Consider the following 57,671-nt stretch of genomic DNA (forward strand, 5'->3'; position numbering starts at 1 on the left):
TAGTTGGGGGTCTCCCCCTGTGAGAGTAAGACGTCGCTGGGCACCTGAAAGAAGTCGTTACCGATTCCGGTAACGGCTTTTTTTGTATGACAAAACATCTCCAGTTATAAAAAACTGGCTGAAGCGCTAAACTTATGGGAATTCACCATTTTATAATGCCGCAAAATAGCTTATACCTTATTGCTGTAACCAGCCAGTCCATATGGTCAAAACTCAAATGCTGATCTTTGAGATCTCCGATCCGACAACAAGCGGGATGGGAAATTCAACTTATTGAGAAAGTCGCTGCACTGCCATTTTGTTGCAAGTGGATGTGTTCTTATTAGTAGTTAAGTCTCTATTTGACGTATAACGAGAAAAAGAAGAAATCAGACCTTCAAAATGCGTGTTTTCGACTTAGCTTACTTCTCTCAGTCCAGTGGTATCAGCTCGTATAGCTCTTCCGCTTTACTCTTTCACTTAGTCGCCGTCTCCTGCTGCATGCAACAAAGCAGTTATGCAGTGGGTTTGGAGAAGTGTCCTTACATCACATTCGGAAACGGAGGGGGCTGAGAGTCTATGGAGAGAGAAACGACTGAAAAGGTATGAATGCGAGTCCATGTTAAGCATCATAAACCTGTACATAGGAATAGTTGAAATCCTCGTAGAATGAATAACATATTTTTCGTGTTTACACTGAATTCAATACTCCAGATGGCTGCTAAGCTTTCTCGTAGCTATTGTTTCAACTACTCCAGCAGAAGTAATCTCTCTGCGCTTCAGATCTTGAGTGAAGTAAGTTTATCAGACTTCATACAGCGTTGGATAACTAAGATTCCTTTGTAGCAGCGCAGTTGAGACTAGTGAGAGGTAATTAGCTGAACCAACCACGTATAAAACGTGCGGTTCCTTCGGATAGAATTACTCCCTACTTGTTCATATCTGATCCGGCTTAAAGCCGGATCAGATATGAACAAGTCCAGACTGTCGAGAAACTGATAACAAGCCGTGGGTTTCCGAAGCTTACCGTTCGCTTTCCGCGGGCTCGCGTCCAAGCCTCCTCAGTCACGCTGTTCCCTGCGGGGTCTCGGCCGTCTCGCTTTCTCGCTAGAGTCGAACGGACGCTTCTCCAACCCACTTAGTAAAGACTCACTTTTTGAATGCAGCGGAAGGCAGCGACTCCTACGGGAACAGCGGCGGAGCAAAGCGACAGAGCGACACGAGCTAGAGCCACTAGACTGAGCAGAGCGAGGGAAGCGGCAGAAACCGTGCCCGTGGAATGCATCCGGCTGAAGCGAAATGGATGTGTGATGCCCTTTTTCAACAAGCTTTACTTGTTGCCGTTAGAACTTTGTCATTTATGTTTCTCTTCGCCAGCTTTATCCTCCTCTTCATTTTTCGATTCTAAGAAAGGAATAGATAAACTTCCTATTAATCAGCAACTAGCTTAGGGCGGGTATGTATATAAGCTAAATGTTAAAGGAGTATTCTTCGGTTCATGCTCATTTCTTGTTTGCTCTTATGCGGCTCAATTGGGTTAAATAGCGTGATTGAAAATTTAACTTGCACAAAACTATTCACTATGGGATAAACGCTATTTTTCAAAGAAGTTCATCCACTTTTTTTATTGATTCGATGTATAAAATAATTCTCCCGTCTGTAAACTGGTTCAAAATCTATTAAAGAAATTTGGATAATTGAATAGATTTCCATACGCAGTAAGACTTTTCAAGTTTTTCGTTCTTGCATTCTTTTGAAATTTCCCCTAATATGAAAACTAATTCTTGTAGGAAACTGAAAGATTGAAAGGGTGTAGAGATTGGATGTGAATCCGTGGCTTATGGTATTGATCATATTTTCGATCAATATCGTTTACGTAACATTTTTTACCGTGCGGATGATTATGACATTAAAAGGCTATCGCTATTTGGCTGCCGTTGTCAGTATGGTGGAAGTCGTCATCTATATAGTAGGACTTGGATTGGTTCTTGATAATCTTGACCAAATCCAAAACCTCATTGCTTATGCATTAGGATACGGGTCTGGCGTTATCATTGGTTCCAAAATTGAAGAGAAGATGGCTTTAGGCTACATTACAGTAAATGTCATCACCAGTGAGGCTGGGGAATATTTGCCGAAGCAGCTTCGGGAAAGAGGCTACGGCGTTACGGATTGGAATGCCAATGGCCGCGATGGCGGGCGGCAGTCGATGCAAATTTTGACTCCCCGAAAAATGGAAATGAAATTGTACAAGGCCATCCAGGAAATTGATCCAAAGGCTTTTATCATCGCGTATGAACCCAAAACGATCCATGGCGGATTTTGGGTAAAGACAGTGAAAAGGGGCAATTTGTTTAAATGAGTAAAAATACCACATGGTTCGAAGTTGAGGAACATGAATCCATCTCCCAATGCTTGGAGCGAATGAAAGAACAGGGCTATGCAGCGGTTGGCCGAAAAGAAGAGCCTTTATTTGAAGAAATAAATGGCCAGCCGGTGCCGATCAGGCAAATTGTTAAATTTAAAGGGACTAAACTGGAAGAATAACAAAATATCCCTTTTAAAACCGAACGATTGAAAATATGAATAACCTATTGTTCGACTTTATCATTGACGGACTTTAAAGAGCTTGTTATGATAAACAAGGATACCCCATATATGCAGAAGAATTGGCTTCTGCGTCTCTACCAGGACACCGTAATGTCTGGACTATGCGGGAAAGCAACTTAAGTGGGTCGTAAAACGAAGGATGGGCTTTTCTGCGCCATCATCCATGAATTCGTTTCATTTACAGTCCTTAAGTAAACTGCTTTTCACGTTATGTGAGCAGTTTACTTAAGGGCTTTTTATTTTTTAAAGGAGAGTGTAATCGATGAATCCGCGAATTGGCATCATTATGGGAAGTACGAGTGATTGGGAAACAATGAAACATGCGTGTGATGTATTGGATGAATTGGGATTGGCCTATGAAAAGAAAGTGGTTTCAGCACATCGGACACCGGATTTGATGTTCAGCTATGCCGAACAGGCACGTGAGCGAGGACTTCATGTCATCGTTGCGGGAGCAGGCGGAGCCGCGCATTTGCCGGGCATGGTAGCAGCAAAGACCACATTGCCGGTTATCGGTGTACCTATTCAATCCAAAGCGTTAAACGGCTTGGATTCCTTGTTATCCATCGTTCAGATGCCAGGCGGTGTTCCAGTGGCGACTGTGGCCATTGGCAAAGCAGGCGCAGTGAATGCAGGCCTGCTGGCAGCGCAAATACTGGGGACAGTCGATGAAGCAGCGGCACAAGCATTACAGGACAGACGGGACCGGACAGCGGCTGCCGTTATAGAAAGTTCAGGTGACTTGATATGACAAAAACCATTTTGCCGGGCCAAACCATTGGGATTATCGGTGGTGGACAGTTAGGACGCATGATGGCTTTGGCAGCAAAAGAAGCCGGATTCAAAATTGCCGTGCTTGATCCGGGAATGGATTCGCCAACAGGTCAAGTGGCAGACATCCAAATTGTTGCTCCTTTCAATGATCAGCATGCGCTGGAAGAATTGGCAGAAGTGAGCGATGTCATCACGTATGAGTTTGAAAACATCGATGTTGAGGGATTGACGAAGCTCGCAGAAATCGCCTATGTGCCACAAGGAGCCGAATTGATTCGTGTGACACAGGATCGGATTTTTGAGAAGCAAGCCATTTCAGAGGCTGGTGCAACGGTGGCTGACTACATAACGGCTGCTACATTTAACGAACTTAAAGAAAAAAGCAGTGGGCTGCCCCTTCCTTTCGTTGTCAAAACGGCACGCGGCGGATATGACGGCAAAGGACAGCAAACGGTTGCTTCTATAGATGAACTGCATTTGGCAGAACCGCTTTTTGAAAATGGTGAATGTGTGGCAGAAGCTTTTGTGAAATTCACGAAAGAAATTTCAGTAATCATTCAGCGCAATGTCCATGGAGAAACAGCTATTTTGCCCATCGGGGAAAATATTCACAAAGATCATATTTTGCATGAAACGATTGTACCGGCTCGAATCGGTAAAGAAACGCTCGTTCAAGCACAGCAAGCAGCTGAAAAAATTGCAGCACATTTAAATATGATTGGCACGCTGGCGGTTGAAATGTTTGTCTTGGAAAATGGCGGCATCATCGTTAATGAGCTGGCTCCGCGTCCGCATAACTCCGGACATTACTCAATCGAAGCCACAAACATCTCGCAGTTTCATCAGCATGTCCGTGCCGTTTGCGGATGGCCGCTGCGACAGCCGAAGCTGTGGTCAGACGCGGTAATGGTCAACATACTGGGCGAACATGTTGCTCCGCTCACTTCGAAAATCGCACAATTTCCGAATTGGTCAATTCATTTATACGGAAAAGACGAAGCGAAGCAGAAACGGAAGATGGGACATGTTACGATATTAACGGAAGACTTAGAGGCAACTTTGAGTGAAATAGACGCATCCGGCATCTGGCCGGAATAATTGGAGGAACTTACTAATGATCGCACGCTACACACGGCCTGAAATGGGCGCAATATGGACAGATGAAAACAAATACAATGCTTGGCTGGAAGTTGAAATTCTGGCATGTGAAGCTTGGGCTGAAATCGGCGATATTCCTAAAGAAGACGTGGCAAAAATCCGCAAGGGCGCTTCTTTTTCAGTAGACCGCATTTTGGAAATCGAAGAAGAAACCCGCCACGATGTGGTAGCTTTCACTAGAGCGGTATCAGAAACATTGGGCGAAGAACGCAAATGGGTTCATTACGGCTTAACCTCAACAGATGTGGTGGACACAGCGCTTTCATACTTGTTAAAGCAAGCTAACGTTATTATCCGTAAAGATTTAACGAACTTCATTGAAATTCTCGCGAACAAAGCGAAAGAACACAAAATGACGGTCATGATGGGCCGTACACACGGTGTCCATGCAGAACCGACGACTTTCGGTTTGAAGCTTGCGTTGTGGCATGAGGAAATGAAACGCAACTTGGAACGTTTTGAAGCAGCGGCGGCTTCCATTGAAACCGGAAAAATGTCCGGTGCAGTTGGAACTTACGCCAACATCGATCCGTTTGTGGAAGCTTATGTCTGCAAAGAGCTGGGACTTGCAGCATCGCCAATTTCCACACAAACCTTGCAGCGCGACCGCCATGCACAGTATTTAAGCGTTCTTGCATTGATCGGTTCATCCATTGAAAAATTCGCTACAGAAATCCGCGGACTGCAAAAATCCGAAACACGTGAAGTGGAAGAATTTTTTGCCAAAGGTCAAAAAGGCTCTTCTGCAATGCCGCATAAACGCAACCCAATCGGTTCTGAAAATATGACAGGGCTTGCCCGTCTGATTCGCGGCTACATGCTGACAGCTTACGAAAACGTTGCCCTTTGGCACGAACGCGATATTTCGCATTCATCTGCTGAGCGCGTGATTTTGCCGGATGCAACCATTGCGCTGAATTACATGTTGAACCGTTTTGGCAATATCGTCAAAAACTTGACAGTGTTCCCTGATAATATGAAACGCAATATGGATTCAACGCTTGGCCTGATTTATTCGCAGCGTGTGCTATTGGCTTTGATCGATAAAGGGATGGCCCGTGAAGCGGCATATGACACAGTTCAGCCGTGTGCAATGGAAGCGTGGGAAAACCAGACGCATTTCCGCAAAATCGTGGAAGCAAATGAAACGATCACTTCTAAGTTATCTAAAGAAGAATTGGATGACTGTTTCGATTACAACCATCACCTGCAGCAAGTGGACATGATTTTCGATCGACTTGGACTAAACTAAACGGGGGCTTTTAAAAATGGAAAAAGGTCAGTTATTGTACGAAGGAAAAGCAAAACGCTTGTATGCAACGGACGAACAGGGAATTTTGTGGGTGGAATATAAAGATTCAGCTACGGCCTTCAACGGTGAAAAGAAAGAGGAAATTACCGGCAAAGGCATTTTGAACAATAAAATCACGTCACTGATTTTCACGAAATTGCAGGAAGCGGGCATTGCTTCTCACTTCATCAAGCAATTGTCTGACCATGAACAATTGGTGCAGAGCGTCAGCATCATTCCATTGGAAGTCGTGGTCCGCAACATTACAGCCGGCAGCATGGCCAAACGCCTCGGGATTGAAGAAGGTGTGGCTATCAGCCGGCCGGTAGTGGAGTTTTATTTGAAAGATGATGAATTAGGCGATCCATTGATCACTGATGAGCACGTCGACATGCTGAACTTGGCAACTGCAGAAGAAGTAGCAGAGCTCAAGCAAAAGGCGCGTGAAATCAATAGCATCCTCATCGGCTTTTTCAAAGAAGTTGGGGTCGATCTGGTGGATTTCAAGATCGAATTTGGCCGCGACACGGACGGCAACATTCTGTTGGCAGACGAGATTTCGCCGGATACGTGCCGGCTTTGGGATATGGAAACAAAACAAAAGCTCGATAAAGACGTATTCCGCCGCAATCTAGGGAACTTGACTGAAGCGTACGAACTCATTTTAACTCGTCTAGGAGGACAACACTCATGAAAAAAGTAAAAATCTATGTAACATTACGTGAAAGTGTATTGGACCCACAAGGTTCTGCAGTTATGGGCTCTCTTCATAAAATGGGCTATGGTGAAGTGGAAGACGTACGAATCGGCAAATACTTGGAATTGGTTATCGCAGACAGCGAACGGGATGTGGATGCATTGGTCAACGAGCTTTGCCATCGACTGTTAGCAAACACGGTAATTGAAGATTACCGGTACGAAATTGAGGAGGTTGTCTCGCAATGAAATTCGCAGTGATTGTTTTCCCCGGCTCCAATTGTGACTTGGATATGTACCACGCGGTCAAGGACGAACTAGGTGAAGAAGCAGAATACGTATGGCATGACTCGAAAGATTTGAGCAGCTACGACGGCATTTTGCTGCCAGGCGGATTTTCTTACGGCGATTACTTGCGCTGCGGCGCGATTGCCCAGTTTTCAGGGGTCATGGACGAAGTGAGAAAAGCAGCAGAAGCAGGAAAACCGGTTCTTGGAATTTGCAATGGCTTCCAAATCTTAACGGAGGCTGGACTATTGCCAGGCGTTCTTTTGCGGAACAAAAACTTGAAGTTCATGTGCCGTACCGTTGGGTTGAAAGTCGAGAACAATAATACGTTGTTCACCAACGAATACGCGCAGGGCCAGGAAATCCAAATTCCAATCGCTCACGGAGAAGGCAATTATTTCTGCGACGATGCAACATACACCCACCTCAAGGAAAACAATCAAATCGTCTTTACGTATGCAGATGATTTTAATGGCAGCCGAAACAATATCGCAGGCATCATCAACGAGCGCGGAAACGTGCTTGGCATGATGCCGCATCCAGAACGCGCGGTGTCCGACTTGATCGGCGGCAAAGATGGATTGGCTTTATTCAGATCAATCGTAAAACAGTGGAGGGAAGCACATGTCAGTCATGCTTGAACCAAATGCTGCTCAGATAAAAGAACAGAAAATTTATCAGCAAATGGGCTTATCGGATGCAGAATTCGCAATGGTCGAAGAGATTTTAGGAAGAACTCCAAACTACACAGAAACCGGGTTGTTTTCGGTCATGTGGTCTGAACACTGTTCTTATAAAAATTCAAAACCGGTCTTGGCTAAGTTTCCGACCAAAGGGGAACGCGTCCTTCAGGGGCCAGGCGAAGGCGCAGGAATTGTAGACATTGGCGACGGACAAGCGGTCGTGTTCAAGATGGAGTCGCATAACCACCCTTCAGCTATCGAACCTTACCAAGGCGCTGCTACTGGCGTTGGCGGAATTATCCGCGATGTTTTCTCGATGGGTGCACGTCCGATTGCATTGCTAAACTCACTGCGTTTTGGTGAATTGACGACTCCACGAGTAAAATACCTATTTGAAGAAGTGGTTGCAGGAATTGCAGGTTACGGAAACTGCATCGGCATTCCAACAGTCGGCGGCGAAGTCCAGTTTGATGAATGCTATGACGGCAACCCATTGGTCAATGCCATGTGCGTCGGGTTGATCAATCATGAAGATATCCAAAAAGGCATTGCAAAAGGCACTGGCAATCCCGTTATGTACGTCGGCGCTAAAACCGGGCGCGACGGCATCCACGGAGCAACCTTCGCTTCAGAGGAATTGACCGACGGCTCTGATAAAAACCGCCCAGCTGTACAAGTAGGCGATCCATTTATGGAGAAGTTGTTATTGGAAGCTTGCCTGGAATTAATCAAATCGGATGCGTTGATCGGTATTCAGGACATGGGTGCGGCCGGATTGACTTCATCTTCAGCTGAAATGGCTTCAAAAGCCGGATCAGGCATCGAAATGGATCTCGACCATATTCCGCAGCGTGAAACTGGCATGACGGCTTACGAAATGATGTTGTCTGAATCCCAGGAGCGCATGCTTATCGTGGTCCAAGCAGGACGTGAACCTGAAATTGTTGAACTGTTTGAGAAATATGGACTGGACGCAGTAACTGTCGGCACTGTGACAGACGATTCGACGCTTCGTTTGAAGCATAAAGGGGAAATTGTCGCAGAAGTGCCGGTTGATGCACTGGCAGAAGATGCACCTGTTTACCACAAGCCATCAGCAGTCCCTGCCTACTATACAGAGTTCCAGCAGTTGGACAATGTTGAACCAAAAATCTCGGATTACACCGAAACCTTGACGGCTTTATTGAAGCAGCCGACTATCGCTTCAAAAGAATGGGTCTACGATCAATACGATCACCAAGTGCGCACAAGTACTGTAGTCAGCCCAGGATCGGATGCAGCAATTGTCCGCGTCCGCGGCACCAACAAAGGCCTTGCCATGACAACAGATTGCAACTCGCGCTATATTTACCTGGATCCGGAAATAGGCGGAAAAATCGCAGTGGCGGAAGCAGCACGCAATGTGGTTGTTTCTGGTGCAAAGCCTCTTGCCATCACCGATTGCCTGAACTTCGGCAATCCGGAAAAACCAGAGATTTTCTGGCAGCTTGAAAAAGCGGCAGACGGCATGTCTGAAGCTTGTACCATCCTGGATTCTCCAGTTATCGGCGGAAACGTCTCGTTATACAATGAAACCAACGGCACCGCCATTTACCCGACGCCGACAATCGGCATGGTCGGTCTTGTTGAAGACCTGTCGCACGTTACGACACAAGATGCCAAGAAACAAGGCGACCTGGTGTATTTGATCGGGGAAAGCTTTACGGAATTCGGCGGCAGCGAACTGCAGAAAATGGTCGAAGGACGCATTTTCGGCAAAGCGCCAGCCATCGATTTGACCGTAGAAGCAAAACGCCAACAGGAAATTCTTTCAGCTATCCAGCAAGGCCTCATCGCATCAGCGCATGACGTAGCAGAAGGCGGCGTTGCCGTGGCATTGGCCGAAAAAACATTCGGCAACGGGTTGGGAATGGACGTTACATTGTCTGGGTCCGCGACAACGGCTTTGTTCAGCGAATCGCAATCTCGCTTTGTTGTAACGGTTAGCCCGGAGAAAGCAGCACAATTTGAACAGCTTGTATCAGACGCCAAGAAAATCGGCCAAGTCACGGGAGACAACTTAGTAATCAACGGTGAAGACGGTACGGCTTGGGTCAACGATTCAGTCGCAACGCTTCGCTCAGCTTGGAAAGGAGCTATCCCATGCTTGCTGAAATCAGAAGCTTAAATGAAGAATGCGGTGTCTTCGGAATATGGGGCCATCCCAATGCGACTCAACTGACCTATTACGGACTGCACGCGCTGCAGCACCGAGGCCAAGAAGGCGCAGGAATTGTATCAACAGACGGAGACGCGCTTCGTGCATTAAAAGGCGAAGGCATGGTCAGTGAAGTGTTCACGCCTGAAAAAATAGAGAATATTGCGGGGCACGCAGCTATTGGCCACGTGCGTTATGCAACAGCAGGAGGCAGCGGCATTGAAAATGTCCAGCCCCTGCTCTTTAATTCAACTACTGGCAGTTTGGCAATTTCCCATAACGGCAATTTGGTTAATGCGACACAGCTAAAAGGCCATTTGGAACGCCAAGGAAGCATTTTTCAAACGACTTCTGATACAGAAGTGCTGGCACATTTGATTAAAAGAAGCGGCTATGCAACGTTTGAAGAGAAAGCGAAAAATGCTTTGTCTTTATTGAAAGGGGCATTTGCCTGCGTCATCTTGACCGAAGAAGCGATGTATATTGCTTTGGATCCGAACGGCTTGCGTCCGCTTTCTCTTGGCAGACTCGGAGATGCGTGGGTAACAGCGTCGGAAACCTGTGCGTTTGATATTGTTGGAGCGGAATTTGTCCGTTCGGTTGAACCGGGTGAATTTCTGATTGTCACAAAAGACGGCATGCGTGCCGAACGGTTTGCTTATCCGGAAGAGCGTTCGATCTGCACCATGGAGTACGTCTATTTTTCCCGTCCAGACTCGGATATCGATGGCATCAACGTTCATACAGCAAGAAAACGGCTTGGTGTGCAGTTAGCAAAAGAAGTGCAGATTGAGGCAGATGTGGTAACCGGCGTTCCGGATTCCAGTATTTCGGCAGCAATCGGCTACTCAGAACAAAGCGGCATTCCGTATGAATTGGGATTGATCAAAAACCGCTATGTGGGACGCACCTTTATCCAGCCTTCCCAGGACCTTCGCGAACAGGGCGTCAAGATGAAACTGTCGCCAGTCCGCCAAGTGGTCAAAGGCAAGCGCGTTATCATGGTGGATGATTCGATCGTCCGCGGCACGACTTCACGGCGCATCGTCAACTTGCTGAAAGAAGCAGGGGCAACGGAAGTGCATGTGGTCATCAGTTCACCGCCCATTAAAAATCCTTGCTTTTACGGCATTGATATCAGCACGGCTGGCGAATTGATCGCTGCCAATAATACAGTGGAAGAAATGCGTGAAATTATCGGTGCAGATTCGCTAACCTTCCTGTCAGTGGACGGCATGGTCCAAAACATTGGACGGACCGATCCAGGCTCGAAATGCGGCCATTGCCTGGCTTGTTTTACAGGCGAATACCCAACCAATATTTATCCAGATACAGTATTGCCGCATGAAAAAGAAAAGGTAAAATAAGGGGGAACCGGTGTGTCAAAAGCATATGAAAAAGCAGGCGTCAATATCGAAGCTGGCTATGAAGCGGTTAACCGCATGAAATCCCATGTGGAACGGACAGCACGCAAAGGAATGCTGGGTGCGTTCGGCGGCTTCGGCGGCATGTTCGATTTGTCTGAGCTGAAGTTGAAAGAACCGGTTCTTGTTTCGGGAACGGATGGCGTGGGCACGAAATTGAAGCTCGCCTTCATGGCAGACCGCCACGATACAATCGGCATCGATTGCGTCGCGATGTGCGTCAATGACATTGTTGCGCAAGGTGCTGAACCTTTGTTTTTCCTGGACTATATCGCAGTCGGCAAAGCGGTTCCTGAAAAGATTGAACAAATTGTCAAAGGCGTTGCGGACGGCTGTGTTCAAGCTGGAGCCGCATTGATTGGCGGGGAAACGGCGGAAATGCCGGGTCTTTACGAAGAGGACGAATACGATATCGCCGGTTTTGCGGTCGGTGCTGCGGAAAAATCCAAAATCGTCACCGGAGAAAAAATCGCAGCGGGCGATGTTCTGATCGGCCTTGCTTCGAGCGGCATCCATTCCAATGGCTATTCGCTCGTGCGCCACATCATCTTTGACCAAAACAATTTGACGCTCGACCAAAAAGTCGAAGGCTACGAAGCACTGGGTCCGATTGGTGATGTTCTGTTGACGCCGACCAAAATATACGCTAAGGCGGTTGCAGCCATCGGCAATGAAACGGCGATTCACGGCATGGCTCATGTAACAGGCGGAGGTTTTATTGAAAACATTCCGCGGATGATGCCGGACGGTTTAGGCGCGGAAATTGCCATTGGCAGCTGGCCGGTACTTGATGTATTCATCTTGTTGAAAGAAAAAGGTGAATTAGGCGACCGTGACCTGTATTCGGTTTTCAATATGGGCATCGGCTTTGTCTTGGCTGTCGCGCCTGAAGATGCGGAGCAGGTCCTGAAAACGGCGCAAGCAAACGGTGAGCAGGCGTTCCAGATTGGCCGCGTTTCCAGCACAGAAGGCGTTCAATTCGAAGGTGAACAGGACGGCACGCTGAATGAATAAACCAAAAATCGCTGTTTTTGCGTCAGGCAACGGCTCTAATTTCCAAGCCATTGCAGACGCCATCGCTGGCGGCAAACTGCAGGCAGAACTGGTGCTTGTTGTAACAGATAAACCGCAAGCCTTTGTCTTGGAGCGTGCGCGCAAGGCACAAGTAGCTGCTTTTGCTTTTGTGCCATCTGAGTTTGAATCCAAACAGCTTTACGAACAGATGCTCAAAGAAAAACTGCTGGAGCAGGGAGTGGAGTGGATCGTATTGGCGGGCTATATGCGCTTGATTGGTCCGGTTCTGCTGGCCGCTTATGAAAACCGCATCGTCAATATCCATCCGTCCGTCTTGCCGGCTTTTCCAGGCAAAGACGCCATTGGCCAGACGCTGGCAGCAGGTGCTGCAGAAGCGGGTGTCACCGTGCATTATGTGGATGCTGGCATGGATACAGGCAGCATCATTACACAGCAGTCGTTTCCCGTTGCGGGACGCGGACGCGAAGAAGTCGAACAACAGATCCATCAGATTGAACATGAATTATATCCTGCAGCTTTGCAGCAATTATTCGACCGGTAATACTGCCGGTCTTAATCTTTAGGAGGACTATTTGTGAAAAAAAGAGCGTTACTCAGCGTATCGGATAAATCAGGGATATTGGAATTTGCACAGGAACTGGAAAAGATGGGCTATGAACTGCTATCAACTGGGGGCACCAAGAAGTTTCTTGAAGAAAATGGAGTCTCTATTACAGCGGTAGATGAAATTACCAAATTCCCAGAAATTTTGGGTGGCCGTGTAAAAACCTTGCACCCGCTTGTTCACGGTGGATTATTGGCTAAGCACGATGATGCCGAACACCAAAGCCAGATGGCTGATAACGGCATTTCACCAATCGATATTGTGTGCGTCAATTTATATCCATTCCGCGAAACCATTGCCAAACCCGATGTATCAGTAGATGATGCCATTGAAAACATCGATATTGGTGGACCAACGATGCTGCGTTCTGCTGCAAAAAATCATGCTTACGTCACGGTCATCGTCGATGCAGCGGACTATCCTGCAGTATTGGCTGAATTACATAATGAAAAGGCAACCACATCTGAAACAAGACGCCGTTTGGCTGCGAAAGTTTTCCGCCATACTGCTGCGTATGATTCGTATATCTCCAATTACTTGACTGACTTGACGGGCGAAGAATACCCGGATCAATTAACGCTTACGTATGAATTGTCCCAAACCCTTCGCTACGGGGAAAACCCTCATCAAAAAGCCGCATTCTACCGCAGCCCGCTCGGATCGGATTTTTCTATTGCCAATGCCAATCAAGTGCATGGCAAAGAATTATCGTATAACAACATCCAGGATGCCAATGCTGCCCTTCAGATCATCAAAGAATTCAAAATGCCGGCAGCTGTTGCTGTTAAACACATGAACCCTTGCGGCGTCGGGACAGGCGAAACGATTGCGGAGGCTTTTGCAAAAGCCTATGAAGCCGACTCGACCTCAATTTTTGGCGGCATTGTCGCCTTGAACCGTGAAGTGGATGCAGAAACTGCCAAGCAATTAGCGACGATTTTCCTGGAAATCATTATCGCTCCAGCCTTTTCCAATGAAGCGATTGAATTGCTGACACAGAAAAAGAACATCCGTCTTTTGACGATTCCATTCGACAGCAAAACTACAGACAAATGGAACACGGTTACCGTTGAAGGCGGCTTGTTGATCCAGCAGCCGGACGTTTTCGGGTATGAGGATGCAGACATTCAGGTTGCGACAGAGCGCCAGCCGACTGCTGATGAACTAGCTGCACTTAAACTGGGGTGGAGTGTCGTCAAACATGTTAAATCAAATGCCATTGTCGTATGCAATTCTGAAATGACTTTGGGCATCGGAGCAGGGCAGATGAACCGTGTGGGATCTGCCAAAATCGCTTTGGAGCAAGCGGGTGAGGCGGCAAAAGGCGCTATCATGGCATCAGATGCATTTTTCCCGATGAACGATACAGTGGAAGCTGCTGCACAAGCAGGTATCAAAGCCATTATCCAGCCAGGCGGTTCCAAGAAAGACCAAGAGTCAATCGACAAAGCGAACGAATATGGAATTGCCATGGTCTTTACGGGCATCCGTCATTTCAAACATTAATCGAGGTGAAGCAAGATGAAAGTACTGGTCATTGGAAGAGGAGGGCGGGAACACGCCATCGTGCGTCAGTTCGCCAAATCACCATCCGTTACAAAAGTTTTTGCAGCACCGGGAAATGATGGAATGCGAGAAGACGCTGAAATAGCCGGGATTGATGAAATGGACTTTGCCGGTTTGGCGGATTTTGCTGAACAGCAGGGAGTGGACTTCAGTTTTGTCGGTCCTGAACAGCCATTGTCCCAAGGCATCGTCGATTTTTTTGAAGCCAAAGGGCTCCGCATTTTTGGACCATCTAAAGCGGCAGCTCAAATTGAAGGCAGCAAAGCTTTTGCTAAAGAATTGATGGAAAAATACAAGATTCCGACCGCAGGTTACGAAACGTTTACAGAAGTTGCTCCAGCAATTGCTTTTATCCGGCAGCACGGTGCGCCTATTGTCATCAAGGCTGATGGCCTCGCTGCCGGCAAAGGGGTTGTGGTGGCATTGACGGAAGAAGATGCGGTTAACGCGGTCAACGATATGCTGGCAGGACAAAAATTTGGCGGATCGGGATCCAAAGTGGTCATTGAAGAATTTTTGGATGGCGAAGAATTTTCATTTATGTCTTTTGTCTACGCTGGCAAAATTTATCCAATGGTTATCTCCCAAGACCATAAGCGTGCATATGACGGCGACCGTGGTCCGAATACCGGTGGCATGGGCGCTTATTCTCCAGTCCCACAAATTCCACAGGCGATTATTGATGAGACCTTTACAAAAATTGTGGAGCCGGCTGTCCAAGCGATGGCATCGGAAGGAACACCATTTAATGGCATTCTCTATACCGGCGTCATTTTGACAGAAAAAGGCCCTAAAGTCATTGAGTTCAACGCACGTTTTGGAGACCCGGAAACTCAAGTAGTGTTGCCCCGGATGACTACCGATTTTGGTGTTTTTATCGATACGGTTTTAAAGGGCCAGCAAGCTCCACTCGAGTGGGACGATCAAGCGATGCTTGGAGTGGTCATTGCGGCAGATGGTTATCCAGAGGCAGTGGAAAAAGGTGCTCCTTTGCCTGAATTGACCAAGCTTTCAGGAGTTGAAGTGACTCATGCTGGAACAAAGCTGTCGAATGGCAGCTATGTCGGCAATGGTGGCCGTGTGCTGCTTGTTTCTGCAAGCGGACCGTCTATCCACAGTGCTCAGGAAAAAGTCTATGAGCAGCTCGAAAGTTTGCATTGGAACGGCTTTTTCTACCGCACCGATATCGGATGGCGTGCAAAATAATTTTATATATGCTATAATCTTAAATGACACAAATTCGACAAGAAGCTGTGTCATTTTTGTTTTATTGCCTGCCCTATAGGTGATAAAAGCCAAAGTTGAGGATTTTCAACAGCCCACGTTTACCTCTATTTAAACTCCAGAATGGCAAACCCGTTACGACCTCAGAAACAAAATTAGCAGGGCATTAAAAATTGAAGGGAGACAGATTATGAATTGGTATGAAAAATTAAATCAGTATTTTCCAGTTGAAGAAATGAAGTCAAAAGAGCACATGGATGCATTGCTTAAAGAAAAAGGCAGCGTCTACTACAAAGATGAGGGTCCTTACCATGTCTTGATGTATGCAGAGTTTCCGAACTTTACCTTTGTGGATTATTTGTTTGTTGCAAAAGAATCCCGCGGCATGGGTCTTGGTAAAAAGACCTTGCAAATGCTAAAAGACAAAAACAAACCGATCATCCTGGAAGTCGAGCCGGTCAATTACGAAGACACGGACACGGAAAAACGTTTGCGTTTTTACGCGCGTGAAGGATTCGAACATGCGTCCTCAATCGGCTATTGCCGACGTTCTTTAGCAACAGGTGAAGAAAATTCCATGGAAATTTTGTACTGGACTCCGAGCGGAGAAACAGAAGAACAGATTTTTGAAGGAATGCAGAAAATGTATCAGGACATTCACACTTACAAAGACGAACAGTTCTACGGAGAATCGTATGATTCCGTTTCGGACGTGTTAACTTTTCAAGAAGAAGAGAAAAAAGATGTCTTGAAACCATTCAGCGATCCAATCAATAATTAATCTAAAATCCACGCCCAAAGCGTGGATTTTTTGTGTCCCCGTTAATCAGAATGTTCCCTTTTTTAAAGGGGATAACTGTATTTCAGTGTATAATTATGCTACGATATTAAGTATTGAAATAGCAGAAAGAAGGTGCTGACAAATGGTAAATCCTCTATGGAAGAACACTGAAATTCGAAATCAATTAAAAATCGTCACAAAGGAAGTTGCACCAAATCTAGTGTTGACCAATGCAACTTATCTCCACGGGATCTTTAAAAAATGGGTAACAGGGAACATCTGGATATCGAATGACCGAATCGTTTATGCTGGAAAAGAGATGCCAAAAATCGATGACTCTACTGAAGTAGCAGACATGACGGATAAATTTATTGTGCCAGGTTACATAGAACCCCATGTTCATCCTTCTCAATTATACAATCCTCAAAGTTTTGCAGATTATGCAGCTCAAGGCGGAACGACGATGTTCCTCTCCGACAACTTGACATTTTTTTTAGCGCTTGAAAATGAGAAAGCGTTTTCATTGCTGGATCAACTGAGGGAGTTGCCTTTTAGTTTTTACTGGTGGACTCGTTTTGATTCGCAAACAGAGTTAACTGATGAAGATCAACTATTCACTTCGAAATCTGTTGGGGAATGGCTTGATCGCCAGGATGTATTATTGGGTGGAGAGTTAACCGGCTGGCCCAAACTGATGGCGGGCGACGACCAAATGCTGTACTGGATTCAAAAAGCCAAAATGGGTCTGAAGAAAATTGAAGGGCATTTCCCGGGTGCCTCGGAAAAGACATTGGCCCGCATGCGTTTGCTTGGCGCAGATGGCGATCACGAAGCAATGACAGTAGATGAAGTAGAAATGCGCTTGCTTCATGGCTATGGCGTAACGCTTCGGCATTCATCCATCCGGCCAGATCTTCCCAATCTGCTAAAAGGGATTGTTGAGCGGGACTTGAACGTCTTTGACAAGCTGATGATGACAACGGATGGCTCAACCCCGGCTTTCCATTTGGATGGCGTCATGGACCTGTGCATTAAAATTGCACTTGAAGCGGGAGTACCGCCGATTGATGCATACATGATGGCGTCTTACAACGTGGCACGTTATTACAATGTAACCAGCCTGCATGGATTGATTGCGACAGGCCGCTACGCCAATTTGAATATTCTCGATACGCTGGAAAATCCAGTGCCTTCGGGAGTGCTCTCCAAAGGAGTCTGGCTGAAAAGAGATGGTGAGAAAGTCCAATCATTGCCGAATATCGATTGGTCAATTTTGCCGGATCTTGACATCGACTATGAACTGACAGATGACGATTTCCAATTTTCAATGCCTTTTGGGATTGAAATGATCAACGATGTCATTACAAAACCATATACAGTTAGCGTGGACAGCCACGATTCCGATTTATCAAAATTGCATGATGAAAGCTTTTTAATGCTTATTGATAAAAAAGGGAAATGGCGCGTTAATACCTTGATCAAAGGCTTTGCACCGGGATTGGACGGTTTCGCTTCTTCGTATACGAATACAGGCGATATCATTTTGATCGGCAAAAGCCGGAGTGACATGTGGCTGGCTTTCAATGAATTGAAACGCCTGAAAGGCGGAATCATTCTGGCTGAGAACGGTGAAATTGTACAATCTCTTCCGCTTCCTCATGGAGGTGTGATGTCGGATCTGCCGATGGAACAGTTGATCGAACAGGAAAAAGAGCTGAAAAAAGCACTCAAAGAACGAGGCTATAAGCATGGCGATGCTGTTTACACACTGCTGTTTTTGCAAGCAACTCACTTGCCGTATGTCCGCATCACGCAAAAAGGAATTTACGATGTCATGAATAAAAAAATCTTATTTCCGGCGTTTATGAGGTAAAGTCCGATGAAAAATTTTGCGTTCATTATGGGAATCCTACTGGTGCTCGCGGCATTTACTGCAGGATTTTGGCTGATTTTAAAGGAAGACCCTGTTGAAGAACCGTCAATAAATGACGCTTTGACTATTGCTCCTTTCACGGGAGAAGAAGCGGTGCCGCCGGCAAATCGGCGAACGGTTATGGCAGTCATTAATAACCATCCGGATGCCCGTCCGCAAACAGGGCTTGCAGAAGCAGACATCGTTTTTGAAATGATTGCCGAGTATGATGTGACGCGTTTTGTAGCGCTTTACCAAAGTGATTTTCCGGATGTGTTCGGTCCTATCCGCAGCGCCAGGGAATATTTCGTCGGGCTTGCTGCTGCTTACGATGCTTTTTTTGTGGCTCATGGCTACAGTCCTGATGCACGCGTAATGCTGGAATCTGGAATAGTCGACCATGTCAACGGCATCCAGCATGATGGAACGCTTTTTCAGCGATCATCTGATCGCATCGCCCCTCACAATTCTTATATTACACTTGAGAATATCGAAGCAGCGATGGAAACTGTGCAGGCTTCTCCAGAATACAGCGGAAACTCGCCTTATTATTTCTCTGGCTCGGCTGAAAATGATAAACTTGAGGAACAGGCTCTTTCGGTGAGGGTGGAGTATGGGACAAACGAGCTGTTTTTCAGTAACTTTACATACGATGGCCAATCGCATCTGTACAGCCGATCGTCCGGCGGCATACCGACAACCGATAAAGAGACCCTGGAAACAGTTGAAGTTTCCAATGTCCTGGTTTTTGAAGCGCAGCACCAAACTGTCGATTCCGAAGGGCGCCAGTCAATCGATTTGGCCAGTGGTGGAAATGCACTGCTCTTCCAAGGCGGCGGTGTTCGTGAGATAGAATGGAGTTCGTTTGACGGAATGCTCGTGCCAACTATGGACGGCGAACCCGTGAACTTGGCACCGGGGAAAACTTGGATTCACATTGTCCCATCTTCCCCTGGTATGGAAAGCTCCGTCAGCCATACGCCATGACGATCAGAGCAATGAAAGGATGTTGAAGCTGCATGCAAGTTGATAAAATTAAAGGCCATCAAACCGATCAATTGATCGAAGCCGTGTTGGCTTTGAAGGATAAAGAAGAAGCCTATCGTTTTTTTGACGATTTGTGCACGATCAGTGAAATTCAATCAATGTCACAGCGGTTGGAAGTGGCGCATATGCTTCGCATGAAAAAAACGTACGAAAAAATAAAAAATGAAACAGGCGCCAGCACTGCCACCATCTCCCGTGTCCGCCGCTGCCTGAACTACGGCAATGACGGCTATGATGAAATGCTGGGCCGTCTTTATCCAGACGAAAAACCGTTCGAACTGCCAAAAGACTGAACAGAGAACCGACTCTGTTCGGTTTTTTTGTTATAATAAATTGATAATAAATGATGCAAAGTTGGGTGAAACGAGATGGATTTCAAAACATGGCGGCATGTCTTTAAATTAGATCCGGCAAAAGCGATACCGGATGGACATTTGGAACGAATTTGCACATCCGGGACCGATGCCATCTTGATTGGCGGCAGCGACAATGTCACACTCGACAATGTCCTTCATTTAACGGAGCGTGTACAAAGTTATGGCCTTCCGATGGTACTGGAAGTGTCCACCATTGATTCTGTGGCACCGGGTTTTGACTATTATTTTATCCCGACAGTACTCAACAGCGAGGACCCCAAGTGGATTAAAGGACTTCATCATGAAGCAATCCGCGAGTATGGAGAAATTTTGGACTGGAGCGAACTGATCCCGGAAGGCTATTGCATTTTGAATGGCGACTGCAAAGCAGCCCGATTAACTGGTGCCAAAACAGATTTGGCTGCGGATGAGGTTTTGGCTTATGCTCGCCTGGCTGAGCATTTTTTCCGGCTGCCCATTTTTTACATGGAATACAGCGGCATATATGGAGATATGAACCTGGTTCGCAAAGTGAAAGACGTGCTGGCTGAAACCCGTTTATTTTACGGTGGCGGCATCGATTCAGCTGGCAAAGCAGTTGCTGCATTAAACGTTGCAGATACCATTGTGGTTGGCAATATTATTTATGAAGATATCGATAAAGCGATTAATACCGTAGAGGCAGTTGCGGAAACGGCTGACAAATCGTTATAATAATAAGAACGAATGTTCGAGGTGGTGCACAATGGAATTGATAACGAAGAATTTATTGAACGGAATGAACCCGGAACAAGCAGAAGCAGTTAAGACGACTGAGGGGCCCCTATTGATTATGGCCGGTGCAGGATCCGGGAAAACACGGGTACTGACGCACCGGATTGCTTATTTGGTGCTTGAAAAACAAGTTTACCCATCCAATATACTGGCGATTACGTTTACTAACAAAGCGGCGCGTGAAATGCGCAACCGGATTGACGGATTGCTTGGGCATGGAACGGGCCAACGCATGTGGGCTTCAACGTTTCACTCGATGTGCGTGCGGATTTTGCGTCGTGACATCGACCGCTTAGACATGTCCAGAAACTTTTCAATCTTGGATACGACCGACCAATTGACGGTCATCAAAAATGTCCTGAAGCAGCAAAACCTGGATCCGAAAAAATACGAGCCCCGGACAATGCTCAATGCCATTTCGTCGGCAAAAAACGAATGTATTGATGCCACACAGTTTGCTGCAGACATGAATCAATTTAACCCGTATGAAAAGACCGTATCTGATGTTTATACAGCATATGAGAAAAGATTGAAGAAAAACCAATCGCTTGATTTTGATGACTTGATTATGACGACCTTGAATTTATTCAATATGGTCCCTGAAGTGCTGGAATATTACCAAAACAAATTCCACTACATCCACGTGGATGAGTACCAGGATACCAACAACGCCCAGTACCAGCTGGTCCAGAAGTTGGCTAGCAAGTTCAAAAATATTTGCGTGGTTGGTGATTCGGATCAGTCGATTTATCGCTGGCGCGGAGCGGACATCACCAACATCTTGTCATTTGAGAAAGATTACCCGAATGCTAAAGTGATTATGTTGGAGCAGAATTACCGCTCAACAAAGCGCATTTTGCAGGCTGCGAACGATGTAATTCAGAAAAACACCAGCCGCTATCCGAAAGAATTGCGGACCGACAACGACGAAGGACCGGCGATCACCTTGCACAAAGCAGGAGATGAACGTCAGGAAGCACAATTCGTTGTGCAAACCATCCAACGATTAATGGATGAAGAAAATTACAAGACCTCGGATTTCGCTATTCTTTACCGTACCAACGCCCAATCACGGATTATGGAGGAAATGTTCGTCAAATCGAATATGTCCTATACGATTGTCGGTGGAACCAAGTTCTATGACCGCAAGGAAATCAAAGATTTATTGGCGTATTTGCGGCTGATCGCAAACAACGACGATGATTTGTCGTTAGCGCGTGTTATCAATGAGCCAAAGCGTGGAATAGGTGCCACTTCTTTTGAAAAAATGGCGCGTTTTGCGATTGAACAGGATCGCACCATCATGGATTCATTGCAAGAAGCTGACTTTATGGGGCTGACCGCAAAAACAGCGCAAACGGCACTGGAATTCCGCACCATGATTGATAGCTTTACGCAAATGCAGGAATATTTATCGGTCACAGAGTTGGTGGAGGAAGTACTAAAAAAATCAGGCTATCGCCAAATGTTGCAGGCTGACAAAACGATTGAAGGTGAAAGCCGTCTGGAAAACTTGGAAGAGTTTCTATCGGTCACCAAGGCATTTGAAAAGCAAAGCGATGACAAATCACTGGTTGCCTTCCTGACGGATTTAGCGCTTATTTCAGATATTGATTCTTTGGATGATGAAGAAGATGCAGACGGTCCGATTATTTTGATGACAATGCATGCAGCAAAAGGTTTGGAATTCCCTGTCGTCTTTATTATCGGACTGGAAGAAAACGTCTTTCCGCATGCCCGTTCGAATAATGACGACGAAGAATTGGAAGAAGAGCGGCGTCTGGCTTATGTTGGAATTACGCGTGCTGAGAAACGGTTGTATTTGTCGCATGCATCTTCCCGCACGCTGTTTGGCAAAAGCAATTTCAATATGCCATCCCGCTTTATTTCGGAGATTTCGGAAGACTTGATTGAACAAACCACAGCGCATCACCGTGCCGGTGCAGTTACAAGCTATAAACAAGTTCCAAAACGGGCAGCGGTAACACGTCCAGGCTACAACCAGTCGGGTGGAGAAAAGCTTGGCTGGAAAACCGGTGATCGGGCAGTGCATAAAAAATGGGGTACCGGTACGGTCGTTAGCGTCAAAGGCGAAGGCGAACAAACCGAACTGGACATTGCATTCCCAAGCCCTGTCGGCATCAAACGGCTGTTGGCCAAATTTGCGCCGATTGAAAAAGTATAATCGGGAGGAAATTTTATGGATCGCATAAAAGCGGAAGAACGCGTAAACGAATTAAATGAACTGCTACGGAGCTATGGCCATGCCTATTATGTGCTGGATAAGCCGGCTGTTCCCGATGCTATCTACGACCAACTATTGAATGAATTGATCCAGTTGGAGACCCTTTACCCTGATTTAGTGTTTCCGGACTCTCCGACTCAACGCGTTGGCGGAACTCCAATTTCCGCCGTTGCCAAAGTAACGCATGCCCGTCCGATGCTCAGTTTGTCCAATGTCTTCGGGGAAGAAGATTTGCAGGAGTTCGACAAACGAGTACGCAGCGGGGCAGGCGACGGCATCGAATACGTCTGTGAGCTGAAGATTGATGGCCTGGCGGTGTCGCTCATGTACGAAGACGGCAAGTTTGTCAGAGGGGCTACGCGTGGGGACGGGAGCATAGGGGAAGACATTACGGTCAACCTCCGGACCATCCAGTCAATTCCGTTAAGGCTGAAACAGCCGGTTACGCTTGAAGTGCGCGGTGAAGTTTTTATGCCGAAAGGATCCTTCCTGGCTTTGAATGAACAGCGGGCCGAAAGGGGCGAAGAACTGTTTGCCAATCCGCGCAATGCCGCGGCAGGATCGCTGCGCCAATTGGATCCGAAAATAGCAGCAAGCCGCAATTTGGATGTCTTCATTTATGGAATTGGCGGCGACGGAGAAACTTACGGCTTGTCCGAACATGATGAGTCGCTCAGTTACCTTTCGGAGCTCGGATTTAAGACCAATGAAGAACGGAAGGTTTGCACGAGTGTAGAAGAAGTTTTGGCATATATTGAGAAATGGACAGAAAATCGTACTAAGTTATCTTACGAAATCGACGGCATCGTCATTAAGGTCAATCGTTTTTTGCACCAGCAGGATCTGGGGTTCACAGCGAAAAGCCCGAAATGGGCCACAGCATACAAATTTCCTGCAGAAGAAGTGATGACAACGGTCCGCAATATTGAATTAAGTGTTGGCCGAACAGGTGTAGTGACACCAACGGCCATACTGGATCCAGTTTCTGTTGCAGGCACAACGGTGCAACGGGCTTCTTTGCATAACGAAGATTTGATCAAGGAAAAAGATATTCGCATCGGCGACAAAGTCATTATCCGAAAAGCGGGAGATATCATTCCAGAAGTGGTTTCAGCCATCGTGGATCAGCGGACCGGAGATGAGCTGCCTTTCGAGATGCCGACCCATTGTCCGGCGTGCGACAGCGAGCTTGTCCGCATCGAAGGGGAAGTCGCTCTTCGTTGTGTCAATCCGCAATGCCCCGCACAAATTACGGAAGGGCTGATTCATTTTGTTTCCCGCAATGCTATGAATATTGACGGACTGGGTGAAAAAGTGATTGAACAGTTATACCGCGAAGGCCTGATTCGAGACATTTCCGACATTTACAAGTTGACTAAAGAACAGCTGTTAGAGCTGGACCGTATGGGCGACAAATCAGCTTCCAACTTGATTTCGGCCATCGATGCTTCCAGAAGCAATTCAATGGAAAAACTGCTGTTTGGCCTTGGCATCCGCCACGTAGGGGAACGGGGTGCACGTATTTTGTCCGAGCATTTTGGCACAATGGAGCAGCTGATGAATGCATCAAAAGAAGAGTTGGTTGACATCCATGAAATAGGTGAAAAAATGGCCGATTCCATCGTTGCTTATTTTGATAACGAAGAAGTTCGGGCATTGATGGAACGTTTGCGCGAGGCTGACGTCAATTTAACATACACCGGCACACGGATCCGCGTAGAAGCAGGAGCCAATGCATTCGCAGGCAAAAAAATCGTTTTGACCGGCAAGCTGGAGCAATTGACCCGGCAGGAAGCCAGCACGCAAATCGAAGCGCTCGGCGGCAAACTGTCTGGAAGCGTCAGCAAAAAGACCGATTTGCTGATTGCCGGCGAAGAAGCTGGTTCCAAGCTCGATAAGGCGCTGGAGCTGAAGGTGGACATCTGGGACGAAGAACGTCTCGTTGAGGAATTGAACAAATAAGGGGATTTTATATGAAACGCATATGGTGGGTTCCAATCAGCTTGCTGCTGTTGACGGGATGTGTTCCTTCCGGGACCGATGAAGAAGCGGAAGTAATAAATGAGGAAGAAGAAGTAGAGACGGCAATCATTCCAAGCATGCAGCTGAATGATCAGTTTTACCGTACTCTTCTGCCATATAAAGAAAGTGCCACGCGAGGGAAAATCGTCAATCGCTTAAACTCTCGCTATGACATTGCCGAGACTGAAAATGGTTTGCTGCGGTTGTCGCAAAGACAATTTTCACCTGACGATTATTATTTCCAGGAAGGCCAAAAGATTACCGATGAAGATGCGACTGCCTGGTTGCAACGGGCCAGCAGTGACAATGCGGCTGGCCTGAATGCAGCTGACGAACGCACACCGGCACAAAGAGAGGCCGGCGATCGGCCGCCTGCCGAAATACTGGCACACGTCATTGAACAAAACTACTTGGTGAAGACCGATGACGAAACCATCCGGCTTGGCGGCATTTCAGTAGGCTTGGCGCTAAACTCGGTGTATTACAGCTCTGAAGAAGGTATTTCCTATGAGGAAGAAATTCCGCGTGAGCAGATTGAACAAGAGGGCAAGCGTATGGCGGATGAAATCGTCAAGCGCTTGCGTGAAAAAGAAGGCCTTGGCGATGTGCCGATTGTTGTGGGGCTTTTCGAACAAAATTCACGCAATGCCATGGTGCCAGGCACTTACTTCTCATATGGTGCAGCTCCAGGCGGCGAGGCAGCTGTAGCGAATTGGACAGCAGTTAATGAAGCCTATGTACTGTTTCCAACGTCAGGTACAGATGAACGCTACCGGGATATTGATACGGCATTCCGCAATTTCAAGCAGGATGTCGAAATCTATTTTTCCAATTTCACGAGTGTAATTGGCACTGGATTTTATCAGGAAAATGAATTGATGGAATTGAAAATTGAAATTCCAATTCAGTTTTATGGAGCAGCTGAAGTAGTCGGCTTTACGCAATATGTGACAGGGCTGGTTGTTGAACATTTCCCTGAAAATGTACTGGTTGAAGTCAGTGTAACTTCGACCAATGGACCAGAGGCATTGGTCCTGCGGGAAGCGGGAGAAACTGAGCCGTTTGTTCACATTTACGAATAAGTGCATGAAAACAGGGATGGCCATGCGGCTGTCCCTATTCATTTTTTTAGAAAAATGTTATGATATAGCGTATGTTTACTGAATCCGGAGGTGTAGAAAAATGGCGAAAATGACTAAAGAAGAAGTGATCGAAGTCGCTCACTTGGCAAGATTGGCAATTACTGATGAAGAAGCGGAACATTTTGCAGATCAATTGGAAGCAATTACGAATGCAATGGAGTTGCTCAACGAATTGGATACAGAAAATGTTGAACCAACCACTCATGTTTTGCAAATGGTCAACGTATTGCGCGAAGACAAATCCATTCCTGGATTGGATCGTGAATTGGTTTTGAAAAATGTAAAAGAGCATGAAGGCGGACAAGTAAAAGTCCCAACAATCTTAGAGTAACGGAAGGAGGAACCGTAGATGTCATTGGTAGATAAAACAGCTGCACAACTGCAGGAAATGATACATACGAAAGAAACAACAATTGTAGAACTGACTGAACGAGCATTTGACCGCATCGAGGCCCTCGAGCCAAAAGTAGATGCATTTTTAGCATTGGACAAGCAACGTGCAACACAGCAAGCTGCTGAAATGGACAAAGTGCCGTTTGCTGAACGCGGCCCCTTATTTGGTTTGCCAATTGGCGTAAAAGACAATATCGTAACTGAGGGCCTAGAAACAACGGCTTCGAGCCGGATCCTTGAAGGATTTAACCCGATTTACAATGCAACCGTAGTAGAAAAGCTAAAAGAAGCCGGAATGGTAACCGTCGGCAAATTGAACATGGACGAATTCGCAATGGGTTCTTCCAATGAAAACTCGTACTACAAAAAAACAAAAAACCCATGGAACCTTGAAACCGTTCCAGGCGGTTCTTCAGGCGGCTCTGCAGCTGCTGTTGCAGCAGGAGAAGTACCTTTCACTTTAGGTTCGGATACCGGCGGCTCGATTCGCCAACCTGCAGCGTTCTGTGGTGTGGTTGGCATGAAGCCGACTTACGGACGGGTTTCCCGGTTCGGTCTGATCGCATACGCTTCTTCATTGGACCAAATTGGCCCAATCACAAGAACCGTTAAAGACAATGCGTTGCTATTGAACGCCATTTCAGGGCATGACGACAAAGATTCAACTTCTGCCAATGTGGAAGTTCCAGATTTCGCTGCTGCTTTGACAGGTGACATTACAGGATTGCGCATCGGCGTTCCAAAAGAATATTTTGCTGAAGGTGTCGGCGAAGCAGCAAAACAAGCTGTTCATGACGCATTGAAAGTATTGGAAGAGCGTGGGGCAATCTGTGAAGAAATCTCACTGCCGCATTCAAAATACGCATTGGCTACTTATTATTTATTGGCGTCATCTGAAGCATCTTCCAACCTGTCCCGTTTTGACGGAATCCGTTACGGATACCGCACCGAGAAAGCAGGAAGCCTGCTTGAGTTTTACATGAATACCCGTTCGGAAGGGTTTGGCGATGAAGTCAAGCGCCGCATCATGCTTGGCACATACGCATTGAGTTCAGGGTATTACGATGCTTACTACAAGAAAGCACAAAAAGTCCGTACCTTGATCAAAAAAGATTTTGACGATGCGTTTGAAAAATACGATGTCATCATCGGACCAACAACGCCGACGCCAGCATTTAAAATCGGCGAAATCATTGATGACCCATTGACAATGTACGCCAACGATATTTTGACGATTCCAGTCAATCTTGCGGGTGTGCCCGCAATTTCAATCCCTTGCGGATTCGAAAATGGCTTGCCCCTAGGGCTGCAGATTATTGGGAAATACTTTGATGAAGAAACGGTATACCGAGTTGCTGATGTATTCGAACAAGCAACTGATTTCCATAAAAAAACTCCTCAAACCTGGGAGGGAGCAGCACAATGAATTTCGAAACCATTATTGGGCTTGAAGTCCACGTTGAACTAAAAACAGATTCGAAAATGTTTTCTCCAGCACCTGCTCATTTCGGCGCTGAACCAAACACCAATACCAATGTCGTAGACCTTGGCTATCCAGGCGTTCTGCCGGTAGTCAACAAGCGCGCAGTCGATTGGGCGATGAAAGCGGCACTCGCATTAAACTGTGAGATTACCCGCCACACCAAATTCGACCGCAAAAACTATTTCTATCCAGACAATCCAAAAGCTTACCAGATTTCCCAATTCGACCAGCCGATTGGCGAACACGGCTGGATTGAAATTGAAGTCAAAGGCGAGAAAAAACGCATCGGCATTACACGCCTTCACATGGAAGAAGATGCAGGGAAACTGACGCATACTGGAAATGGCCATTCATTGGTCGACTTTAACCGCCAGGGCACACCGCTGATTGAAATCGTTTCAGAGCCGGATATCCGTACAGCCGATGAAGCTTATGCTTATCTGGAAAAAATCAAAGCGATCATTCAATACACGGGCGTTTCTGATGTACGCATGGAAGAAGGATCATTGCGCTGCGACGCAAACATTTCTCTTCGCCCATTCGGCCAAGATGAATTTGGTACGAAGACAGAACTGAAGAACTTGAACTCATTCAACTTTGTCCGCAAAGGCATTGAGCATGAGCAGGTTCGCCAGGAGCAGGTACTGCTTGCAGGCGGCATCATCGAGCAGGAAACACGCCGCTATGATGAATCGACTGGGAAAACCTTGTTGATGCGCATCAAAGAAGGATCTGACGATTACCGTTACTTCCCGGAACCGGATCTAGTCGACATTGTCATTGACGATGCTTGGTTAGAGCGTGTCCGTGCCGAAATTCCGGAATTGCCGGATGCCCGGAAAGCCCGCTACGTTTCAGAACTTGGCATGTCTTCTTATGACGCCATGGTGCTGACGCTGGCAAAACCGATTTCCGATTTCTTTGAGGCGACGGTAACTGCCGGCGCTGATGCGAAACTGGCTTCCAACTGGTTGATGGGAGAAGTATCAGCTTATCTGAATGCTGAGCAAAAAGAGCTGGAAGATACCGAGTTGACTCCTGAAGGTTTGGCTGGCATGATCAAACTGATTTCTGATGGTACGATTTCATCTAAAATCGCCAAGAAAGTCTTCAAGGAATTGATCGAAAAAGGCGGCGACGCAAACAATATCGTCAAAGCAAAAGGGCTTGTCCAGATTTCGGATGAAAACACCTTGCGTGAATTTGTTACTACGGCACTCGACAGCAACCCACAATCGATCGAAGACTTTAAAAACGGCAAAGACCGCGCAATCGGCTTCCTTGTCGGGCAGATTATGAAGCAAACAAAAGGGCAGGCAAATCCGCCGTTGCTCAATAAAATTCTTCTTGAAGAAATTGCAAAAAGATAAAGAACAGCTTATATGTGAGAAGATGGTCCGTTAGGGGCCATCTTTTTTTATGGGGTATAAAAAAGTACGGTTGTTAACAATCTTTTCGACGAAAGAAATCTGGACTGAATCTATCTGCGGGAACTAAGCTTAAACCAAAAGCGTCTTTTAAAAGATAGTTTTGTGTGCACTATACTCTGGTAAATCCGGGTTTTGGCATCTCTACCTTGAAGACTTTGCCGAGGAACAGTAAACTGGTAATAAAGACAAATGTAGCTAACTGGTACGTACTTTGTATAATAGTGGTAACAGAATAAAGATTTGAATGTATTAGATGAATAACACTGCCATGCCCAGTGCGGGAAACTAACTGAATGGCAAAGCAAGATAAGGGAGATGTGATTGTATGACGATGGAGCAAGAGTATTTCGAAAACGGCATTACTTTAGAAAGTTATATGGCTCAAATGGAGTCAAATCAACAAAAGTCTTACAGTATTTATGAAAAATTTAACCTTCCGGAAGATCCGGAATTTATGGCTTTGCTAAAAAACAAGAAACCTCACGTGTTGGTCATTACCGAAGACTGGTGCGGCGATGCGATGATGAACAATGCCATCCTGAGAAAAATAACAGATGGTGCTGGTTTAGCTGTCCATTGTGTATACCGGGATGAAAACCTGGAATTAATGGACCGGTATCTGACAAACGGCGGCCGCTCAATTCCCAAATACATTATTCTTTCAGAACAAGGCGATGTGTTAGGAGATTGGGGACCGCGAGCAGCTAAAGTCCAAGAGTTTGTCGATGAGAAAAAATCAGTGCTTCCTGAAAAAGATGACCCTCAATATGATCTACATATGAAAACAGTTATTGGCGAGATTTCGGATGGCTTTGTTTCTCACGAAGATTTTTGGCAAATTGTTTATGAAGATTTGCAAGAGGCATTTGAACGAGCGTTAGCATAAAATAAATTTAGCGGAATCCATCAAGGAAACCGTATTTTTTCTTATCTTTACAGAAAGTCCAGAAAGGCTGAATCTGATGAAACGTGCACGCATTATTTACAATCCTACTTCCGGACGTGAGCTTTTCCGGAAACACTTGCCCGAAGTTTTAGAAAAAATGGAGAAGGCTGGCTACGAAACATCCTGCCATGCAACCACCTGCGAAGGCGATGCTATTCAAGCTGCGACATTTGCTGTTGAGCGGAAGTTTGATTTGGTAATCGCTGTTGGCGGAGACGGTACGTTAAATGAAGTTGTTTCAGGAATTGCTAAATTTGAAGACCGTCCCAAAGTTGGCCTCATACCGATGGGAACAACCAATGACTTTGCCCGAGCGGTCCATATTCCGCGAGACATTACAAAAGCGGTGGACATCATATTGAAAGGGGATTCAATCCCCGTGGATATTGGCCTGATGAATGGCGACCGTTATTTTATCAATATTGCAGGCGGAGGCAGACTCACTGAATTGACTTACGAAGTGCCGAGTAAACTGAAAACCGTGCTTGGTCAAATGGCCTATTACTTAAAAGGCATTGAAATGATTCCTTCTATCCGTTCTTCGCGTGTACGCATTGAATACGATGGACAGGTTTTCAATGATAGTGCCATGATGTTTTTGATCGGGTTGACCAACTCAGTTGGCGGATTTGAAAAATTAGCGCCGGATGCCAGCATTAATGACGGTAAGTTTACGTTATTGATTCTTAAAGAACTTAACATGGCGGAGTTTATCCGCGTGGCTTCTTTAGCTTTGCGCGGGGAGCATTTATCAGACCCGCATGTGATTTATGCAAAAGCCAGTAAAATTACGGTAACTACCGAAGAGCGGGTGTTGTTGAACCTGGATGGAGAATATGGGGGGCTTTTGCCTGCTGTGTTCGAAAACTTAGCTGGCCACATTGAAATGTATGTGCCGATCGATTCTTTAAGCGAAAAAGACCGTAAATAAAAAGCTGGAAAACGGAGCTAATCCGTTTTCCAGCTTTTTTTGTTTGAAAGGAAAATCTTGCTTGCTGGAAGGCTTAAAGCAGTTCGATGGCTGTGTCCTGCTCTTCTGCCAACTGCGGCAGGTTTTTAATGGGTTCCCAGCGGAACAGCAAGGTCAATCCGTTGTCGCGGCCGTGGCTCTTAATAGTATGTTCAAACTGCTCAACCGGATCGCCTGTGTATTCAAAATGGAAAATGTTCCGTTCGTAAGCTTTATCCTGATGTTCAGGATAATACGTATACTTATGGATTTTGCCGACAAAATCAATTACTTCGCGGGGTAATCCTGTTTCTTCTTTCACTTCCCTGTACAAAGCATCGATTAACAGTTCATCGTCTTCAATGGTGCCGCCCGGTACTTGCAGCCCAACTTCGGGTTCGCCTTTGTACTCAAAGACAAGCAGTTCCCGGCTTTCTTCAACGCCTCTTGTGATATACGCAAATACTTTCCGTTTTGTTCTCATGATGCCTCACCCTTTTTCTTTATTATCTATAGAATACTAAAAATTGAGAAAAATTTCAATTCTATTTCCATTATCTCTGTCACAGCTTATTCAAAGTTTGGCTTAAAAACAAGGCTTGGGAGGCGTTTTGGAAAGTGGGTTTGATGTACAATAAGAACAAGAGTTACGGTAAATCACACGTTTGAAAAAAAGGAGACGAGTAGATTGGAATTTCAAGATCCGGCTTTTCTGAGTCGCATTCTAACGTTATTGACTTTATCATTCCATATTCTTTACGCAACGATTGGCGTAGGTGTCCCTCTCATGATTATGATTGCCCAGTGGGTGGGTATTAAGAAAAAAGATGAACATTACATTTTGCTGGCTCGCCGTTGGGCCAGAGGATTTGTAATTACGGTTGCAGTAGGTGTCGTTACCGGTACGGCAATTGGTTTGCAGTTATCGTTGCTGTGGCCAAACTTCATGCAATTGGCCGGTAATGTCATTGCTTTGCCATTGTTTATGGAAGTATTCGCATTTTTCTTCGAAGCTATTTTCCTTGGGATTTATCTTTACACATGGGACCGTTTTGAAGATCAACGAAAGCACTTCCTATTGCTTATTCCGGTTGCACTGGGAGCAGCTGCGTCATCTGTATTTATTACCATCGTCAATGCCTTCATGAACCAGCCGCAAGGTTTTGAAATATTGAACGGTGAAATGGTCAACGTCAGCCCGCTGTTGGCTATGTTCAGTCCAGCAGTGCCAACAAAAGTGGCGCACGTTATGGCCACGGCATTTATGACCAGCGCTTTTGTACTGGCTTCTATTGCAGCGCTTCGCATGTTGGGCGGCTCGAATCATATTTATCATAAAAAAGCATTATTTCTAACGATGAAATTAGGATTGGTATTTGCCATCGCTACCGCTTTGATCGGCGATTTTTCTGGTAAATACTTAGCAGAATATCAGCCGGAAAAACTGGCGGCTGCAGAATGGCATTTTGAAACAGAAGAAGATGCTGGTTTGGTTATGTTCGGTATTTTAGACGGCGAAGAGGTCAAGTATGCCATCAGAATCCCTTACGCACTGAGTATTCTGGCACACAGTGATCCGTTTGCTGAAGTGACCGGACTTAACGAATTCCCGGAAGATGAAAGACCCCCGCTTTGGATCCATTATCTTTTTGACACCATGGTGACCATCGGCATGTGGCTGGCATTCTTCTCGTTTGTTTACGTCGTTGCCGCTTTCCGCAATTGGTCGTTTATTCGCACAAGATGGTTCCGTTGGCTCACAGTGGCTGGAGGGCCTTTAGCGCTCATTGCCATTGAGGCAGGATGGTGGTTCACGGAAGTGGGACGCCAGCCTTGGATTCTTAGAGGCCATATGAGGGTAAGTGAAGGAGCAACCACCAGCGGAAATGTCGATTTGATGATTATTTTGTTTGCTGGCTTGTACCTTATTCTTGGTATCGGTACAGTCGTTGTCTTAACCCGGATGTACAAACGCAACCCGGTTGAAAAAGAGTTGGAGGCACGTAAATCCAGCAAGGGCGGTGAAGAAGAATGACATTAGAAATTATTGGCATATCCGTACTTTGGCTGTTTCTGTTTCTCTATGTCATCGTGGCGTCGATCGATTTTGGCGGCGGCTTCTTCAATGCTTATAGTGCGTTCGTTGGCAAACAGCATATTTTGACGGGAGTTATTCAGCGCTACTTGTCGCCGGTCTGGGAAGTGACCAATGTCTTCTTTGTGTTCTTCTTTGTCGGTGTCATTGGTTTTTTCCCGCAGACCGCTTTCTATTACGGCACAACGCTGCTGGTTCCAGCCAGTTTGGCGCTTATTCTGTTGGCAATTCGTGGTTCTTACTACGCATTTGCAACGTATGGCGCTAAAATCAATCATCGAGGCTACATTTATATGTACGGCTTGTCCGGTCTTTTGCTGCCGGCTGCCTTGTCGCCAGTACTCGCCATGTCTGAAGGCGGATTTATCTTTATGGATGACGGACAGCCTTACCTGGACTACTGGGCATTGTTCACAAGTCCGTTGATGTGGAGCATAGTGGTTTTGAGTTTGACTGCAGTTCTCTACATTTCATCGGTTTTCTTGACTTGGTATTCCGCTAAAGCCGGTGATGTGAAAGCTACTGATTTGATGCGCAAGTATGCATTGGTTTGGGCGGCTCCTGCCATCATCACAGCGACCGGAATTATCTATGAATTGCGCAGCCACAACCCTGAGCATTTTGCGCGTATTCTTGATTTGTGGTGGGCATTTGCCGTATCGTTCCTATTGTTCGCTGGAACGGTCTACTTGGTTTGGAAAAAGCGCCATTACGGGTGGGCTTTCATACTGCTGGTAGGACAGTTCTTTACCGCGTTTTTCGCATACGGCGCGTCGCATTATCCGTATTTGCTGTATCCGTATTTAACGATCTACGACAGCTTTACAAATGAAGCCATGGCAATTGCGCTGATCATTGCGTTTATCGCAGGCCTTTGCCTGTTGCTGCCATCGCTTTACTTGTTGTTCCGTCTGTTCTTGTTTGATAAAGATTACATTGAAGGCAAATCGGATTATCACGCATAGAGGAGGAATTGTTTATGCAGGATTTCATGATATTTTATGCACCATTTCTGGTGTTGTTCGGAGCCATCATTTTTGGTTTCTGGTTCTCGCTGAAAGATGGTCCCGCCACCAAAGACCGGGACTAAGAGCGCGTGCAGGCTTTTGCCTGCCGCGTTTTTTCTTGTTTAAATAAAATTTACAACTCTTTGTTTATTGTCTAGACTTTAGTGCCCAAATTCTAGGGTCATAAGCCATTCTGGCTATGCGGCTGAAAACATGCCACTTCGCCAGAATGTCTTATGCCCGTCGAATTTAAGACGGGCACTTTCGCTTTTCTTGTTGTATGATAAGTAGATGTGAAATGGAGTGAATAGTTTTGAAACCAGTGAATAAAAATGATCGGATCACGGTCCATGTAGAAGACTTAACGCATGACGGTGCGGGTGTAGCGAAAGTTGACGGCTACCCGTTATTTATCCCAGGCGCTTTGCCGGGAGAAGATGTGTTGGTCCATGTAGTAAAGACGTTGAAATCTTATGGCTTTGCGAAGCTCATTGACATACAACAAGCTTCACCTTTTCGTGTGGCTGCACCTTGCCCGGTGTTTGATACGTGCGGCGGCTGCCAGATTCAGCACCTTTCTTACGAAGGGCAGATGACGTTCAAGCAGAAATTGGTACGCGATGCTATTACCCGTATTGGTAAGTTGCCGGACGTGCCAGTTCATCCGGTAAAAGGTATGGATGATCCGTGGCGTTACCGCAATAAATCTCAGATTCCATTTGGTACGCAAAACGGCAACGTGGTGGCCGGATTTTATCAGCCGCGTTCGCATGACATTGCAGATACGGATATTTGCCTCATCCAGACACCGGAAGCAGACGCTATTATGGTGTCGTTGAAAAAGAATTTGGCTGAACTAGGAATCGAACCATATGAAGAAGCGACCCACCGCGGAATGCTGCGCCATGTAGTTGTGCGGAAAGCCCGGGCGACTGGAGAAATTATGGTAGTACTCGTTACTAAGAAAAAGAAATTCTCACAGGCAGCACGTGCGGTTGAGTTGATTCAAAAGACAGTTCCAGAAGTGACATCGATTGTCCAAAACATCAACACAGAAAAAACCAATGTTATTTTTGGAGATGAGACCTTGACGCTTTGGGGCAAAGACGTGATAGAAGACCAAATCGGCGATGTCCGTTTTGAAATATCCGCACGTTCTTTCTACCAGATCAATCCCGAGCAGACAGAAGTCCTTTACGGGCAAGCGCTCCAATATGCGCAATTGACCGGCCAAGAAACCGTCATTGATGCGTACTGTGGCATCGGAACGATTTCACTGTTTCTCGCACAGCGCGCTAAATTTGTCATGGGTGTCGAAATAGTTCCGCAGGCGATTGAAGATGCAAAGCGGAACGCTGAGTTGAACAGCTTATCCAATACGCTGTTCGAAGCGGGGCCTGCTGAACAAGTCATACCGCGTTGGTACAAAGAAGGCAAGAAGGCAGACGTATTGGTCGTTGATCCGCCAAGAAAAGGTTGTGATGAACAATTGCTGCGGACCATCCTTAAGCAGCGCCCGGTGCGCGTGGTTTATGTATCCTGCAACCCGGCAACCTTAGCACGTGATTTGCGGATACTGGAAGACGGCGGGTACCGTACGAAAGAAGTGCAGCCTGTTGACATGTTCCCGCAATCCACACATTGTGAAGCAGTAGCTTGGCTGGAACTGGCGTAACAAAAAGACCCAATCAGTGTTTCAGGCTGATTGGGTCTTTTTACTTTCAGTCAAAAATGATATTTTATTCAGTTACAGGTTTTAAGCAAACAGAGTATAGGGTAAAGAAAAAGGAGTGCTTCTAAAAGGAGAGAACGATGAAAATGGAACAGATACCAGAGTCAAAATTCACAGACAAACGTGAAACCGTCATTCAAGGGTTGGTCGAACAGAATATCTTTAAAATTAACGGACGCCAACTATATGAAACTTCACTTTACGAACTGCTGAAAACCTATACAGAAACTAACCAAGCCGGCTGATGCCGGTTTTTTTGTGGATTTTGCTGTATGAAATAAAACTGAGGAGCAGGTTGAAGCACGATCTACAGGAAGTAAAGTGCCCGCACTGGCTGGAACTACACATCACTATTCAATTTAGGTAAACCTTATTTAGATTTAGGAGCGAAGCCATTGAGGCTTTGCTCTTTTTAGTTGATGTCGGCTAAATGTTTCCAAATTTGCTCGATCATAATCGACAGTTCCGATTCGATTCGATCGTCATTGGCGAGTGTCGTCAGAACGCTTTCAATCAATACTTTGCGTGGCATCTCTGCTGCCAGTTCACTTGAAAGAAATTGTGTCAGCTGTTTGATATTTTCCTGATTTTTTAATTTTAGCGCGTACTGTTCAAGCAAAGGAGAAAGCTCTTCTAGGGTGATGTCGTCAGCTGGCGTGGCGAGCGGCAGTTTCAACTCTCCGAAAAAAGTATCTTTTGCTGCTATTTGAAGAGCAATTGTTGCTTGCAGTCGACGAATAACGAAAGAAGAAAGTTTGTCTGCTGGCAAATTCTCGACAGATACAAGACGCCATAGGTGAATCAGTTGTTGAACGTATCCATGGACAAATGCTGCATTTTCCAAAGCATACGGTGCTGCCTCTTTACCGAAAACATCGACGATTCGCGAAGAAATCCATTCCATTTCCAATGAATACTGTTTGACGGAAAAGGATTTCAACTCCGGATCTTGCGAATAGAAAATGCTTTCGTAAAGCGCGAACAGGTTTTTTTCAAGGTTCAGTTTGATGCGGATATACAATTGTTCGGCCAAAACTTCCGGATCGTTGGCAGACATTCCAACAGCAGCTGCCATCCGCCGCTGCCGGATTTCGCTGCCAATCGATTCCATGATTGCCATGAGGCATTCGGATTTAGAACCGAAATAATTGTAAAACGTTCCTTTCGATACTTTAGCTCCATCCAAAATGTCTTGAATAGAAGAAGAGTTATAACCTTTATTGATGAAAAGCTCGTAGGCTGCATTTAAAATTTGTTGTTTTTTCGGATTCATTTACCTCACCTTTATACCGTTAGTATACTTTTATTATAGCTTAAAAAACCTGTTAAATCAATGTTTCGTAAAATTTATAGCAATATGCTTGAATTAAATGTACAGCAGGTATAGAATAATGCAATGGAGAAATAGACAAAAATAAACAGTATTATTTACGGAGGAAGCATGAATATGAACAATCAGAAAAAAACACCTTATGGCATTATAGCCATTCTCTTTAGCGGCGCATTTGTCGCCATCTTTAATCAAACCTTATTAAACATTGCATTGCCTGAAATTATGCTGGATTTGAATATCGACGCTTCTACAGCGCAATGGCTCGTAACAGGCTATATGCTGGTCAACGGGATTTTGATCCCGGCCAGTGCTTATTTTATTCAGCGCTACTCGAACCGCTCTATTTTTATCGTCGCGATGTCGCTGTTTGCGCTCGGAACCTTACTGGCGGCAGTGGCTCCTATATTCAGCATCTTACTAGTCGGAAGAATGATTCAAGCGGCTGGCGCTGCCTTGATGATGCCTTTATTGATGAATGTTATGCTGGCCGCTTTTCCAGTTGAAAAACGCGGATCTGCGATGGGCGTGTTCGGCCTGGTTATGGTTGTTGCACCTGCAATCGGCCCGACCTTATCCGGATTTATCGTTGAGCACTATTCGTGGCGCGTGCTTTTCTGGGTAGTCTTGCCGGTCGCTTTAATTCCACTAGCGTTGGGTATTTTCAAATTAAAAAACCTGACATTTCAAAACAGAGAAATATCGCTTGACAAAGCTTCGTTGGCACTTTCCAGCTTAGGTTTCGGCGGTGTGTTATATGGATTTAGTTCGGCAGGGACGCTGGGTTGGAGCGATCCGGTAGTTGTGGCAACGATTGTGATTGGTGTCATATCGCTGATTGTTTTTGGTTTGCGCCAGTTGAAATTAGATGAACCTCTGCTGGAAATTCGAATTTACAAATACCCGATGTTTGCCTTGTCATCAGCGATTTCAATCGCACTTTCCATGTCGATGTTCTCAGCGATGATCTTAATGCCAATTTATATTCAGACCATTAAAGGAATCTCGCCAATCGATTCAGGTTTGCTGATGCTTCCCGGCGCTTTGGCCATGGGCTTGATGTCGCCGATTACCGGGCGGCTGTTTGACCGGTTCGGCGCAAAAGTGCTGGCTATACCGGGTTTGGCAATTGTGGTCATCACTACCTATATGTTCAGCCAACTAAGCTTGGACTCCAGTTACATTAGCATCATGCTGATGTACACGCTGCGGATGTTCGGCATTTCGATGGTCATGATGCCTGTTATGACAAACGGCTTGAATACATTGCCGATGAAATCCTATCCGCATGGAACGGCAATCAACAACACCTTGCAGCAAGTGGCCGGTGCGGTTGGTTCTGCTTTCCTTATTACCATTATGAACACACGTACCGATTCAACAGCACAAACCTTGGCAGCGGAAGGGGCTGCTCCTGAAAGCATCATGAACATTGCCATGCTTGACGGTATTAACTTTGCCTTCTTCGTATCGACGTTTATCGCTTTGGTGGCATTGGTCTTAGCGTTCTTTATTAAAAAACCGGTGCTACAGGCAACGGAAACAGAAAAAGAAGTTGTTTATAGACAACAAGAAGCAACCGAATAATCTAGGAGGCCAGCCGCTGGTAAGGCTGGCCTTTTGCGTATCAAAAAAGGCGTTAAAACAGCTAATATGGTACACTAGAAGCATTGAAAAAAAGGTGGAATCGCAAATGACTTTTATAAAAGAATTGAGCCCCTTGTGGCAAGAAAAATGGGAAAAAGCAGGATTTGAAGCGGCAATGCCGATTCAGGAACAGATGATTCCGGAAATGTTGGCTGGCAATGATATCGTTGCAGAATCTCCAACAGGTTCAGGAAAAACCTTGGCATATGTACTGCCAATCTTACAGCGCGTCAACCCTGAAAAAAAGGCAATCCAAGCCATGATTGTAGCTCCGTCACAGGAGTTGTCGATGCAGATCGTCAATGTATTGCGGGAGTGGACAGAAGGAACAGACGTCACCGTGACGCAATTAATTGGGGGAGCCAATATACAACGCCAATTGGACACGCTCAAGAAAAAACCGACCATTGTTGTGGGTACGCCAGGGCGCCTAAATGAATTGGTTAAAACCAAAAAATTGAAAATGCACGAAATCCGGATGTTGGTCTTGGATGAAGGCGACCAGCTGATGGCTCGTGAACACCGCGGCATCATGAAAGACTTGATTGAAAAAACGCAGCATGACCGCCAATTGGTTTTGGTTTCAGCTACAATTACCGAAGAAATCGAATTGGTGGCCGAACGGTTGATGCAGCATCCGACACGCTTGCAAGTAACTGCGGAGGATCTGCCGATGTTCGGCAAAGTGACGCACTCATTTGTCAAAGTGGATGAGCGCGACAAAACCGAATTGCTGCGCAGCATTTCACATATTCCTGGCATGAAGGGATTGGCATTCGTCAACAACCTGGACCAATTGCTGATGAAGGAAAATAAATTGAAGTTCCGTGATGCGAAGATTGTCACCTTGCATTCGGAAATGAAAAAAGATGAGCGCAAAAAAGCATTGGACGCGTTCCGAAAAGGAGAAGTAGCTGTATTGATTGCAACAGAAGTGGCTGCCCGCGGATTGGATATCGATCAAGTAACACATGTTATCCATGTAGATGTGCCGCAAACGGTCGAGCAGTACTTGCACCGTTCAGGCAGAACAGGAAGAGCCGGAGCGGACGGGGAAGTGTTGACCCTCTTGGCATATTCCGATGAACGCCATTACAAAAAATTCACTAAAGAATTGCCTTCGAAAACCGTCCAGAAAGTAATCCATGGCGGGAAATTGATCGAAGGTTCCAGCAAAACGATTGCGGCAAAGGGGAATAAACGATGAACTTCCAGGAGAAACTTGAACAATATGCTGACTTGACTGTTTCGATAGGGTTGAATGTTCAAAAAGGACAAGTAGTTGTCATCAACACAACAACCGATACACTGGAATTTACGCGAATGGTTGTCAGAAAAGCCTATGAAGCAGGTGCTAAACGAGTACAGGTCAATTACGAAGACCCAGTGCAGACACGGACACATTTCGAATTGGCGCCTGATGATGCGTTCACAGAATACCCGGAATGGTCTGTCGTCCAGCGTGATGAAGTAATCAATACGGGCGGTTCTTTCCTATGGATTGATGCAGAAGATCCGGATTTGTTAACTGGAATTCCAGCGAAACGATTGGCTGATTCGCAAAAATCTGCCGGAAAAGCATTGGAACGTTACCGCCAGGCAGTTGGAACCGATAAAGTCGCATGGTCAATTGTAGCCATTCCATCGCCGAAATGGGCGCAAAAAGTTTTTCCGGATTTGCCCGCGGAGAAGCAGATGGAAGCTCTTTGGCAGGCTATTTTCCAAACGGTTCGCATTGGTGAAGGAGATGCGGTCGAAGCGTGGAAAAACCACATCGCGCTGCTGGAGCAGCGTGCTTCTCAATTGAACGAAAAACGCTACATGAAATTACATTACAGCGCTCCAGGAACAGACTTGACGATCGAACTGCCGGACAAGCATATTTGGATGTCCGGCGCGTCAAAAACACCTCAAGGCAATCCGTTTATCGCCAATATGCCAACAGAGGAAGTGTATACCGTCCCGTTAAAACACGGAGTGGATGGCACGGTCCGCAATACCAAGCCTTTGGTGTACCAAGGGAATGTGATTGATGGCTTTACGCTGACGTTTGAAAAAGGAAAAATTGTCGACGCACAAGCGGAGACCGGGCAAGAACTGCTCAACGAAATGATCAGTGCAGATGGGGGAGCAGCTTATTTGGGAGAAGTGGCTTTAGTGCCGTACCATTCGCCGATTTCTGACTCGAACATACTGTTTTACAATACGCTGTTTGATGAAAATGCTTCGAATCATTTGGCAATTGGTGATTCTTATCCAACTTGCTACGAAGGTGCGCGTGATTTGGAACGCCAACAATTGGCAGCCATCGGTTTGAATACTTCGATTGTCCATGAGGATTTTATGATTGGCAGTGACAAGATGGATATTGATGGCATTACAGCAAATGGTTCAAAAGAGCCCATCTTCCGCAATGGAAACTGGGCATTCTAAGAGGTGATTGAAATGAAGAAGTATTGGATAGCGGCAATGGCCGGATTTCTGCTGTTTAGCGGAACAGCTGCTGCACAGGCTGAACTTCAAATTCCAGCGGCTTATATCGCTATTGGCGATTCACTTGCAGCAGGGCAGACGCCTGACCGCCAAATAGATGCCGGTTACGCAGATTTGATCGCCCAAGAGCTGTCGCGCAATCAGCCGGTGGCATTTTATTCGAAAAACTTGGCTTTTCCAGGATTCACCACATCAGATGTATTAGACAGCATCCTAAGTGAGGAAGCGGAAGAAGTGTTGTCTTCAGCCAATCTTATTACTGTTTCGGCCGGGGCAAACGATCTTTTGCGCCTTGTCCAGGGAGACGCGGCACAGGGGTCTTTGACTTTCCAACAAGTTCAAGTGGATTTTGCGCTTAACGAGGCAAGACAAAATATGGACTTGATTTTGGCAGAACTCACGGAAAAATCCCCTGAAGCAACGGTTTACGTGATGGGGTATTACTTTGCTTACCCGCACGTTCGTGACAGCCAAAAGAACGGAACTGCCAAACAGCTTGACCGGCTCAATGAAATTCTTCAGCGATCGGCTGAAAAGGCAGGGGCTGTTTTTGTATCAGTAGACCAATCATTTGGTTCAAATGCAGTGGATAAAGTTCCGAATCCAGCGGATGTTCATCCGAATGCAGCGGGTTATCAGGCCATGGCGAATGCGTTTTTCAGTGAATACCAGGAAGCTTGGACGGTGGAAGATTTTGAAATGCCGCCGCCGAACCCATTGTCTTTCGAGCAAATTATGGAAGCACAGGATCAGGAAGAGCCAGAAAATGCTGAGGATAACGAAGCTGACGAAACAGCACAGCGGCCTTCTGACGATAGCCCAACCGGTTATTTTGCACTGCGCGAAGCAATGCCTTATATCTAGAAAAGCGGAAGCGCCCGTGCAGCTCTGCTGGGCATAAGACAGACCGGCAGTGTGGCGCTCTTTGCCCCACAGCTGGGTTGGCTTATGACCCAAAGAGCTGGGCGCTGAAGTCTGGACAAAGAAAAGCGGAAGCGCCCGTGAATTTTAAGCTGATTTCTTAATCCAAAAAAAAAAGTTCCGGCATGTGTATGCCGGAACTTTTTTTATTTTAGCGTTTTCTGCCACGCGTATCAGGCTGTTGAGGAGCTGATTGTCCAGCTTTGCCTTGTTTTCTTTTATTTAAAACTTTACGAATGATCGGGTACGCGATCGGTCCGTATTTTATCGCTGATTTCAATAGTCTGCCAATTGCCATTTAAATCTCTCCATTCATGGGGTTAATACTTATCATTTTCCCGAATTCTTCGGATTGCAAACCTTTTATGCAGATTGCGCATGTGCCAACAAGATATCTTTATAAGAATGGACACTTGAAATCAACACATATTCAGCGTTGCCATGCCAATCATCGCCGCTCGGGCCAAATTCAATAGCACCTTCGCCGCCGGTTACTGCCGCATAGTAGCGGGTGTCTGCTGCGCCGTGCTGGCCGAATAAAACGGGTTCTTGTTGAGTTGTGTCCAAAATCGCTTTTTGCAAACTTTGAATATATAAATTTTCTTTTGTCGTAGTAAGTGCAGGTGTAGAGCCTGAAGCTTTATATTCCATATCGACATCTAATGTATCAGCCAGTTCTACCAGTTGACGGATTATTTCATCTTTGTCCTGTCCTGGCATAAAGCGGATATCGTAGGACATTTCGCAAATTTCAGGAACAACGTTATAGCGGTCGCCTGCTTTAATGATTGGCAGGTTGACGGAAGGGTGCTCGTAATATTCGGTTGATTCTTTTCGGAATGGCAGATCCGTGATCGCCATATGGAACTTCATCGCCGATTCAATGGCATTGATGCCTTCCCATGGACGGCTACCGTGGGCAGGTTTGCCTTTGAACGTCATATCCATCCGCAAAATACCTTTGGACTGCAGGCCAACTTTCAGTCCAGTCGGTTCTCCGCAAATAACAAAGTTGCCATGGTATCCTTGTTCAACCAGCCACTTCGACGTGTTGCGGCCGCCAATTTCTTCATCGGTTACGATATGCAGTTGAACGATACGGTTAAGGCTGCTGCTGTCGAGTTCAATAAACGCCTGCATCATTGCGGCAACCCCGGCTTTCATATCTGCAGACCCTCGTCCGTAAAGACGGTCTTGTTCTTCGACTGGAGAAAATTGTTCTTTATGGCCTGGAACAACGTCTACGTGGCCGTTCCAAATTAAAGTTTCTTCGCCTTGGCCTTTAGTTGCGGTCAACATCAAATAGCCTTCGTTGTCATGGACAGTGACCGTTTCGCCTTTTTCCTTCAGCCAATCTGCACAAAAAAGAAGAGCCTCGTTTGCTCCTTCTTTTGTATCACTTTGAATTTTGATTAGGTCTTTTAATAGTTCAATCATTTTTTGGCAAGCCCGAAATCTCGGCTGCCTCCACCACCTTTCAATTAGCTTTTCTATTCATTTCTTTACCCTATCAGACTATCTTAAAACAGCCTTGCATTAAAGAGGAGGCTTGTGTACAATACAGGTGAAAGTCAAATAGTTGTATACACCACAAGGGGAGCTTTTGCTGAGAGTGAACAAATTGTTCTTACCCTTTGAACCTGTAAGTTAACACTTGCGCAGGGATGTGGATGGAAACCGGCCCTTACAACGGCGCCAGGCTCTGTCCTGGCGTCGTTTTTAATATGGTTTTATTCACGGCCCTTCTGGTGATGTGCATCACACATTAAGGAGGAAGTCATGAGAAATAAAAAAGTTTTGTTAATGATGGAAATCGCCATTTTCGCAGCTCTTGGGTTTGTTCTGGATTTTATTTCGTTCCGGATGCCACAAGGCGGATCTGTCAGTCTGGTGATGATTCCAATCGTATTGATCGCTTTTAGAAGAGGAGTCGGTGCCGGTGTGCTGACGGGATTCCTTGTGGGTCTGCTGCAAATTGTTTCCGGTTTTATCTCGGTCACACCATTGTCGTTTGGATTCGTCGTCATGCAAGTGTTGTTGGACTATCTTTTGGCATATGGAGTGGTAGGTCTGGCAGGCGTCATGCGCACAAAATACTTGCAGCATGCACAAACCAAACAAACTGGAAAGATGCTTACGGTAATTGTATTGGGTGTATTGATTGCTTCGGCGCTTCGTTATCTTGTTCACGTGGTGACGGGGATCTTGTTCTTCAGCATGTTTGCTGAAGGCAATGTGGTCATCTACTCGGTCATCTACAATGCAACTTATATGATACCGGTATTTTTGCTGGCGGCTTTTGTCTGTGCTGCGCTTTTTGCGGCAGCCCCAAAGCTGGTGGATGCAGAAGCCTAAAAATGGGAAGGCTGTCCTTGGACAGCCTTCTTTTCTATGCCAATGCAAGGGATAAAATGGACCGAACCAGGAGCCTGTGATTTAATTTTGTGGTATAATTCTTGAATAGAAAAGCTTGAAAGAAGGGTCATTGATGATAGCAACTAATGAAAAAGATATTGAAATGTTAAAAAAAGCTGGCCAAATGGTAGCTGAAATTCGGGAAACGATGAAGGCTGCAACCAAAGCCGGTGTCACTACCAAGGAAATTGATGAATTAGGCGGTAAACTTTTTGAGGAGCTTGGCGGTGTTTCCGGTCCGAAATCGGAATATGATTTCCCAGGATTTACGTGCATCAGCGTTAACGAAGAAGTAGCTCATGGCATTCCGGGCGACCGCGTAATCCAGGATGGGGATATTGTGAATATCGATGTTTCCGGCTCATACGAAGGTTTTTTCTCTGACACTGGCATTTCGTTTGTTGTTGGGGAAGGGCATGCGGACAAAGAAAAAATTTGTGAGGCGGCTGCTTCGGCTTTTGATCGTGCGATGACAAAAGTAAAAGCTGGTGCAAAGCTTAACCAAATCGGCAAAGCAGTTGAACGCGAAGCAAAAGAACAAGGATTGTTCGTCATCAAGAATCTGACCGGCCATGGCATCGGCAAATCGTTGCACGAAGCTCCTCAGCACATTTTAAATTATTACGATGCATGGGAGACGACCATCCTGAAAGAAGGCATGGTGCTGGCAGTAGAGCCATTTATCTCGCAGAAAGCCGAGCACATTGTAGAATCTGGCGATGGCTGGACATTTATTACGCCGGACCAATCTTTGGTGGCGCAGATTGAGCACACGGTTCTTGTCACAAAAGGCGAACCCATTTTGCTTACCAAGCTGGATAAATAACAAATTAAATAGAGAAACAAAAAGATCCGGTCCATAAACCGGATCTTTTTTTCTGCAAAAAAACTGCGGACCTACTCGTTTGTATCGAGTAGTCCGCAGTTTTATTGAACTGCTGGAGCCGTTCTTTTTTTGATGAGCAAAATACCGGTTAAGATAACACCGCTCAGGAAAAGAGAGGCTGTTGTTACCAGCATTTCACCTGTACCATGCTTGACGGCGATTCCGATAAATGCCCAGATGAAGACCGCGGCAAACGGAATATCGAAATGGTGGAAGCGAATATGCAAAGCGAGTGCAGTCGCCACTGTCAGCATGATTACTGTCCAGAGCTGATCACTGAGTCCCCATCCGCTCCAATTGTAATAAGTCAGAACAAAGCTGATATTGGCAATGGTTGCAACACTGATCCAACCCATATTAACTGAAATTGGAAGCCGTTCAGTAAAAGTTCGTTCCGAATTTCCATATTGCAGGTAAAGGGCGATCAACGCTACCAGGTATCCGAGCATTGCAATGATTGACCAAGCAAAAAACTCGTAATGCCACAACAGCAGCCAGCCGATATTAAAGATGCAGCTTAAGATGAAAAACAAAGCGATCTTGGATGAAGGAATCTCTCCCTTTTTAAAACGCACCCAGAAAGCAATGATCCAAACAGCCAGCAATAGATAAATGATAGACCAAATCGAAAATACATAGCCAGCTGGAGTAAATAGGACGAGAAGCCGATTAGAAATTTCGCCTGTGGTTTGGTTATTCAATGGCAAGGTGTTTGCTAAAGTATTCATGACAACTACGGATATAAAAGCGATTGTCATAAGCAAAATACGAATCATGCGGAATCCCTCCTTCATTTCAGTATAACGGTAGCCGTTTCAATCAACAAATATCCTTTTCCAAAAAAATTCCTAGAAATGGCGATAAGGTGAAGTGTTTTCTCGAGAAGTGGAATAATGTTCCGATTCCGGAAAGAAAAATGATATACTAAAGGAGCATTTTTAGAAAATTTAGTTTACCAGGGGGCAATATCATGACAGTTAAATATCCGGAAGTATGGGACTTGGATACGCTATTTCCAGGAGGCAGTGAATCACAGGAATTACGGCTGCATATGGACGAAGCAGTAACAAAAATTTCTGCATTCGAACAGTTGGTCCACCAATTTGAAGTGCCGACTGAAAAAGAAGATGCTCAAAAAGTAGCCGATTTACTTGAACACATGAACAGTGTGATGCGGCATCTGAGCCAATCCGGTGCATTTATCGGCTGTCTGATGGCTCAGAATACACAAGATAAAAAAGCAGGCGTTTTGGAAAGTGAAGCTTCTTCTCTGTCAGCGCGCTTTCAAAATTCATTCCAAAAAATTCAACAAGATTTGTCGAAAACAGAAGAAGGGGGATGGACAGAGCTGCTCAAAGAAGAATCGTTGCGGGAGTTCACTTTTATTTTGAACGAATGGCGCGAAGAAGCGAAGATGCTGCTGTCTGAACAAGAAGAAAGCCTGATTACCGCTTTAGGCGTAGATGGCTACCATAGCTGGAGCCAGTTGTACGATATGCTGGTTGGAGAAATCCAAGTTACGGTTACTGTGGATGGTGAACCTAAATCGTTATCCGTTGGGCAGGCAAATAACTTAAGCTCACATAAAGACGCAGCAGTGCGAAAAGAATCTTACGAAAAACTGGAACAGGCTTGGACAGATAAAGAAGAGTTTTTCGCTAAGACTTTAAACTCCATCGCCGGATTCCGTTTGGAAACCTATAAAAAGCGTGGATGGGACAATCCTCTCCAGGAGCCGTTGCATATCAACCGCATGAAGCAGGAAACATTGGACGCTATGTGGGGAGCCATTAGCAACAACAAGCAGCCTTTCGTCAACTATCTAAACCAAAAAGGCAAACTGCTGGGCAAAGACGGACTGGATTGGTATGACGTGGACGCACCGGTAACAAAAAGCACCCAGCAGTTTTCTTATCAAGAAGGTGCAGAATTCATTCTTAAGCAGTTTGGGAAATTTGGACCTGAGCTGGAGCAATTCGCGCAGCAAGCATTTGAAAAAGGCTGGATTGAAGCCGAAGACCGTCCGAACAAGCGGCCAGGTGGATTTTGTACCGGCTTGCCACTGAGTGAAGAGTCACGTATTTTTATGACTTACAGTGGATCCATGTCCAATGTAGCGACCTTGGCGCATGAACTTGGCCATGCGTTCCATACTTATGCGCTTCGTCCTGTCCACTCTTTGAACCGGTCGTATGCAATGAATGTAGCTGAAACTGCATCGACATTCGCTGAAATGATCGTGGCAGATGCGGCAGTCAAAAATGCGCAGTCCAAGGAAGAAAAAATTGCGTTGCTGGAAGATAAAGTCCAGCGCAGTGTGGCGTTCTTTATGAACATCCATTCGCGTTTCCTTTTTGAAACCCGTTTCTATGAAGAACGCAAAAAAGGCGTTGTACCGGCATCCCGGTTAAATGAATTGATGGAGCAGGCACAGACAGAAGGATTTGCAGGCGGATTGGCATCGACGCATCCGCATTTCTGGGCATCTAAACTGCATTTTTATATTACGTACGTGCCGTTTTACAACTTCCCGTACACTTTCGGCTACTTGTTCTCTTTGAGTGTTTATGCGAAAGCATTGGAAGAAGGAAGCGGCTTTGAAGAAAAATACTTGGCATTGCTTCGTGATACAGCAGTGATGTCAGCAGAAGACTTGGCACAAAAGCATTTGGGCGAAGATATTACCCAGCAGGCTTTCTGGGAAAAAGGAATCGCTCTATGTGTCCAGGATGCCGAGGAATTCATTTCGCTGACATCTGCTGAGGCCTAGTATGAATTTGCTTTTCGAAGGGCAGACTTGTTACCTGCGCAGTTTAACGGTAGACGATGCAGAAGAGATGGTTCAATTGCTGCTGCGCAACCGGGATTATTGGTCTGTATATGAACCGCGTCATCGGGACAGTTATTTTTCAGCAGCCGTTCAGCGGGAAAAAATTCGGGAATCAATCTATCAGGCAAGAGAAAACCGGGAATACAGCGTAGGAATTTTTGAGCATGAGACAAAAAAACTGATCGGTCATATTTCTGTCTACAGTGTGAAGCGTATGCCTTTTTTAAGTGCCTTGGTCGGCTACTCAATCGATGAAGCTTATATCGGCAAGGGCATTGCTACGGAGGCGGTCAAGCTGATGACTGTTTTTGGGTTCGAAGAACTTCGTCTCCACCGTATTGAGGCCTATGTGTCTCCGGATAATGAGGGATCAATTCGGGTATTGGAAAAAACCGGATTTCGTCGGGAAGGCTTGCTAAAGGAGTTTCTCTATATCAATGGCGAATGGAAAGACCATTATTACTACGCTATGATTGAGCAGGAATTTTGAAAGGGCAAGGCCACCTACAAAAAATGGTGGAAAGAAATGCAACGCTGGTTTGAATCGTAAGTAAAAGCGGAGGAAGGTGCGTAAAGGATGAATACAGAAAAACTGTTTTCTTATCACAAATGGGCGACACTGGCTTGCTTGGAACACGTTCAAAAAACCGGTGAGGAGTTTTATCAGAAAGAGGGAGCCAACTCTTTTTCTTCCATTCATGCAACCATTGCGCATGTGATCGGTGTGGAAAAACTGTGGCTGCTGCGAATGTCTGGTATAGCCAAACCGGCATTCGAGCATTTCGAAGTAGGAACAACCCAACAAGCGATTGATGCTTTTGAGCTGCTGCATGCGGAAATGGAGTTGTTTTTCGCTTCGCTGTCCGAAGAGCAGTGGCAGGAAACACTTGAGTATCAAAATATGCGTGGAGATGATTTTTCTTCAACGCGTGAAGAAATGCTGTTTACGGTTGTGAATCATGCCAGTTACCATAGAGGACAGATTACCTCGTTTCTTCGGCAATTTGGCAAAGAGGGAACAGCCCTCGATTATATCTATTATCAAAAACAAAACCGCTGAGAGTTTCTCAGCGGTTTTCGTTTCCATTTACGACAACATCCAGTTTGCCTGTGGTTGGATCGATAACAAGGCCATGGACAGGAACTGAAATATCGAGAAGGGGATGATTGCGCACCATGTTGACGCTATGTGCCACACTTTCCGTCACATCGTCGAATCCACGGAGCCAGCCTTTCAAATCCACTCCGGAATATTCCATCATATCAATGGTTTTTTCATCTACTCCGCGTTTTTTCATTTTCTCCAACATCTCTTCAGGTTTAATGGAAGCCATGCCACAGTCGTGGTGTCCGATAATATAGATTTCATCCGCATTCAATTCGTATACGGCTACCAACAAACTGCGCATGATGCCTCCGAACGGGTGGTTAATAACGGCTCCAGCACTTTTGACGATTTTGATATCACCGTTTTTAAAGTTCATCGCTTTTGGCAGCATTTCAAAAAGACGCGTATCCATGCATGTCAATATAACAACTTTTTTGTCAGGAAACTTAGTGGTCATAAATTCTTCGTAACGCTTTTCTTTCACGAACCCTTCGTTATATTCCAAAATTTCATCCAATAAAGCCATTGATATATCCTCCTTTTTGACTAATACGTTTTAAGTTTAATCTAAATTTCCGAAAAAGACGAATTGAATAACAGCTGTGCAGAAAATTAGGGAAAAAGTCATACTATTCATTGTTTCTGTCATAAAACGATGCTTTTCAGAAATATTGCGGGAGTCCTGCCCGGAGCGATGGATAAACGTTTGCTTCTTCGGTTTATACAGCCGTTTTTCTACTGCGATAAGTGTCCGAATAACAAAAAGGCTGAAGGCAGAACCGAGGAGATCGGTATGTCTTCAGCTTTTTCGTTTTGAGATTCCAGGATTATAAGCCATCCGGCCTGTCTGAGGTCCATCAGAACTGTACGGTGCTTCCGTCTGTCGTAACTTAACGTGACATTTTTTCTAATTGCTTAATCATGCCGAGCGACAGTCCTGTTCCAATCGCGACTGACTCTAGAGGTTGCGGGGCGATGTGGACAGGAACTGAAATTTCTTTTGTGAGCCATTCCTCCATGCCTTTTAATAAGGCGCCTCCTCCGGAAATGACAACTCCCTGGTCAACCATATCGCCGGAAAGTTCAGCAGGGCAATTTTCCAAGGTTGCACGGATGCATTCCAAAATAGCGGATAGTGATTCTTTTAATGCTTGCTGTGTTTCAAGAGAGCTGATCGTGATGGTTTTTGGCAATCCGCTCATGATGTCGCGGCCGCGTATTTCCATGTGTTCCACTTCATGGGGAACGGGTGCATAACCGATTTCTTTCTTGATGTTTTCGGCAGTGCGTTCACCGATCAGGATATTATAATGCTTGCGGACGTATTGGATGATATCTTCGTCCATGCGGTCGCCGGCCACTTTGACCGTATTGGAAGAAACTACGCCGCCAAAAGAAATGATTCCGACTTCTGTCGTGCCGCCGCCAATGTCGACGATCACACTTGCGACGGGCTCGCTGATTGGCAAATCTGCGCCTATAGCAGCCGCTACGGTTTCTTCGATCAAGTGAACCGTTTTAGCACCGCTTTGCTTAACTGCGTCGTGGATAGCGCGGCGTTCTACTGTGGTAGCTCCTGAAGGTGTACATACCATGACGTTGGGTTTCCGAAACGCACTGCCGAGCTGTTTGGCTGCTCGTTGCATAATGATTTTCAAGAGTTCCCTCGTCACATCAAAATCTGCAATGACGCCATCTTTTAAAGGTCGGACGACTAGAATGGAATCGGGAGCTTTGCCAAGCATGGCTTTTGCTTCATTACCGATGGCCAGGACTTCCCGTGTTTTTGAATCCAATGCAACCACAGAAGGCTCGTTGATGATAATGCCCTTTGCTTTTGTGTAAACCAATATGTTTGCAGTTCCTAAATCGATGCCGATATCTATTGCAGAAAACATATATAAATTCCTCCTATGAATAAAGACGCTAACTAGTACGGATTTTACCATTGCCAAAGCGGAAGTGATAGAGCCGAAGGAACCTAAAGAGTAGAGAACTGGATAAATTTTTTAAATTTTTGCAGGGCTTCGGGAGAAGATAACATAAAAACCGGCTTCAATGAAGAAGCCGGTTTTAGTCGCTTAGTATTTTTTTTCAGGAATTGGGTCTACGTGCTCTGCATCATGTGGATGCAACTCTTTTCCAAGAAAGTGTAGAAGCGTAAAGAAAAACATGAAGATCACGGCCATGAAGCCAAGAACAACAGTGATGCCATAAAACATAATGATAACTCCTCTCTAAACTGTAATTATCAATATTTAGTATACCTGATTTTGCCGGAAAAAATAAGTGTCGAATTATCGATACTTAAAATGCCCAGTTGCCGCCACGGAAAATGGCTTCGCGGGTGCCGTCTTCCAGAATTCCATCGATATCCATTTCTGAAGAGCCGACCATGAAATCAACATGTGTAATGCTTTGGTTCAAGCCATTTTTCAGCAACTCATCCTGAGACATTGTTTTTCCGCCTTCGATACAAAATGCATAAGCACTTCCAATGGCAAAGTGGTTTGACGCATTTTCGTCAAACAGGGTGTTATAGAATAAAATATTTGAATCGGAAATGGGTGATTGATGAGGAACCAACGCCACTTCGCCAAGGAAATGCGATCCTTCATCTGTAGCAACCAATTGTTTTAGCACATCTTCACCTTGTGCAGCAGTCACGTCAACAATTTTTCCATCTTTGAATGTCACTTTGAAGTCATCAATGATGTTTCCGCCATAGCTCAATGGTTTTGTGCTGGACACATAGCCATTGACACCAGTTTTATGCGGCACTGTGAACACTTCTTCAGTTGGCATGTTCGCCATAAAAGCATCGCCTTTTTCATTGATTGACCCAGCTCCACACCATAGATGTCCTTTTGGAAGTCCGACTTCCAAATCGGTTTTCGGTGAGCTGTAGTGAAGTTTGGCGTATTTCTTGCCGTTCAAATAATCGACCTTAGTATGAAGCAATTGGTCATGTTCGCTCCATGCTTCGATTGGCTGGTCAAGATCTGCACGCACTGCTTTGAAAATTGCATCCCACAATGTATCCATTTGCTGTTCCGCTGGGACATCCGGAAAGACTTTTGCTGCCCATTTTTGCGAAGGTGCAGCGATGACCGTCCAGCTGATTTTATCCGATTGGACATATTGGCGGTACTTGCTCAATGCTTGCCCAGTCGCTTTTTGAAAAGCAGCAATGCGTTTCGAATCGATTCCAGCTAAAAGGTCCGGGCTTTGTGAAACCACGCTGATAAAAGCAGCTCCTTGCTCAGCCAATTGCTCACGCTCCTGCACTTTCCATGCTGGATAATCTGCGAACGAATCTTCTGGTGCCAACTCAAAACGCAAACGTGATACAGCATCATCGTTCCAGTCGACATACACCTGTTTTGCTCCTGTTTCATATGCCTGTTTTGTGATCAGGCGTACAAGCGGCGCCGCCTCAATTGCAGCAGCAATGTAAAGCTGTTGGCCTGGTTGAATATTTACCCCCACTTTTACAGCCAATTCAGCATAGCGGGTTAACTTTTCATTAAAAGATGTCAAATAAATCTCTCCTCTCATCTCTTCTATAGTAGCAATTTTCAGTCACCGCCTGCAATGTTTTATAACGATATTCGAAATAATCTTTTTCTTGCCTTTTTCATTATAAAAGTTTATGATTTAAACAAATGTTTAAAGGTGGTCATGAAATGAGTCAGAAAGAAGTAGAAGTGCTGGAACTGATTCGCCGCAATCCATATCTGTCTCAACAGGAAATGGCGGAGCACTTGGATATGTCCAGGCCTTCACTTGCCAACTTTATTTCGAATTTGATACGTCAAGGAAAGATCTTAGGACGTGCGTACGTATTGCCAGAAGAAAAAACAGTCATTTGCATCGGAGGCGCAAATGTCGATCGGAAATTCCTGATGGACCAGACGGCGCAGATGGGTACCTCCAATCCAGCATCGGTTTCGGGAAGTGTTGGGGGAGTCGCAAGAAACGTTGCGGAAAATTTAGGTCGGCTCGGCCGGTCGGTCAAGCTCCTGTCCATTGTTGGCAATGATCCGGAATGGAATTTGATTAGAGCAGCTTCGAGCTCTTTTATGTCGACTGAATTGACGAAAGCCATTGATGGACTTTCAACAGGAACCTATACAGCCATTTTAGAACCTGATGGCGAAATGCTGCTGGCCATGGCGGATATGAAAATATACGATTCGCTGACACCGGAGTACATTGCCAAAAATGACAGTGTCCTGTTGTCAGCAGCTTTTCTCGTCATTGATTTAAACTGTCCGCTGGAAACGGTGGAATATGTTCGGCAGCTGGCTTTGAGCCATCATATTCCGCTGGCAGTTATTCCGGTGTCGGCTCCGAAAATGGAACGACTGGGCAATGATTTGACAGCCATCAGCTGGTTAATTCTCAACCGCGGCGAAGCCAGCAAGTATTTGCAACGATCCATAGATACGATGGAAGATTGGCATCAGGCGGTTGGACAGCTTTTGGCTCGAGGTGCAGAAGCAGTGGTTATTACAGCAGGAAAAGATGGAGCGGTAGCCGGAAATGCTGCTGGCATACGCCATTACCACGCCATGTCAGTCGAACAGGTTGAGGACGTAACCGGGGCTGGTGATGCATTTTCCAGTGCGATCGTCCACAGCGTGATGGATGGACAGGGGTTTGATGTTACGATTCAGACGGCTATGGTCAATGCAGCCAAGACATTGGAAAGCAATACGACTGTGCGCCTTGAATTAACAGCTGCACAATTACAAAAAGAACTGGAGGAATTACAATGACAACAATGATTTCTTATTCAACTGAAGTACAGCAAGCAATAGAGGACAAAAAGCCGATTGTGGCCCTCGAATCGACGATTATTTCACACGGCATGCCTTATCCGCAAAATGTGGAAACAGCTCGTATGGTGGAACAAATTATCCGTGACAACGGAGCAGTTCCGGCGACTATCGCGATTATGGACGGCAAAATCAAAATTGGTTTGTCTGAGGAAGAGCTGGAGTTGCTTGGCAATAGCCCGGGCGTTTCCAAAGTATCGAGAAGAGACATCGGACAATTGATCGCTACGAAAAAAATTGGTGCGACAACGGTTGCTGCTACGATGATTTGTGCAGAGCTTGCAGGCATTCGGGTTTTCGCTACTGGCGGAATTGGTGGGGTACACAGAGGTGCTGAAACGACAATGGACATTTCAGCAGATTTAGAAGAGTTGTCGACCACGGGAGTTGCAGTTGTTTGTGCAGGCGCCAAATCGATTTTGGATATCGGCCTGACATTGGAATATTTGGAGACAAAAGGTGTTCCAGTTATTGGCTTCCAAACAGATGAAATGCCGGCATTCTATACGCGTTCAAGTGGCTTTGATCTAACGTTTCGCAGTGATGAATCAGTCGAATTGGCCAACGTACTGAAAGCACAATGGGATTTGGGAATAAAAGGCGGAGCGGTTATCGCCAATCCAATTCCTGCCGAACACGCCTTGGATGAATCGTTCATCAACAGCATTATCGCTCAAGCGATGGCGGAAGCAACTAGCAACGGCATTTCGGGAAAAGAAGTGACACCGTTTCTTTTGGGGAAAGTTAAAGAATTGACTGAAGGAAAAAGCTTAGTTGCCAATATCGAATTGGTTAAGCACAATGCTAAAGTCGGAGCTCAGCTTGCTGTGGCATACAACCAACTTTAAGAATAATTTGTGAAAAGAAGTCCATTTAAGGGCTTCTTTTTTTGTTGGAGAGGTTTAATGGGTTTTCACAGGCCTAAAGGCAGGGTAAGGAGAAAGAAGGGGATGAAGCAGATGAAAACTGACGTATTCATTGGAGGGGGTGGAATCGGTGGATTGACGCTTGCATTGAAACTGGTGCAGCGTGGAATCGACGTGGTTCTCGCCGAACGAATGGCTGTGAAAGCACCTACTTATAAGGGAGAGCTTCTTCAGCCAAAAAGTATGCAAATATTTGATGGCCTAGGACTATACGAACAGATATGTGATCGGTCAAATGAAATTAAAGTACTGGATATGCTTGAACTTTCAAGCTCCCTGCAAGTGAAAGATCAGGCATTCATGGATTACAGTGTGCTGCCCGGCAAGTACAATGCAGCATACATGATGCATCACGAAGAACTCAAAGCTGTTATTTTAAAAGCAGCTTCTGAACATGAAAATTTTCATTACCTAAAAGGCACTTCCTGCAAAGGTTATGGCGAAGGAACAGCATTGCTTCAAAAAGGGACGGAAAAATTTGAAGTCAAAGCCCAGTTTTTCTTTGGTGCTGAAGGCCGGTCTTCGGTCACGCGAAAGGCAATGGAAATCGAAGTGAAGCAGACTACTTATAACCATCATTTTTTAACGGTAACCTTTCCGCGTTCTGAAAATTTTACGGATGGCAAAATTATTTCTACATACAACCGATTTCTAGGCCTGTTTCCATTGCCTGACGACCAAGTGCGCAGCGTGTATCTGATTCCGCCAGGAGACTACAAGCAGCTGAAAGAAAAACCGATTACTCATTTTCATAAGCTGTATACTGATTTGGCACCTGCAGTAGACGGCTATGTTCAACGATTGACGGATTGGAAGAAAATCCAATTGATGATTCCCGTTATGTACCATGCCAATTCCTACGTGAGCGGCAACAAGGCCATTATTGGGGATGCCAGCCATGCTGTCCATCCGATGGCAGGTGAAGGCATGAATATGGCCATTCAAGATGCTGATATTCTGGGTGAATTGACCGCAGATATGTTTAAAGAAGGAAAAATGGCGCAAAGTAATTTAAAATGGTATCAAGACGTACGCTATAAACGAGCAGACCATGTGATCCAATTGAGCCATTTGGCGGCACTAGCCTATTCGTTCCCGTTTAAACCGGTTAGCTATATACGCCAGCGGACGTTTGAACGGATGGAAGAAGATCCAATCCTTCATTTTAAACAAATGTTGAACGTATCAGGACTCGGCATGTGGAAAGAAAATTTCCGTGACCGCTTTATCCAGGGAGGCATTATGCCTGTCCGCATGAAAGATCTATCGGATGATACAAAAGAAATGAAATATTACACACCAGAAGAAGATTACCCATGGAAAGCGGAGGGACTCACATGATCGATGTCATGAAGATGTTTAAAGCAAGAATGTATATGAAGCGCAACGAGCCTTTTTTGTATAGTTGGCATGCCTATGTAGGCTACGAATTGGATTTGTTTAAAGCGTTCGAACGCCCGGTGACTAAGTATGATGTGGCAGATGCTCTTCAATTGGACGAAGATCTGTTGAATCAGTGGGTGAACGTAGGTGTTTCGATTGGCCATTTGAAAGAGGCAGGAAGAAACCGTTACAAAACATGGAACGCTTGGAAATTACCGAAACCAAAAGGCAATAACTCTTCAGGTGTGTTGCTGAAGGAAATGATGGAGCTGCATATTCCTACATTATTGAGTTATCCAGAAATGATGCGCAAACAGGACCGCCTGCATTTTGATGAAGAAAAACATGCACCAACTGTTGCTGAAACGAGCCGTTTATTGGAGGTCTTGGCTTTGCCGAAAATGTCACGGCGGCTTAAAGGAAAAGAAGTGGATACGGTCTTGGATATTGGCTGTGGAGAAGGCGGCTATATCAAGAAATTGGCTGAACGTTTTCCCAAAACGCATTTCACGGGAATTGAGATTAGTCCGGCAGTAACTGAAGTTGCAAAAATCCTGACAAAAGAAAACAGCAACATCACTATTGAAAATGCTGATCTTTGGCAATACAAGCCTGCCCAACTACAGGGAATGGTCATGATGAACAACGTCATCCACTATATCGCCCTTGAAAAACGCCAGGATCTATTCACTGAACTGGCTAGCTGGATAAAAGAAGAAGGAATTCTTTCCGTAGTGACACCGATTGCGGGAGATAGCGACAGCACACCATTCGCAAATGTCTTCAACAGCTTTTTTTCATCATTCGACAACCTTTATCGCTTGCCAACGCGCGAAGAATTAGCCCAATGGGGAGAAAATGCAGGACTCGAATTGCTCAGCATCCAAACCGTCATAAAAGAAGGCGGCTGGTATATCGTGCAGTATGAAAAGAAAAGCTGAGGAAGCCGTTAAGGTTCGACAGGCATAAGACAGACCGGTGAAGCGACGTGTTTTAAGTCGCACAGCCGGGTTGGCTTATGACCCGAGATCCTGGCTTCTGAAGCTGG

54 protein-coding genes and 2 riboswitches are annotated in these 57,671 nt (G+C 45.7%); of the genes, 45 read left to right on the top strand and 9 right to left on the bottom strand.

The genetic code is table 11. The features are described from left to right. The first annotated feature begins 1,819 nt into the window (after nt 1-1,819). The 27 genes from AC4EG4_RS17005 to AC4EG4_RS17135 all read left to right on the top strand — a co-directional run bounded on the left by AC4EG4_RS17005 (nt 1,820) and on the right by AC4EG4_RS17135 (nt 30,991). Entirely contained in the window at nt 1,820-2,341 is a 522-nt protein-coding gene (locus AC4EG4_RS17005) for a DUF2179 domain-containing protein (RefSeq protein WP_490980051.1), read from the top strand. After that, nucleotides 2,338-2,526 carry an NETI motif-containing protein gene (locus AC4EG4_RS17010; protein WP_490988503.1) on the top strand — a complete coding sequence of 63 codons (189 nt, stop codon included), beginning with the start codon at nt 2,338-2,340 and terminating at the stop codon, nt 2,524-2,526. Before AC4EG4_RS17005 ends, AC4EG4_RS17010 begins: the two co-directional genes overlap by 4 nt. Before the next feature lie 85 nt (nt 2,527-2,611). After that, nucleotides 2,612-2,711: riboswitch (purine riboswitch) on the top strand. Nucleotides 2,712-2,851: 140 nt separating this feature from the next. After that, nucleotides 2,852-3,340 (top strand): 5-(carboxyamino)imidazole ribonucleotide mutase, encoded by a 489-nt coding sequence (gene purE, locus AC4EG4_RS17015; protein WP_490980044.1) that lies wholly within the window; start codon nt 2,852-2,854, stop codon nt 3,338-3,340. Beyond that, nucleotides 3,337-4,461: a 5-(carboxyamino)imidazole ribonucleotide synthase gene (gene purK, locus AC4EG4_RS17020; RefSeq protein WP_490980043.1), complete on the top strand. Its 1,125-nt coding sequence runs from the start codon at nt 3,337-3,339 to the stop codon at nt 4,459-4,461. Before purE ends, purK begins: the two co-directional genes overlap by 4 nt. 16 nt (nt 4,462-4,477) lie before the next feature. Next, nucleotides 4,478-5,773, top strand: a complete 1,296-nt coding sequence (purB, locus tag AC4EG4_RS17025) for an adenylosuccinate lyase (protein ID WP_490980042.1) — start codon at nt 4,478-4,480, stop codon at nt 5,771-5,773. Between the two features lie 16 nt (nt 5,774-5,789). After that, the gene (gene purC, locus AC4EG4_RS17030) at nt 5,790-6,506 is read left to right on the top strand and encodes a phosphoribosylaminoimidazolesuccinocarboxamide synthase (protein WP_490980041.1); all 717 of its coding nucleotides are present in this window, start codon (nt 5,790-5,792) and stop codon (nt 6,504-6,506) included. Further along, nucleotides 6,503-6,757, top strand: a complete 255-nt coding sequence (purS, locus tag AC4EG4_RS17035; RefSeq protein WP_490980040.1) for a phosphoribosylformylglycinamidine synthase subunit PurS — start codon at nt 6,503-6,505, stop codon at nt 6,755-6,757. Before purC ends, purS begins: the two co-directional genes overlap by 4 nt. After that, nucleotides 6,754-7,437: a phosphoribosylformylglycinamidine synthase subunit PurQ gene (gene purQ / locus AC4EG4_RS17040; RefSeq protein ID WP_490988504.1), complete on the top strand. Its 684-nt coding sequence runs from the start codon at nt 6,754-6,756 to the stop codon at nt 7,435-7,437. The genes purS and purQ overlap by 4 nt, the downstream gene beginning before the upstream one ends. After that, entirely contained in the window at nt 7,421-9,646 is a 2,226-nt protein-coding gene (purL, locus tag AC4EG4_RS17045; RefSeq protein ID WP_490988505.1) for a phosphoribosylformylglycinamidine synthase subunit PurL, read from the top strand. The genes purQ and purL overlap by 17 nt, the downstream gene beginning before the upstream one ends. Further along, entirely contained in the window at nt 9,622-11,043 is a 1,422-nt protein-coding gene (purF, locus tag AC4EG4_RS17050; protein ID WP_490980037.1) for an amidophosphoribosyltransferase, read from the top strand. The genes purL and purF overlap by 25 nt, the downstream gene beginning before the upstream one ends. Nucleotides 11,044-11,055: 12 nt before the next feature. Further along, on the top strand, nt 11,056-12,114 hold the full coding sequence (gene purM, locus AC4EG4_RS17055; RefSeq protein WP_490988506.1) for a phosphoribosylformylglycinamidine cyclo-ligase: 1,059 nt from the start codon (nt 11,056-11,058) through the stop codon (nt 12,112-12,114). Further along, nucleotides 12,107-12,676, top strand: a complete 570-nt coding sequence (gene purN, locus AC4EG4_RS17060; RefSeq protein ID WP_490980035.1) for a phosphoribosylglycinamide formyltransferase — start codon at nt 12,107-12,109, stop codon at nt 12,674-12,676. The genes purM and purN overlap by 8 nt, the downstream gene beginning before the upstream one ends. Before the next feature lie 33 nt (nt 12,677-12,709). Further along, the gene (purH, locus tag AC4EG4_RS17065) at nt 12,710-14,245 is read left to right on the top strand and encodes a bifunctional phosphoribosylaminoimidazolecarboxamide formyltransferase/IMP cyclohydrolase (RefSeq protein ID WP_490980034.1); all 1,536 of its coding nucleotides are present in this window, start codon (nt 12,710-12,712) and stop codon (nt 14,243-14,245) included. A 15-nt stretch (nt 14,246-14,260) separates the two neighbouring features. Next, nucleotides 14,261-15,511: a phosphoribosylamine--glycine ligase gene (gene purD / locus AC4EG4_RS17070; protein WP_490988507.1), complete on the top strand. Its 1,251-nt coding sequence runs from the start codon at nt 14,261-14,263 to the stop codon at nt 15,509-15,511. 208 nt (nt 15,512-15,719) lie between these two features. Continuing rightward, the gene (locus tag AC4EG4_RS17075; RefSeq protein WP_490980032.1) at nt 15,720-16,310 is read left to right on the top strand and encodes a GNAT family N-acetyltransferase; all 591 of its coding nucleotides are present in this window, start codon (nt 15,720-15,722) and stop codon (nt 16,308-16,310) included. A 142-nt stretch (nt 16,311-16,452) separates the two neighbouring features. After that, nucleotides 16,453-18,183, top strand: coding sequence for an adenine deaminase C-terminal domain-containing protein (locus AC4EG4_RS17080; protein ID WP_490980031.1), 1,731 nt, complete (start codon nt 16,453-16,455; stop codon nt 18,181-18,183). A 6-nt stretch (nt 18,184-18,189) separates the two neighbouring features. Beyond that, nucleotides 18,190-19,209: a DUF3048 domain-containing protein gene (locus tag AC4EG4_RS17085; RefSeq protein WP_490980030.1), complete on the top strand. Its 1,020-nt coding sequence runs from the start codon at nt 18,190-18,192 to the stop codon at nt 19,207-19,209. Between the two features lie 32 nt (nt 19,210-19,241). Beyond that, nucleotides 19,242-19,562, top strand: coding sequence for a YerC/YecD family TrpR-related protein (locus AC4EG4_RS17090; protein ID WP_490980029.1), 321 nt, complete (start codon nt 19,242-19,244; stop codon nt 19,560-19,562). A 75-nt stretch (nt 19,563-19,637) separates the two neighbouring features. Further along, nucleotides 19,638-20,339: a heptaprenylglyceryl phosphate synthase gene (gene pcrB / locus AC4EG4_RS17095; protein WP_490980028.1), complete on the top strand. Its 702-nt coding sequence runs from the start codon at nt 19,638-19,640 to the stop codon at nt 20,337-20,339. Between the two features lie 31 nt (nt 20,340-20,370). After that, on the top strand, nt 20,371-22,584 hold the full coding sequence (gene pcrA, locus AC4EG4_RS17100; RefSeq protein WP_490980027.1) for a DNA helicase PcrA: 2,214 nt from the start codon (nt 20,371-20,373) through the stop codon (nt 22,582-22,584). Nucleotides 22,585-22,599: 15 nt separating this feature from the next. Continuing rightward, nucleotides 22,600-24,606: an NAD-dependent DNA ligase LigA gene (gene ligA, locus AC4EG4_RS17105; RefSeq protein ID WP_490988508.1), complete on the top strand. Its 2,007-nt coding sequence runs from the start codon at nt 22,600-22,602 to the stop codon at nt 24,604-24,606. A gap of 11 nt (nt 24,607-24,617) precedes the next feature. Continuing rightward, nucleotides 24,618-25,748, top strand: a complete 1,131-nt coding sequence (locus tag AC4EG4_RS17110) for a CamS family sex pheromone protein (protein WP_490988509.1) — start codon at nt 24,618-24,620, stop codon at nt 25,746-25,748. Between the two features lie 100 nt (nt 25,749-25,848). Further along, nucleotides 25,849-26,139: an Asp-tRNA(Asn)/Glu-tRNA(Gln) amidotransferase subunit GatC gene (gatC, locus tag AC4EG4_RS17115; protein ID WP_215102732.1), complete on the top strand. Its 291-nt coding sequence runs from the start codon at nt 25,849-25,851 to the stop codon at nt 26,137-26,139. Nucleotides 26,140-26,157: 18 nt separating this feature from the next. Next, nucleotides 26,158-27,627, top strand: coding sequence for an Asp-tRNA(Asn)/Glu-tRNA(Gln) amidotransferase subunit GatA (gene gatA / locus AC4EG4_RS17120; RefSeq protein WP_490988510.1), 1,470 nt, complete (start codon nt 26,158-26,160; stop codon nt 27,625-27,627). Then, the gene (gene gatB, locus AC4EG4_RS17125; RefSeq protein ID WP_490980024.1) at nt 27,624-29,054 is read left to right on the top strand and encodes an Asp-tRNA(Asn)/Glu-tRNA(Gln) amidotransferase subunit GatB; all 1,431 of its coding nucleotides are present in this window, start codon (nt 27,624-27,626) and stop codon (nt 29,052-29,054) included. The genes gatA and gatB overlap by 4 nt, the downstream gene beginning before the upstream one ends. Before the next feature lie 385 nt (nt 29,055-29,439). Further along, nucleotides 29,440-30,000, top strand: a complete 561-nt coding sequence (locus AC4EG4_RS17130) for a thioredoxin family protein (RefSeq protein ID WP_490980023.1) — start codon at nt 29,440-29,442, stop codon at nt 29,998-30,000. A gap of 76 nt (nt 30,001-30,076) precedes the next feature. Beyond that, entirely contained in the window at nt 30,077-30,991 is a 915-nt protein-coding gene (locus AC4EG4_RS17135; protein ID WP_490980022.1) for a diacylglycerol kinase, read from the top strand. Between the two features lie 73 nt (nt 30,992-31,064). On the opposite strand, the gene AC4EG4_RS17140 is transcribed toward AC4EG4_RS17135, so the two are convergent. Further along, nucleotides 31,065-31,493, bottom strand: coding sequence for an NUDIX hydrolase (locus tag AC4EG4_RS17140; RefSeq protein WP_490980021.1), 429 nt, complete (start codon nt 31,491-31,493; stop codon nt 31,065-31,067). Nucleotides 31,494-31,697: 204 nt separating this feature from the next. Here AC4EG4_RS17140 and AC4EG4_RS17145 point away from each other — a divergent pair, with 204 nt between their 5' ends. The 5 genes from AC4EG4_RS17145 to fbpA all read left to right on the top strand — a co-directional run bounded on the left by AC4EG4_RS17145 (nt 31,698) and on the right by fbpA (nt 36,088). Continuing rightward, nucleotides 31,698-33,044 carry a cytochrome ubiquinol oxidase subunit I gene (locus tag AC4EG4_RS17145; protein WP_490980020.1) on the top strand — a complete coding sequence of 449 codons (1,347 nt, stop codon included), beginning with the start codon at nt 31,698-31,700 and terminating at the stop codon, nt 33,042-33,044. After that, nucleotides 33,041-34,069, top strand: coding sequence for a cytochrome d ubiquinol oxidase subunit II (locus AC4EG4_RS17150; RefSeq protein WP_490980019.1), 1,029 nt, complete (start codon nt 33,041-33,043; stop codon nt 34,067-34,069). Before AC4EG4_RS17145 ends, AC4EG4_RS17150 begins: the two co-directional genes overlap by 4 nt. Nucleotides 34,070-34,083: 14 nt before the next feature. Further along, the gene (gene cydS / locus AC4EG4_RS17155; RefSeq protein WP_394122031.1) at nt 34,084-34,194 is read left to right on the top strand and encodes a cytochrome bd oxidase small subunit CydS family protein; all 111 of its coding nucleotides are present in this window, start codon (nt 34,084-34,086) and stop codon (nt 34,192-34,194) included. 230 nt (nt 34,195-34,424) lie between these two features. After that, the gene (gene rlmD, locus AC4EG4_RS17160; protein ID WP_490988511.1) at nt 34,425-35,786 is read left to right on the top strand and encodes a 23S rRNA (uracil(1939)-C(5))-methyltransferase RlmD; all 1,362 of its coding nucleotides are present in this window, start codon (nt 34,425-34,427) and stop codon (nt 35,784-35,786) included. A gap of 143 nt (nt 35,787-35,929) precedes the next feature. Beyond that, nucleotides 35,930-36,088: a Fur-regulated basic protein FbpA gene (gene fbpA, locus AC4EG4_RS17165; protein ID WP_490980017.1), complete on the top strand. Its 159-nt coding sequence runs from the start codon at nt 35,930-35,932 to the stop codon at nt 36,086-36,088. 167 nt (nt 36,089-36,255) lie between these two features. Here the strand turns inward: fbpA and AC4EG4_RS17170 are convergent, their stop codons facing one another. Continuing rightward, entirely contained in the window at nt 36,256-37,116 is an 861-nt protein-coding gene (locus tag AC4EG4_RS17170; protein WP_490988512.1) for a TetR/AcrR family transcriptional regulator, read from the bottom strand. 174 nt (nt 37,117-37,290) lie between these two features. Here AC4EG4_RS17170 and AC4EG4_RS17175 point away from each other — a divergent pair, with 174 nt between their 5' ends. The 4 genes from AC4EG4_RS17175 to AC4EG4_RS17190 all read left to right on the top strand — a co-directional run bounded on the left by AC4EG4_RS17175 (nt 37,291) and on the right by AC4EG4_RS17190 (nt 42,177). Continuing rightward, nucleotides 37,291-38,760, top strand: coding sequence for an MDR family MFS transporter (locus AC4EG4_RS17175; protein ID WP_490980015.1), 1,470 nt, complete (start codon nt 37,291-37,293; stop codon nt 38,758-38,760). A gap of 106 nt (nt 38,761-38,866) precedes the next feature. Further along, nucleotides 38,867-40,027 (top strand): DEAD/DEAH box helicase, encoded by a 1,161-nt coding sequence (locus AC4EG4_RS17180; RefSeq protein ID WP_490980014.1) that lies wholly within the window; start codon nt 38,867-38,869, stop codon nt 40,025-40,027. Next, nucleotides 40,024-41,253: an aminopeptidase gene (locus tag AC4EG4_RS17185; RefSeq protein WP_490988513.1), complete on the top strand. Its 1,230-nt coding sequence runs from the start codon at nt 40,024-40,026 to the stop codon at nt 41,251-41,253. Before AC4EG4_RS17180 ends, AC4EG4_RS17185 begins: the two co-directional genes overlap by 4 nt. A gap of 12 nt (nt 41,254-41,265) precedes the next feature. Then, nucleotides 41,266-42,177, top strand: a complete 912-nt coding sequence (locus AC4EG4_RS17190; protein ID WP_490988514.1) for an SGNH/GDSL hydrolase family protein — start codon at nt 41,266-41,268, stop codon at nt 42,175-42,177. A gap of 208 nt (nt 42,178-42,385) precedes the next feature. Here AC4EG4_RS17190 and AC4EG4_RS17195 read toward each other — a convergent pair whose 3' ends face one another. Then, nucleotides 42,386-42,532: a hypothetical protein gene (locus AC4EG4_RS17195; protein WP_185960110.1), complete on the bottom strand. Its 147-nt coding sequence runs from the start codon at nt 42,530-42,532 to the stop codon at nt 42,386-42,388. Nucleotides 42,533-42,597: 65 nt separating this feature from the next. Beyond that, the gene (locus AC4EG4_RS17200; protein WP_490988515.1) at nt 42,598-43,671 is read right to left on the bottom strand and encodes a M20 family metallopeptidase; all 1,074 of its coding nucleotides are present in this window, start codon (nt 43,669-43,671) and stop codon (nt 42,598-42,600) included. A gap of 146 nt (nt 43,672-43,817) precedes the next feature. Beyond that, a riboswitch (TPP riboswitch) is annotated at nt 43,818-43,916 on the top strand. A 97-nt stretch (nt 43,917-44,013) separates the two neighbouring features. Between AC4EG4_RS17200 and thiT the strand changes: the two genes are divergently transcribed. Together thiT and map are read left to right on the top strand one after the other, a co-directional pair. Continuing rightward, entirely contained in the window at nt 44,014-44,589 is a 576-nt protein-coding gene (thiT, locus tag AC4EG4_RS17205; RefSeq protein WP_490988516.1) for an energy-coupled thiamine transporter ThiT, read from the top strand. A gap of 133 nt (nt 44,590-44,722) precedes the next feature. Continuing rightward, complete coding sequence (map, locus tag AC4EG4_RS17210; RefSeq protein ID WP_490988517.1) at nt 44,723-45,475, top strand: type I methionyl aminopeptidase; 753 nt, start codon at nt 44,723-44,725, stop codon at nt 45,473-45,475. Between the two features lie 101 nt (nt 45,476-45,576). Here map and AC4EG4_RS17215 read toward each other — a convergent pair whose 3' ends face one another. Further along, nucleotides 45,577-46,311, bottom strand: a complete 735-nt coding sequence (locus tag AC4EG4_RS17215) for a TspO-related membrane protein (protein ID WP_490980008.1) — start codon at nt 46,309-46,311, stop codon at nt 45,577-45,579. A gap of 194 nt (nt 46,312-46,505) precedes the next feature. On the opposite strand from AC4EG4_RS17215, the gene AC4EG4_RS17220 reads away from it, so the two are divergent. The 3 genes from AC4EG4_RS17220 to AC4EG4_RS17230 all read left to right on the top strand — a co-directional run bounded on the left by AC4EG4_RS17220 (nt 46,506) and on the right by AC4EG4_RS17230 (nt 49,425). After that, on the top strand, nt 46,506-48,305 hold the full coding sequence (locus AC4EG4_RS17220; RefSeq protein ID WP_490988518.1) for a M3 family oligoendopeptidase: 1,800 nt from the start codon (nt 46,506-46,508) through the stop codon (nt 48,303-48,305). A 1-nt stretch (nt 48,306) separates the two neighbouring features. After that, a complete protein-coding gene (locus AC4EG4_RS17225; protein ID WP_490980006.1) occupies nt 48,307-48,855 on the top strand; it encodes a GNAT family N-acetyltransferase in 549 nt (182 codons plus the stop codon). An 87-nt stretch (nt 48,856-48,942) separates the two neighbouring features. Then, a complete protein-coding gene (locus AC4EG4_RS17230; RefSeq protein ID WP_490988519.1) occupies nt 48,943-49,425 on the top strand; it encodes a DinB family protein in 483 nt (160 codons plus the stop codon). A 7-nt stretch (nt 49,426-49,432) separates the two neighbouring features. Here the strand turns inward: AC4EG4_RS17230 and AC4EG4_RS17235 are convergent, their stop codons facing one another. The 4 genes from AC4EG4_RS17235 to AC4EG4_RS17250 all read right to left on the bottom strand — a co-directional run bounded on the left by AC4EG4_RS17235 (nt 49,433) and on the right by AC4EG4_RS17250 (nt 53,013). Next, nucleotides 49,433-49,999 (bottom strand): beta-class carbonic anhydrase, encoded by a 567-nt coding sequence (locus tag AC4EG4_RS17235; protein ID WP_490980004.1) that lies wholly within the window; start codon nt 49,997-49,999, stop codon nt 49,433-49,435. Nucleotides 50,000-50,363: 364 nt separating this feature from the next. After that, on the bottom strand, nt 50,364-51,371 hold the full coding sequence (mreBH, locus tag AC4EG4_RS17240; protein WP_490988520.1) for a rod-share determining protein MreBH: 1,008 nt from the start codon (nt 51,369-51,371) through the stop codon (nt 50,364-50,366). Nucleotides 51,372-51,554: 183 nt separating this feature from the next. After that, nucleotides 51,555-51,695 carry a hypothetical protein gene (locus AC4EG4_RS17245; RefSeq protein WP_490980002.1) on the bottom strand — a complete coding sequence of 47 codons (141 nt, stop codon included), beginning with the start codon at nt 51,693-51,695 and terminating at the stop codon, nt 51,555-51,557. Between the two features lie 85 nt (nt 51,696-51,780). Beyond that, nucleotides 51,781-53,013, bottom strand: coding sequence for an aminopeptidase (locus tag AC4EG4_RS17250; RefSeq protein ID WP_490988521.1), 1,233 nt, complete (start codon nt 53,011-53,013; stop codon nt 51,781-51,783). A gap of 146 nt (nt 53,014-53,159) precedes the next feature. On the opposite strand from AC4EG4_RS17250, the gene AC4EG4_RS17255 reads away from it, so the two are divergent. The 4 genes from AC4EG4_RS17255 (at nt 53,160) to AC4EG4_RS17270 (ending at nt 57,564) form a co-directional block, all read left to right on the top strand. Continuing rightward, complete coding sequence (locus AC4EG4_RS17255; RefSeq protein WP_490988522.1) at nt 53,160-54,254, top strand: carbohydrate kinase family protein; 1,095 nt, start codon at nt 53,160-53,162, stop codon at nt 54,252-54,254. Next, nucleotides 54,251-55,162: a pseudouridine-5'-phosphate glycosidase gene (locus AC4EG4_RS17260; RefSeq protein WP_490988523.1), complete on the top strand. Its 912-nt coding sequence runs from the start codon at nt 54,251-54,253 to the stop codon at nt 55,160-55,162. The genes AC4EG4_RS17255 and AC4EG4_RS17260 overlap by 4 nt, the downstream gene beginning before the upstream one ends. A 111-nt stretch (nt 55,163-55,273) precedes the next feature. Further along, nucleotides 55,274-56,581, top strand: coding sequence for an FAD-dependent oxidoreductase (locus AC4EG4_RS17265; RefSeq protein ID WP_490988533.1), 1,308 nt, complete (start codon nt 55,274-55,276; stop codon nt 56,579-56,581). Further along, entirely contained in the window at nt 56,578-57,564 is a 987-nt protein-coding gene (locus AC4EG4_RS17270) for a class I SAM-dependent methyltransferase (protein ID WP_490979998.1), read from the top strand. The genes AC4EG4_RS17265 and AC4EG4_RS17270 overlap by 4 nt, the downstream gene beginning before the upstream one ends. The last annotated feature ends 107 nt before the right edge of the window (nt 57,565-57,671 follow it).

The organism is Planococcus sp. TJ-201, assembly GCF_058268495.1.

Excerpts from the sequence above, each read along its gene's own strand:
- pcrB (WP_490980028.1), top strand. The coding sequence starts at position 19,638 with ATGGATTTCAAAACATGGCGGCATGTCTTTAAATTAGATCCGGCAAAA.
- cydS (WP_394122031.1), top strand. The coding sequence starts at position 34,084 with ATGCAGGATTTCATGATATTTTATGCACCATTTCTGGTGTTGTTCGGA.
- AC4EG4_RS17215 (WP_490980008.1), bottom strand. The coding sequence starts at position 46,311 with ATGATTCGTATTTTGCTTATGACAATCGCTTTTATATCCGTAGTTGTC.
- purK (WP_490980043.1), top strand. The coding sequence starts at position 3,337 with ATGACAAAAACCATTTTGCCGGGCCAAACCATTGGGATTATCGGTGGT.
- AC4EG4_RS17005 (WP_490980051.1), top strand. The coding sequence starts at position 1,820 with ATGGTATTGATCATATTTTCGATCAATATCGTTTACGTAACATTTTTT.
- gatC (WP_215102732.1), top strand. The coding sequence starts at position 25,849 with ATGGCGAAAATGACTAAAGAAGAAGTGATCGAAGTCGCTCACTTGGCA.
- AC4EG4_RS17080 (WP_490980031.1), top strand. The coding sequence starts at position 16,453 with ATGGTAAATCCTCTATGGAAGAACACTGAAATTCGAAATCAATTAAAA.
- AC4EG4_RS17075 (WP_490980032.1), top strand. The coding sequence starts at position 15,720 with ATGAATTGGTATGAAAAATTAAATCAGTATTTTCCAGTTGAAGAAATG.
- purL (WP_490988505.1), top strand. The coding sequence starts at position 7,421 with ATGTCAGTCATGCTTGAACCAAATGCTGCTCAGATAAAAGAACAGAAA.
- purC (WP_490980041.1), top strand. The coding sequence starts at position 5,790 with ATGGAAAAAGGTCAGTTATTGTACGAAGGAAAAGCAAAACGCTTGTAT.
- map (WP_490988517.1), top strand. The coding sequence starts at position 44,723 with ATGATAGCAACTAATGAAAAAGATATTGAAATGTTAAAAAAAGCTGGC.
- AC4EG4_RS17090 (WP_490980029.1), top strand. The coding sequence starts at position 19,242 with ATGCAAGTTGATAAAATTAAAGGCCATCAAACCGATCAATTGATCGAA.
- AC4EG4_RS17255 (WP_490988522.1), top strand. The coding sequence starts at position 53,160 with ATGAGTCAGAAAGAAGTAGAAGTGCTGGAACTGATTCGCCGCAATCCA.
- purN (WP_490980035.1), top strand. The coding sequence starts at position 12,107 with ATGAATAAACCAAAAATCGCTGTTTTTGCGTCAGGCAACGGCTCTAAT.
- AC4EG4_RS17135 (WP_490980022.1), top strand. The coding sequence starts at position 30,077 with ATGAAACGTGCACGCATTATTTACAATCCTACTTCCGGACGTGAGCTT.
- mreBH (WP_490988520.1), bottom strand. The coding sequence starts at position 51,371 with ATGTTTTCTGCAATAGATATCGGCATCGATTTAGGAACTGCAAACATA.
- AC4EG4_RS17085 (WP_490980030.1), top strand. The coding sequence starts at position 18,190 with ATGAAAAATTTTGCGTTCATTATGGGAATCCTACTGGTGCTCGCGGCA.
- gatB (WP_490980024.1), top strand. The coding sequence starts at position 27,624 with ATGAATTTCGAAACCATTATTGGGCTTGAAGTCCACGTTGAACTAAAA.
- AC4EG4_RS17180 (WP_490980014.1), top strand. The coding sequence starts at position 38,867 with ATGACTTTTATAAAAGAATTGAGCCCCTTGTGGCAAGAAAAATGGGAA.
- AC4EG4_RS17220 (WP_490988518.1), top strand. The coding sequence starts at position 46,506 with ATGACAGTTAAATATCCGGAAGTATGGGACTTGGATACGCTATTTCCA.
- AC4EG4_RS17175 (WP_490980015.1), top strand. The coding sequence starts at position 37,291 with ATGAACAATCAGAAAAAAACACCTTATGGCATTATAGCCATTCTCTTT.
- AC4EG4_RS17200 (WP_490988515.1), bottom strand. The coding sequence starts at position 43,671 with ATGATTGAACTATTAAAAGACCTAATCAAAATTCAAAGTGATACAAAA.
- fbpA (WP_490980017.1), top strand. The coding sequence starts at position 35,930 with ATGGAACAGATACCAGAGTCAAAATTCACAGACAAACGTGAAACCGTC.
- AC4EG4_RS17225 (WP_490980006.1), top strand. The coding sequence starts at position 48,307 with ATGAATTTGCTTTTCGAAGGGCAGACTTGTTACCTGCGCAGTTTAACG.
- AC4EG4_RS17140 (WP_490980021.1), bottom strand. The coding sequence starts at position 31,493 with ATGAGAACAAAACGGAAAGTATTTGCGTATATCACAAGAGGCGTTGAA.
- AC4EG4_RS17265 (WP_490988533.1), top strand. The coding sequence starts at position 55,274 with ATGAAAACTGACGTATTCATTGGAGGGGGTGGAATCGGTGGATTGACG.
- AC4EG4_RS17260 (WP_490988523.1), top strand. The coding sequence starts at position 54,251 with ATGACAACAATGATTTCTTATTCAACTGAAGTACAGCAAGCAATAGAG.
- AC4EG4_RS17130 (WP_490980023.1), top strand. The coding sequence starts at position 29,440 with ATGACGATGGAGCAAGAGTATTTCGAAAACGGCATTACTTTAGAAAGT.
- AC4EG4_RS17170 (WP_490988512.1), bottom strand. The coding sequence starts at position 37,116 with ATGAATCCGAAAAAACAACAAATTTTAAATGCAGCCTACGAGCTTTTC.
- AC4EG4_RS17270 (WP_490979998.1), top strand. The coding sequence starts at position 56,578 with ATGATCGATGTCATGAAGATGTTTAAAGCAAGAATGTATATGAAGCGC.
- purD (WP_490988507.1), top strand. The coding sequence starts at position 14,261 with ATGAAAGTACTGGTCATTGGAAGAGGAGGGCGGGAACACGCCATCGTG.
- purQ (WP_490988504.1), top strand. The coding sequence starts at position 6,754 with ATGAAATTCGCAGTGATTGTTTTCCCCGGCTCCAATTGTGACTTGGAT.
- AC4EG4_RS17245 (WP_490980002.1), bottom strand. The coding sequence starts at position 51,695 with ATGTTTTATGGCATCACTGTTGTTCTTGGCTTCATGGCCGTGATCTTC.
- AC4EG4_RS17195 (WP_185960110.1), bottom strand. The coding sequence starts at position 42,532 with ATGGCAATTGGCAGACTATTGAAATCAGCGATAAAATACGGACCGATC.
- AC4EG4_RS17010 (WP_490988503.1), top strand. The coding sequence starts at position 2,338 with ATGAGTAAAAATACCACATGGTTCGAAGTTGAGGAACATGAATCCATC.
- purF (WP_490980037.1), top strand. The coding sequence starts at position 9,622 with ATGCTTGCTGAAATCAGAAGCTTAAATGAAGAATGCGGTGTCTTCGGA.
- AC4EG4_RS17150 (WP_490980019.1), top strand. The coding sequence starts at position 33,041 with ATGACATTAGAAATTATTGGCATATCCGTACTTTGGCTGTTTCTGTTT.
- ligA (WP_490988508.1), top strand. The coding sequence starts at position 22,600 with ATGGATCGCATAAAAGCGGAAGAACGCGTAAACGAATTAAATGAACTG.
- AC4EG4_RS17230 (WP_490988519.1), top strand. The coding sequence starts at position 48,943 with ATGAATACAGAAAAACTGTTTTCTTATCACAAATGGGCGACACTGGCT.
- pcrA (WP_490980027.1), top strand. The coding sequence starts at position 20,371 with ATGGAATTGATAACGAAGAATTTATTGAACGGAATGAACCCGGAACAA.
- purB (WP_490980042.1), top strand. The coding sequence starts at position 4,478 with ATGATCGCACGCTACACACGGCCTGAAATGGGCGCAATATGGACAGAT.
- purS (WP_490980040.1), top strand. The coding sequence starts at position 6,503 with ATGAAAAAAGTAAAAATCTATGTAACATTACGTGAAAGTGTATTGGAC.
- AC4EG4_RS17110 (WP_490988509.1), top strand. The coding sequence starts at position 24,618 with ATGAAACGCATATGGTGGGTTCCAATCAGCTTGCTGCTGTTGACGGGA.
- thiT (WP_490988516.1), top strand. The coding sequence starts at position 44,014 with ATGAGAAATAAAAAAGTTTTGTTAATGATGGAAATCGCCATTTTCGCA.
- AC4EG4_RS17235 (WP_490980004.1), bottom strand. The coding sequence starts at position 49,999 with ATGGCTTTATTGGATGAAATTTTGGAATATAACGAAGGGTTCGTGAAA.
- AC4EG4_RS17185 (WP_490988513.1), top strand. The coding sequence starts at position 40,024 with ATGAACTTCCAGGAGAAACTTGAACAATATGCTGACTTGACTGTTTCG.
- purE (WP_490980044.1), top strand. The coding sequence starts at position 2,852 with ATGAATCCGCGAATTGGCATCATTATGGGAAGTACGAGTGATTGGGAA.
- gatA (WP_490988510.1), top strand. The coding sequence starts at position 26,158 with ATGTCATTGGTAGATAAAACAGCTGCACAACTGCAGGAAATGATACAT.
- AC4EG4_RS17190 (WP_490988514.1), top strand. The coding sequence starts at position 41,266 with ATGAAGAAGTATTGGATAGCGGCAATGGCCGGATTTCTGCTGTTTAGC.